The 57,671-nt window shown below is 48.6% G+C and carries 54 protein-coding genes (1 of these 54 running past the window's edge); 11 read left to right on the top strand and 43 right to left on the bottom strand.

The window, feature by feature from the left end; genetic code table 11:
- Positions 1-222: the 5' portion of an OmpA family protein gene (locus tag H608_RS23570; RefSeq protein WP_051268188.1), read on the bottom strand. 894 nt of this gene lie to the left of the window's left edge; 222 of the gene's 1,116 nt are visible here — the first part of the coding sequence; the start codon lies at positions 220-222; its stop codon lies beyond the left edge, outside the window.
- A gap of 83 nt (positions 223-305) precedes the next feature.
- On the opposite strand from H608_RS23570, the gene H608_RS0109830 reads away from it, so the two are divergent.
- A complete protein-coding gene (locus H608_RS0109830) occupies positions 306-1,304 on the top strand; it encodes an LLM class flavin-dependent oxidoreductase (protein ID WP_028787536.1) in 999 nt (332 codons plus the stop codon).
- Here the strand turns inward: H608_RS0109830 and pepT are convergent.
- The 4 genes from pepT to H608_RS0109810 all read right to left on the bottom strand — a co-directional run bounded on the left by pepT (position 1,293) and on the right by H608_RS0109810 (position 5,263).
- A complete protein-coding gene (gene pepT, locus H608_RS0109825) occupies positions 1,293-2,549 on the bottom strand; it encodes a peptidase T (RefSeq protein WP_028787535.1) in 1,257 nt (418 codons plus the stop codon). The genes H608_RS0109830 and pepT overlap by 12 nt on opposite strands.
- 125 nt (positions 2,550-2,674) lie before the next feature.
- Positions 2,675-3,868, bottom strand: coding sequence for a dioxygenase family protein (locus tag H608_RS0109820; protein WP_155990111.1), 1,194 nt, complete (start codon positions 3,866-3,868; stop codon positions 2,675-2,677).
- Positions 3,869-3,933: 65 nt separating this feature from the next.
- The gene (locus H608_RS0109815) at positions 3,934-4,737 is read right to left on the bottom strand and encodes a LytTR family DNA-binding domain-containing protein (RefSeq protein ID WP_051268187.1); all 804 of its coding nucleotides are present in this window, start codon (positions 4,735-4,737) and stop codon (positions 3,934-3,936) included.
- A gap of 76 nt (positions 4,738-4,813) precedes the next feature.
- Positions 4,814-5,263 carry an FKBP-type peptidyl-prolyl cis-trans isomerase gene (locus H608_RS0109810; RefSeq protein ID WP_028787532.1) on the bottom strand — a complete coding sequence of 150 codons (450 nt, stop codon included), beginning with the start codon at positions 5,261-5,263 and terminating at the stop codon, positions 4,814-4,816.
- Between the two features lie 120 nt (positions 5,264-5,383).
- Here H608_RS0109810 and H608_RS0109805 point away from each other — a divergent pair, with 120 nt between their 5' ends.
- Positions 5,384-6,658 carry an exo-beta-N-acetylmuramidase NamZ family protein gene (locus H608_RS0109805; protein WP_028787531.1) on the top strand — a complete coding sequence of 425 codons (1,275 nt, stop codon included), beginning with the start codon at positions 5,384-5,386 and terminating at the stop codon, positions 6,656-6,658.
- Positions 6,659-6,728: 70 nt separating this feature from the next.
- Here the strand turns inward: H608_RS0109805 and H608_RS0109800 are convergent, their stop codons facing one another.
- The 3 genes from H608_RS0109800 to H608_RS0109790 all read right to left on the bottom strand — a co-directional run bounded on the left by H608_RS0109800 (position 6,729) and on the right by H608_RS0109790 (position 8,971).
- On the bottom strand, positions 6,729-7,142 hold the full coding sequence (locus H608_RS0109800; protein WP_155990110.1) for a hypothetical protein: 414 nt from the start codon (positions 7,140-7,142) through the stop codon (positions 6,729-6,731).
- Positions 7,143-7,371: 229 nt separating this feature from the next.
- Positions 7,372-8,277: an IS982 family transposase gene (locus H608_RS0109795; RefSeq protein ID WP_028787529.1), complete on the bottom strand. Its 906-nt coding sequence runs from the start codon at positions 8,275-8,277 to the stop codon at positions 7,372-7,374.
- Between the two features lie 184 nt (positions 8,278-8,461).
- Entirely contained in the window at positions 8,462-8,971 is a 510-nt protein-coding gene (locus H608_RS0109790; RefSeq protein WP_028787528.1) for a hypothetical protein, read from the bottom strand.
- A gap of 233 nt (positions 8,972-9,204) precedes the next feature.
- Between H608_RS0109790 and fmt the strand changes: the two genes are divergently transcribed.
- Positions 9,205-10,146 carry a methionyl-tRNA formyltransferase gene (gene fmt, locus H608_RS0109785; protein WP_038008051.1) on the top strand — a complete coding sequence of 314 codons (942 nt, stop codon included), beginning with the start codon at positions 9,205-9,207 and terminating at the stop codon, positions 10,144-10,146.
- 818 nt (positions 10,147-10,964) lie between these two features.
- Here fmt and H608_RS0109780 read toward each other — a convergent pair.
- The gene (locus H608_RS0109780; protein WP_028787526.1) at positions 10,965-11,981 is read right to left on the bottom strand and encodes a LysM peptidoglycan-binding domain-containing protein; all 1,017 of its coding nucleotides are present in this window, start codon (positions 11,979-11,981) and stop codon (positions 10,965-10,967) included.
- 127 nt (positions 11,982-12,108) lie between these two features.
- Here H608_RS0109780 and H608_RS0109775 point away from each other — a divergent pair, with 127 nt between their 5' ends.
- Entirely contained in the window at positions 12,109-13,305 is a 1,197-nt protein-coding gene (locus H608_RS0109775) for a hypothetical protein (RefSeq protein ID WP_028787525.1), read from the top strand.
- A gap of 83 nt (positions 13,306-13,388) precedes the next feature.
- Here H608_RS0109775 and H608_RS21875 read toward each other — a convergent pair whose 3' ends face one another.
- The 14 genes from H608_RS21875 to H608_RS0109700 all read right to left on the bottom strand — a co-directional run bounded on the left by H608_RS21875 (position 13,389) and on the right by H608_RS0109700 (position 30,366).
- Positions 13,389-15,650: a Tex family protein gene (locus H608_RS21875; RefSeq protein ID WP_038008049.1), complete on the bottom strand. Its 2,262-nt coding sequence runs from the start codon at positions 15,648-15,650 to the stop codon at positions 13,389-13,391.
- A 233-nt stretch (positions 15,651-15,883) separates the two neighbouring features.
- On the bottom strand, positions 15,884-17,941 hold the full coding sequence (locus tag H608_RS0109765) for a TonB-dependent receptor domain-containing protein (RefSeq protein WP_028787524.1): 2,058 nt from the start codon (positions 17,939-17,941) through the stop codon (positions 15,884-15,886).
- A gap of 24 nt (positions 17,942-17,965) precedes the next feature.
- Positions 17,966-20,254 carry a TonB-dependent receptor plug domain-containing protein gene (locus tag H608_RS0109760; RefSeq protein WP_028787523.1) on the bottom strand — a complete coding sequence of 763 codons (2,289 nt, stop codon included), beginning with the start codon at positions 20,252-20,254 and terminating at the stop codon, positions 17,966-17,968.
- 78 nt (positions 20,255-20,332) lie between these two features.
- On the bottom strand, positions 20,333-21,706 hold the full coding sequence (locus H608_RS0109755) for a hypothetical protein (protein WP_038008048.1): 1,374 nt from the start codon (positions 21,704-21,706) through the stop codon (positions 20,333-20,335).
- A 166-nt stretch (positions 21,707-21,872) separates the two neighbouring features.
- Positions 21,873-22,604 carry a heavy metal translocating P-type ATPase gene (locus tag H608_RS0109750; RefSeq protein ID WP_028787521.1) on the bottom strand — a complete coding sequence of 244 codons (732 nt, stop codon included), beginning with the start codon at positions 22,602-22,604 and terminating at the stop codon, positions 21,873-21,875.
- 345 nt (positions 22,605-22,949) lie between these two features.
- On the bottom strand, positions 22,950-23,519 hold the full coding sequence (locus H608_RS0109740) for a helix-turn-helix domain-containing protein (RefSeq protein ID WP_028787520.1): 570 nt from the start codon (positions 23,517-23,519) through the stop codon (positions 22,950-22,952).
- On the bottom strand, positions 23,516-24,346 hold the full coding sequence (locus H608_RS0109735; RefSeq protein ID WP_051268186.1) for a hypothetical protein: 831 nt from the start codon (positions 24,344-24,346) through the stop codon (positions 23,516-23,518). The genes H608_RS0109740 and H608_RS0109735 overlap by 4 nt, the downstream gene beginning before the upstream one ends.
- A 10-nt stretch (positions 24,347-24,356) precedes the next feature.
- Complete coding sequence (locus H608_RS21870; protein WP_051268185.1) at positions 24,357-24,863, bottom strand: TlpA family protein disulfide reductase; 507 nt, start codon at positions 24,861-24,863, stop codon at positions 24,357-24,359.
- Between the two features lie 78 nt (positions 24,864-24,941).
- On the bottom strand, positions 24,942-25,487 hold the full coding sequence (locus H608_RS21865) for a heavy-metal-associated domain-containing protein (protein ID WP_081658847.1): 546 nt from the start codon (positions 25,485-25,487) through the stop codon (positions 24,942-24,944).
- Positions 25,488-25,541: 54 nt separating this feature from the next.
- Entirely contained in the window at positions 25,542-25,997 is a 456-nt protein-coding gene (locus tag H608_RS21860) for a heavy-metal-associated domain-containing protein (RefSeq protein ID WP_071836943.1), read from the bottom strand.
- Between the two features lie 92 nt (positions 25,998-26,089).
- Positions 26,090-26,482: an HYC_CC_PP family protein gene (locus tag H608_RS23565; RefSeq protein WP_051268184.1), complete on the bottom strand. Its 393-nt coding sequence runs from the start codon at positions 26,480-26,482 to the stop codon at positions 26,090-26,092.
- An 81-nt stretch (positions 26,483-26,563) separates the two neighbouring features.
- Positions 26,564-28,600, bottom strand: a complete 2,037-nt coding sequence (locus H608_RS0109710) for a putative porin (protein ID WP_051268183.1) — start codon at positions 28,598-28,600, stop codon at positions 26,564-26,566.
- A gap of 69 nt (positions 28,601-28,669) precedes the next feature.
- Complete coding sequence (locus H608_RS0109705; RefSeq protein WP_155990109.1) at positions 28,670-29,494, bottom strand: purine-nucleoside phosphorylase; 825 nt, start codon at positions 29,492-29,494, stop codon at positions 28,670-28,672.
- A gap of 56 nt (positions 29,495-29,550) precedes the next feature.
- Positions 29,551-30,366, bottom strand: coding sequence for a hypothetical protein (locus tag H608_RS0109700; protein WP_028787516.1), 816 nt, complete (start codon positions 30,364-30,366; stop codon positions 29,551-29,553).
- A 93-nt stretch (positions 30,367-30,459) separates the two neighbouring features.
- Between H608_RS0109700 and sucC the strand changes: the two genes are divergently transcribed.
- Positions 30,460-31,671: an ADP-forming succinate--CoA ligase subunit beta gene (gene sucC, locus H608_RS0109695; RefSeq protein WP_028787515.1), complete on the top strand. Its 1,212-nt coding sequence runs from the start codon at positions 30,460-30,462 to the stop codon at positions 31,669-31,671.
- 125 nt (positions 31,672-31,796) lie between these two features.
- Here sucC and map read toward each other — a convergent pair whose 3' ends face one another.
- The 3 genes from map to H608_RS0109680 all read right to left on the bottom strand — a co-directional run bounded on the left by map (position 31,797) and on the right by H608_RS0109680 (position 35,833).
- Positions 31,797-32,555: a type I methionyl aminopeptidase gene (gene map / locus H608_RS0109690; protein WP_028787514.1), complete on the bottom strand. Its 759-nt coding sequence runs from the start codon at positions 32,553-32,555 to the stop codon at positions 31,797-31,799.
- Between the two features lie 155 nt (positions 32,556-32,710).
- On the bottom strand, positions 32,711-34,042 hold the full coding sequence (locus H608_RS23560; RefSeq protein WP_162142861.1) for an OmpA family protein: 1,332 nt from the start codon (positions 34,040-34,042) through the stop codon (positions 32,711-32,713).
- A gap of 117 nt (positions 34,043-34,159) precedes the next feature.
- Complete coding sequence (locus H608_RS0109680) at positions 34,160-35,833, bottom strand: L,D-transpeptidase family protein (RefSeq protein ID WP_028787513.1); 1,674 nt, start codon at positions 35,831-35,833, stop codon at positions 34,160-34,162.
- A 67-nt stretch (positions 35,834-35,900) separates the two neighbouring features.
- On the opposite strand from H608_RS0109680, the gene H608_RS0109675 reads away from it, so the two are divergent.
- Positions 35,901-36,647 carry a M15 family metallopeptidase gene (locus H608_RS0109675; protein WP_051268180.1) on the top strand — a complete coding sequence of 249 codons (747 nt, stop codon included), beginning with the start codon at positions 35,901-35,903 and terminating at the stop codon, positions 36,645-36,647.
- A gap of 20 nt (positions 36,648-36,667) precedes the next feature.
- On the opposite strand, the gene H608_RS0109670 is transcribed toward H608_RS0109675, so the two are convergent.
- The 12 genes from H608_RS0109670 to H608_RS0109615 all read right to left on the bottom strand — a co-directional run bounded on the left by H608_RS0109670 (position 36,668) and on the right by H608_RS0109615 (position 47,588).
- Positions 36,668-36,967, bottom strand: coding sequence for a thiamine-binding protein (locus H608_RS0109670; protein WP_028787511.1), 300 nt, complete (start codon positions 36,965-36,967; stop codon positions 36,668-36,670).
- A 9-nt stretch (positions 36,968-36,976) separates the two neighbouring features.
- The gene (locus H608_RS0109665; RefSeq protein WP_028787510.1) at positions 36,977-37,282 is read right to left on the bottom strand and encodes a DUF952 domain-containing protein; all 306 of its coding nucleotides are present in this window, start codon (positions 37,280-37,282) and stop codon (positions 36,977-36,979) included.
- 24 nt (positions 37,283-37,306) lie between these two features.
- On the bottom strand, positions 37,307-38,320 hold the full coding sequence (locus H608_RS0109660; protein ID WP_028787509.1) for a chorismate synthase: 1,014 nt from the start codon (positions 38,318-38,320) through the stop codon (positions 37,307-37,309).
- Positions 38,321-38,519: 199 nt separating this feature from the next.
- Positions 38,520-39,809, bottom strand: coding sequence for a 3-phosphoshikimate 1-carboxyvinyltransferase (gene aroA, locus H608_RS0109655; RefSeq protein WP_028787508.1), 1,290 nt, complete (start codon positions 39,807-39,809; stop codon positions 38,520-38,522).
- A gap of 15 nt (positions 39,810-39,824) precedes the next feature.
- Positions 39,825-40,853, bottom strand: coding sequence for a 3-dehydroquinate synthase (gene aroB / locus H608_RS0109650; protein WP_028787507.1), 1,029 nt, complete (start codon positions 40,851-40,853; stop codon positions 39,825-39,827).
- Between the two features lie 20 nt (positions 40,854-40,873).
- Complete coding sequence (locus tag H608_RS0109645; protein WP_038008040.1) at positions 40,874-41,962, bottom strand: chorismate mutase; 1,089 nt, start codon at positions 41,960-41,962, stop codon at positions 40,874-40,876.
- 54 nt (positions 41,963-42,016) lie between these two features.
- Positions 42,017-42,523, bottom strand: coding sequence for a hypothetical protein (locus H608_RS0109640; protein ID WP_028787505.1), 507 nt, complete (start codon positions 42,521-42,523; stop codon positions 42,017-42,019).
- On the bottom strand, positions 42,520-43,389 hold the full coding sequence (locus H608_RS0109635) for a prephenate dehydrogenase (protein WP_051268179.1): 870 nt from the start codon (positions 43,387-43,389) through the stop codon (positions 42,520-42,522). The genes H608_RS0109640 and H608_RS0109635 overlap by 4 nt, the downstream gene beginning before the upstream one ends.
- Complete coding sequence (locus H608_RS0109630; protein ID WP_038008064.1) at positions 43,379-44,533, bottom strand: pyridoxal phosphate-dependent aminotransferase; 1,155 nt, start codon at positions 44,531-44,533, stop codon at positions 43,379-43,381. Before H608_RS0109630 ends, H608_RS0109635 begins: the two co-directional genes overlap by 11 nt.
- Positions 44,534-44,541: 8 nt before the next feature.
- The gene (locus tag H608_RS0109625; protein ID WP_038008035.1) at positions 44,542-45,372 is read right to left on the bottom strand and encodes a prephenate dehydratase; all 831 of its coding nucleotides are present in this window, start codon (positions 45,370-45,372) and stop codon (positions 44,542-44,544) included.
- Between the two features lie 188 nt (positions 45,373-45,560).
- Positions 45,561-47,234 carry a DEAD/DEAH box helicase gene (locus tag H608_RS21845; RefSeq protein ID WP_038008033.1) on the bottom strand — a complete coding sequence of 558 codons (1,674 nt, stop codon included), beginning with the start codon at positions 47,232-47,234 and terminating at the stop codon, positions 45,561-45,563.
- A 132-nt stretch (positions 47,235-47,366) separates the two neighbouring features.
- A complete protein-coding gene (locus tag H608_RS0109615) occupies positions 47,367-47,588 on the bottom strand; it encodes a hypothetical protein (RefSeq protein ID WP_028787501.1) in 222 nt (73 codons plus the stop codon).
- Between the two features lie 153 nt (positions 47,589-47,741).
- Here H608_RS0109615 and H608_RS0109610 point away from each other — a divergent pair, with 153 nt between their 5' ends.
- A complete protein-coding gene (locus H608_RS0109610) occupies positions 47,742-48,302 on the top strand; it encodes an RNA polymerase sigma factor (protein WP_028787500.1) in 561 nt (186 codons plus the stop codon).
- A gap of 8 nt (positions 48,303-48,310) precedes the next feature.
- Positions 48,311-49,432 (top strand): S1 family peptidase, encoded by a 1,122-nt coding sequence (locus H608_RS0109605; RefSeq protein ID WP_028787499.1) that lies wholly within the window; start codon positions 48,311-48,313, stop codon positions 49,430-49,432.
- 284 nt (positions 49,433-49,716) lie between these two features.
- On the opposite strand, the gene H608_RS0109595 is transcribed toward H608_RS0109605, so the two are convergent.
- Positions 49,717-50,625: a nucleotidyltransferase family protein gene (locus H608_RS0109595; protein ID WP_028787497.1), complete on the bottom strand. Its 909-nt coding sequence runs from the start codon at positions 50,623-50,625 to the stop codon at positions 49,717-49,719.
- A gap of 51 nt (positions 50,626-50,676) precedes the next feature.
- Here H608_RS0109595 and H608_RS21840 point away from each other — a divergent pair, with 51 nt between their 5' ends.
- A complete protein-coding gene (locus tag H608_RS21840; protein WP_051268177.1) occupies positions 50,677-51,561 on the top strand; it encodes a 1-aminocyclopropane-1-carboxylate deaminase/D-cysteine desulfhydrase in 885 nt (294 codons plus the stop codon).
- 55 nt (positions 51,562-51,616) lie between these two features.
- The gene (locus H608_RS0109585; RefSeq protein WP_028787496.1) at positions 51,617-52,339 is read left to right on the top strand and encodes a hypothetical protein; all 723 of its coding nucleotides are present in this window, start codon (positions 51,617-51,619) and stop codon (positions 52,337-52,339) included.
- A 106-nt stretch (positions 52,340-52,445) separates the two neighbouring features.
- Here the strand turns inward: H608_RS0109585 and lipB are convergent, their stop codons facing one another.
- Positions 52,446-53,174, bottom strand: coding sequence for a lipoyl(octanoyl) transferase LipB (gene lipB, locus H608_RS0109580; protein WP_028787495.1), 729 nt, complete (start codon positions 53,172-53,174; stop codon positions 52,446-52,448).
- A gap of 77 nt (positions 53,175-53,251) precedes the next feature.
- Between lipB and H608_RS0109575 the strand changes: the two genes are divergently transcribed.
- Positions 53,252-54,322, top strand: coding sequence for an RluA family pseudouridine synthase (locus H608_RS0109575; RefSeq protein WP_028787494.1), 1,071 nt, complete (start codon positions 53,252-53,254; stop codon positions 54,320-54,322).
- Here H608_RS0109575 and H608_RS0109570 read toward each other — a convergent pair.
- The 3 genes from H608_RS0109570 to H608_RS24500 all read right to left on the bottom strand — a co-directional run.
- Positions 54,291-55,238: a hypothetical protein gene (locus H608_RS0109570; protein ID WP_038008032.1), complete on the bottom strand. Its 948-nt coding sequence runs from the start codon at positions 55,236-55,238 to the stop codon at positions 54,291-54,293. The two genes, H608_RS0109575 and H608_RS0109570, sit on opposite strands and share 32 nt — an antisense overlap.
- Positions 55,239-55,311: 73 nt before the next feature.
- Positions 55,312-55,668: a hypothetical protein gene (locus H608_RS0109565; protein WP_155990108.1), complete on the bottom strand. Its 357-nt coding sequence runs from the start codon at positions 55,666-55,668 to the stop codon at positions 55,312-55,314.
- Between the two features lie 29 nt (positions 55,669-55,697).
- Positions 55,698-57,671: beta strand repeat-containing protein (locus tag H608_RS24500; protein WP_051268176.1), on the bottom strand; the 1,974-nt coding region annotated here is incomplete at its 5' end.

The raw sequence follows: 57,671 nt of genomic DNA, 5'->3' as shown, positions 1-57,671 counted from the left end.
GGCCTGAATTGCCATACAATTAACGCCGGTCCTGGCAATTTTTGCTTCCTTAAAATAATTAGCCATGGTATTACCGCTGCTGATCCATGCCTCCGGCGCACAGGGCGCCCGGAATTCAGGACATACATTGATGTCTTCAAAGCCGCCGTTCAGCAACAGGCTCTGCGCACGGGCCCAAACGGAACAAAATAAAAAAACAGCCAGTTGGATAAGGAAACGCATAAACTTCAAACGATGAAGAAAGGAAGATAGTATATCCTTTCCGCGTCTGCCAACTTTTTGCGGATTGTCTTGTTTTTATTGGCATGAACCTACAGTTGAGTGTATTGGACCAGACCCCGATCCGCAAAGGATCCGGCGCTACGGAAGCCCTGGCGGAAAGCATTGCCCTGGCCAGATTGACCGATGAATTGGGTTTTACCCGTTATTGGGTGTCGGAACATCACAATACCACTACGTTGGCCGGAGCCGCCCCGGAAGTGCTGCTGGCGCGGCTGGGTGCCGAAACGAAACGTATCCGCCTGGGTTCGGGCGGCATCATGCTACCCAATCACAGTTCGCTCAAGGTGGCAGAAAATTTCCGGTTGCTGGAGGCGCTTTATCCCGGGCGCATCGATCTGGGGATTGGCCGCGCGCCGGGTGGCGACCGCGCCTCCTCTCAACGCCTTAATCCCTCCAACAGCTTCGACCCGCAGGAATATCTTACCCAGATCAATGAGGTGCAGGACTATTTCACCGAAACGCCCTCTCCTTCCAACCTGCAGGGCAAAATCATGGCTATTCCGTCTATTCCACATTCACCGGCCATCTGGGCACTCACCTCAAGTGGTGAAAGCGCTTATATCGCCGCACATTTTGGCATTGGCCTCTCCTATGCACAATTCATCAATCCTTATGGCGGTGCTGAAGCCATCCGCAATTACCGCGAACGTTTCCTGCCATCCGAAACACTGACAGCTCCTGCAGCCAACGCAGGCATTTTTGTTTTTACATCCGAATCTGAAGAGAAAGTTGCACGGGCACGCGCTTTGTTCAACTACCGTTTGCTGAGTTTTGAAAAAGGAAACTTTAACCAGTTGTATGATTACGATGACATCCGCGATTATCAATATACACCGGGTGAAGAACAACGGCTGATCTACCACGCAGCGCGTTATATCATCGGTATACCGGATGAAGTAAAAACGCAGTTAACGCAACTCGCGCAGAACCTCGATGTAGAAGAGATCATCGCTGCCACTTTTGCGGAGAGCACGGAAGACCGGCTGGAGTCTTACAGAATTCTTGCTTCGTTATTTTTCTGAACCCTGTTCTTCCCACACCTGCACTAATTGCGACAGCACATCCACGGCTTTCTGCATGTCCTGGATGCTGACGTATTCGTGCTTGCCGTGGAAAGCCATTTCCCCCGTAAAGATATCCGGACAAGGCAGGCCCATGAATGAAAGACGGCTGCCATCGGTGCCACCGCGTGCGCTTTCCTTGTGAAAGCTCACGTTCGCGCGTTTCATCGCTTCTTCCACATTCTGTCCGATCAACGGATGCTGATCCACTACTTCTTTCATGTTGCGGTATTGTTCCGTAACGATGAATTCATAGCTTGAACCGGGATAACGGCCTACAGCTTGTTTGGCAAATTCTTCGAGACGGGCCTCGTGTTTTTTCAACCGGTCTGTTTCAAAATCGCGGATGATGAATTGCACCGAAGCTTTCTCCGCAATGCCATCGAAATGCACGGGATGCACGAAACCTTCACGGGCTTCCGTGGTTTCAGGGGAAAAATGATCGCGGGGTAACAGATCGAGAAAGGTGCCTGCTACTTTCAACGCATTTACAAGTTTATCTTTTGCATAACCCGGATGCGCACTTACGCCATGAAACGTTACCGTTACACCATCGGCGCTGAATGTTTCATCGGTATAAGCACCTCTGGGGCCACCGTCAAGTGTATAACCGAAATCGGCGCCCAGTTTTTTCATATCCACTTTATTGACACCGCGGCCGATCTCTTCATCAGGCGTGAAGAGAATGCGGATTGTCCCGTGTTTGACCTCCGGATGTGTGGTAAGGTAATTCGCCAGGTCCATGATGATGGCCACGCCGGCTTTGTTATCCGCACCGAGCAATGTTTTGCCCGAAGCGGTAATGATATCTTCACCGACCTTATCGCGGAGATAGGGATGTTCTTTGACGGAAATGATCTGCGTGGGATCATCTGGCAGTACAATATCACGGCCATCGAATGCCTTGTGCACAATCGGTTTTACATCTTTTCCGGTGCAGTCGGGAGCGGTATCCACGTGACTGCAGAAGCACAAGACGGGAACGTTGCGGTCGCTGTTGGAAGGAATGGTTGCGTATACGTATCCGAACTCATCCAGTTCCGCATCGGCGATACCGATGGCCTTCAATTCTTCCACCAGCACACGGCTGAGGTCTTTTTGTTTTTCGGTAGAAGGCTGCGAATCGGAAAGAGGGTCACTTTGTGTATCGATCTGAACGTAGCGTATAAAACGTTCCGCTACGGAATATTGATAAGTGTCTGCCATAAATTAGAGTGATTAGGGGCGTCAAATGTACAGAAATGAAAATGGTTTGCAACAGTTAAAGTACAAACCACGGGTGTGGATAATCACATCGGCATCGGGAATGGCAGGGCGCAACCGGGTGGATATCAATGATGCGCAGGCTCGGGAAGATCGAAATACCGCCCCTGTGTTTTATCCAGCGCGCCGGAAATCAGCCTGAAATTTCCCGCGGTTGGTTGCAGGTTGATGTATTTGTCAACAATACTCCTGTGTTTGTAAATGATAAAGGTGTTGCGCGCTTCGGGATTGATCCTGTTCTTATACGCCTCTGTTGGCCGGTCGGAAAATGACGGCACAAATGTCAATGCTGTATAGCGGATCGTTAATTCTTTTCCCAACTTTTCCAGCAACTGCTGCCTGTTCGACTGGTTGTAATTCTTATCATCGCCATATACGAAATACACTTTCAGGTAGCGGTTCCGTTTTTCGCTTTCTTTTTCCAGGAATTGCAACCAGGTTTTTACTTCAGTCCAGTCTGTATTATTTCCGGTAAAATAAATAATGCCGTGGTAACGTCCGTATTTGCAAACAGGACAGGTTTGCGTCCCTTTATCGGGTCCGAAGGCATGGAAAGGTATAAAAGAGGGCTGGTCTTCCCCGATATTAAGTCCTGATACAATGCCTGTGACTGGTTTGCCCGGATAACCGGGAATATTCAATCCCAGCACAATGTCGTGTTCGGCGACCTGGATACTGTCTTTCAACAACACCCTTACGATCCCACTGCCACCGCGATTTTCCTGTGGCCTTTTTTTGAGCGTCGGGATCAGCAGTTTATCGTCATCAAAAACAATTTCATCAGTATAATATTCATTGGCAATATCCGGCTCTTTAACAGATAAATGGATATGGGCGGGCTCGTCCTGGTTGGGATAAGGCGCCGGGCGAATGGTATTAATCGTGTAATTGCCGCTTCCATCTGTTTTTACCCAGCCGCGGATATGGCCGTGCCGCTTTGTTTTCTCTTCCATGCCTGGTTTGGGTGAATAGTAACCGTTGTTGTCTGTTTGCCAATAATAAATGATAATGCCTGGCGCAGGCGTTTTGCCATCCGGCTGAAAAACGGTTCCCGACACAATCAGTTTTTGTCCGGCTTCATACCAGCCCGCGCTGGTGTCGGTGGAAGAAATGTCAGCGGGCATTCCAGCATACATCAATTCACAGCCATCGCAGCCGCCACCAACTATCTGTTGCGGTTGTTTTTGGGAAGACCCGGTATGGCAACTGAAAAATAAAAAACACAGCGCAAGCAGGCTGCAGCAATCGATTCTCTTCATCATAAAATCTTTTCTGCAAAACTGGCGTTGCAAACGGTTGACAGCAAATGGTATACGGCAAGCTGAGTTTATTCTGCGGTAAGCTGAGGGCCTTTGGAGAATAACGCCTGGAAGTCTTTGGCGTAATTGCGGCTCACTCTTACAAGGGTGCCGTCGGAAAGGGTGGCATCGTAGTCTCCATTCTGGCGCGACTGCACGGAAACGACCTGACAGATGTTGACGATAGAAGACTTATGAATGCGGACAAACTGCCGGGCATCCAACTGGTCTTCGAGCGATTTCAGGGTGCCGGTGTGAAGATATTTTTTAGTGCGGTGGTGAATATTGACATAAGGCGGGTTGGCCGAGAAGCAAAGCACTTCTTCCAGGGAAATGACTTGTTTGCGGTTGCCGCTGTCGGTAACAATAAGTGAACGAAGGAAAGATGGTGCCGGACTATTTTTTTTATGACGGAAAAGAAAGGCGGCCAGCCAGCCACCGTAGATAATTACTGATTGGATAAAATAAGCGGACAAAGCGAAACTAAACGTTTGCCAATAAGCATAAGTGTGTTCATAAAACAACCCGGACAACATCCCTATCACAGCCGGATAAGCGATGAAATGCAGCAGCAATACCGAAACGGTTAAAAGAATTTTTGCACCAGTCGTTTTTGTTTTTTTCACCAAAACACAGAGCGAGAGCAATGCGGGCAGCAGCAATAACCAGTAGGAACTGAACAACACTGATTCGGAAAGGTAGAAAGCGCTTTGGCGAAACCAGGTAAATAAAAAATCTAAACAGACGTTGATGAGCAGCAGCAGGACTACGCCAACAGCGAGAACATAACGCTGTTTATATTGTGTGAACTGATATACTGAAAGCGTTGTCATAAAAAACAAAATGGCCAGGCAACTTTTTGGTATGCCCGGCCATGCTATTTTTCTTTTTATAAAGATTAAAAAGAGATCAGGGCATAATGATCAGTGGGCTTCCGCCGGCGATCTCCACCAGTTCGAGGTCAAAGATGAGATCTTTACCTGCGAGTGGATGGTTGGCATCGAGGATCACGGATTCTTCACGGATCTCCTGCACTACCACCTGGAATTGCTGACCTGTCTGGTCGCTCATAACAAGGGGCATACCTACTTCGATCTGTACTTCAGGAGGAAAACGGTCTTTCGGCATTTCTACTACCATATCGGGATTCTGCGGGCCGTAAGCTTCCGCAAACGGAATGTGGATCGTCTTTTTTTCGCCAACCTGCATACCGGTGACGCCTTCATCGAAGCCTTTTATCACCATCCCACTTCCCACTTCGAATTCCAGCGGTTCACGACCTTCCGACTTATCAAAGGTTTCACCGTTTTCCAGGCGGCCATGATAGTGAACCTTTACTTTATCACCCTTCTTTACCATAAATAAATGATTTGTTTTAGGGCTGAAAGGTAGGGCAAAATCGCGGGCGGGGCGACAAAATATTTATGAAGCCGTTAATAAGTTTTTTCGCAATTTTGACTGTAAGTAAATACAGAACACATGAAATTAGTACTCAGCATTTTGGCGTGTTGTATCAGCCTGTTAAACGTTTCTGGAAAATCTGTTACACCGCCTGATTCGACCCTTTCGGCGGCCATCAAACCGGGCGCAGAACGTATCGAGGCTTATCTGCCGTTGATCAGGGGAAAACGCCTGGGCATTTTCGCCAACCAGACTACTACGGTGGGCAATGTGCACCTGGTGGATACGCTGCGCAAATTAGGTCTCGATATCCGCGTGATCTTCGGGCCGGAGCATGGTTTCCGCGGCACCGCCGATGCGGGGGAAAAAGTGGGCAATTACACGGATGAAGAAACCGGCATCCGCGTGGTATCGCTGTATGGCAGCAAACGCAGCCCCTCTGCCGACGACATGAAAGATGTCGATATACTTATTTTCGATATCCAGGATGTGGGCGTACGCTTTTATACCTACATCTCTTCGCTGGAAGAATTCATGAACGCCGCATTTGAAGCAGGCAAGCCATTGTTGCTGCTCGACCGCCCCAATCCAAACGGGCACTATGTCGACGGACCCGTGCTCGACCGCAAATACAAATCATTCGTAGGCATGCAGCCTGTACCGGTTGTGTATGGTATGACCATCGCGGAATATGCCCTGATGATTGCCGGAGAAAAATGGCTGAGTGAAAAAGCAAATGCTCGTTATGCCTATTATCAAACCGCAAAGAACAGCGTTGACACGCCTTTTCATTTCCAGATCATCAAATGCGCTAACTATACACATAAAAGCCGTTATGAACTGCCGGTAAAACCCTCTCCCAATCTTCCCAACCTGCAGTCCGTCTATTTGTATCCGTCCACTTGTTTTTTTGAAGGCACTACGTTGAGCGAAGGCCGCGGCACTTCCAAACCGTTCCAGGTATTCGGCGATCCTTCATTGCCTAAAAACCTGTATGCGTTCACACCGAACCCTAATGAGGGGGCAAAGAAATCGAAGCACTACGGGAAAGTCTGTTATGGCTGGGATCTCAGCGGTTCGATCGATGCAGTTGCCAAAAAAGTGAATGACCAGTTACAGGTCAAATGGATCATCGAAGCTTATAAATTATTTCCTGATAAAGACAAGTTTTTCATTCTGCCCAAATCCGGCAAAATGGAAGAATCATTTTTCAACAAACTCGCCGGCAACAACGAACTCTGGCAACAGATCCGCGACAATGTTCCCGAAAGCGAAATCCGTAAGAGCTGGGAACCGAAGTTGAAGGAGTTTAAGAGTATCAGGAAGAAGTATTTGCTGTATGCTGATTTTTGAGGATACAACAGCCGTAATAAGTTATAAGTAGTAACCCGTTGGCGGAATTAATTAATCAAAAGTAGCCTTCTCATTCCTCTTTTATAAAAAACATTTCTGTTTTCAACTTCCAAGATATCGTCAGATAAAATGGTTCTTTTTCATAAAACACCAAGCTGGCATCGCATTCTGCGGATTCCGCATCCAGGCATTTGAATTTGTACGTGACTATTTTTTCCTTTTCAATCGTTTCTGGCATCGACAATACATCGTACGCTGAAACGATGCCATTGCGATATATTTTAATGATTTTATTGGGAGCGTCAATTACAATGATGTGGTCGATAAATGAATCGCTTTTCTGCAATTCACTTGATTCTGATGCTTTACTTAGGACCCGGTAAATGTTTGACTTTAGTTTGATGGGTGTCCAATCCTGAGATAATGCCCTTTCGGGCAGCAAGAAAAATAGGAATGTCAAGAAAGATAAGAACAGAGACTTCATAAGTGGAAGTTTAATGCCTAAGTCCCTCCGGCAAGAGTAAAAAAATAGCGTGGGACTTAAAGCTATTGTTCTGAGGTACTGGCATACCCTTACACCAATAGACAATAAGCCCACGCTGTGCGTGAGCGTACTGCTTCTTTCTTGGTGTAATGAAAAATTTGCCAGTTTTCAGAACAAGAAATAGCTAACGCCAATAATATTTAGGGATCAAAAGTAGCTAAACAGCCCGCTATTTCAAAGCATATTTTATCCTACCAACTGGCTGATTTTTAATGAATTTATTGAGGTATTGCAAGCAGGTCATTGCCGATACTTTCGACAAAACCCTTGTTCGGAATCCCGAAAACGATTTTGCGTAGTTCCGCTGGATCATAAACTGGTCACATAATTGAGAGAATACAGTCTCGATTCGTTTCCGGATCTTCTTTAGAACATAAAGCATCGGCTTCTTTTCCACCTGGTTATTTCTATTGGCTGTTTCCAGGCAGATACCCTTCTCAACAAATAGTTGCCCCTTTACGGTCTTGTTCAAATAACCCTTATCCCCGATGATCAGGCAATTTTTGAAGTGGTTGCGAACGTCCTTCAGATAATGAATATCGTGAACTGATGCTTTACCGATATCAAGTGTTTCAATCACTCCATTGGGAGAGCAGGTACAATGCAGTTTGTAGCCATAGAACCATTTATTCTGCGAAGCACAATATCCTTTATCGGGTGAGGTGTACTCATGTTCTTTGCCCATTTTATTGCGATCTTTCCGGGACATTTTACAGATCTCCACCGGCATAGAATCAATGGCAAATACCTCCGTGGCCGCGTTCAGAATGCTTGATAGGCACTTTCTGATCTTCTCTTGCCAGTGAAAGAGGCTTTTCCGCCTGTCATTAAACTGCCGGCGACTGATCATGTTGGGGAAGTCATCCTGGTAAGTTGTCTCAATCTTTGAGAACAGGTAGGATTCACTATCGATCCCCATGCACTCAGCGGTCAAACTCAATGCTACTACCTCCATATCTGAAAATTTAGGTACCGGGCCAGGGCGCCGCAGACTTCCACAAGCTGGCAACTCGCAGCCCAACACATCTTTCAGGATGGCCAGTATTTTATCAAAATTGGTTTTGATGCAGTGCATTGAAAATCTCGTCAGGGCATGACAAAATTTTCTTACCTTTATGGTAAGAAAACAGTGGACTACGCCGGAATCGAACCGGGGGATTATAGCTTGATAAGGGCGGAATCCCGCCATCGTTATCGGAGCCCATTGTAACTATCTTAAAAGCCTTCCGGTCGGTCAAAACTTGGGAGGCTTTTAGTTTTTAGAACTTTACGTTCACATGTCTTAGTTTATGAACATTTTTCTGATACTTCTTCTTTAGAATCGTTAATTGTCCGTTTTTATCCTCATCAAACATCTCTGGCAATCCGTAAAAAAACACATCCATGTGCTCGGGTGTGATTCTTCCGACTTTATTTTCTTTGAAAAGGGTGCTTAATACTGCACCGAAAGCGCTGTTTTGCCCTTGGGTGAGTTTGTATTTGTGCTTATACTCCACGCACCTAACGAGGCCCTCCTTACTTTTGAGAAAATAGTAGGGGTTCTCTGAATCAATTGTCAAACACCAGTTAATCGACTCACGATATCGTAAATCAATTTCAGGCCTCTTCTTTTTAAGAATGGATAATTCCCCTTCCAACTCAATGAGTTCATTCTTCTTCTGATGTAGGAGTAGTTCTTTATCCGCGATCTCTTTCGCCACAGGGTCATTTTTCAGATGATCGCTAACTTGTTTCTGCATTTCAGGAGAGATGGAGATATTGCCACTCATGTTATAGTTGCTTATTTTTTACAAATGTAGCAACATTAGCATTCGCTGGCAATTTTATTTTCTTTTACCGGCCCAATAAAAAAGCGGCTTAAAAGCCGCTATATTTGAATGAATTAATTCCGCCAACGGGTAAGTAGTAAGTAGCCATTGCCTATTCACTATTCACTATTGACTATTCACCATTCACTCCCGAGACTTCGGGATTGACTTTTTACTTTTTACTTTTGAATTATATGAAGGATTTCCGTTCTCTCCGTATTGTTTTCATGGGTACACCTGAATTTGCCGTTGCTTCGCTGGATGCATTGGTGCAGGCGGGATGTCATATTGTAGCCGTCATCACCGCTCCGGACAAACCCGCGGGCCGTGGGATGAAAATGCAGGGCAGTGCGGTAAAACAATATGCCGTAGAAAAAGAGATTCCTGTTCTCCAACCGGAACGGCTGAAGAATCCGGTGTTCCTCGAAGAATTGCGTAAACTCGATGCCGATTTACAGATCGTGGTTGCTTTCCGCATGTTGCCTGAATTGGTATGGAACATGCCGCCGCTGGGCACCGTCAATCTGCACGGTTCACTGCTGCCTCAATATCGTGGAGCGGCTCCGATCAACTGGGCCGTAATCAACGGTGAAACCGTTACAGGTGTCACCACTTTCCGTTTGCAACACGAGATCGACACCGGAGATATTTTATTGCAGGACAGCTTTCCAATCGGGGAAAATGAAACGGCCGGCGAAGTGCATGATCGCATGAAAGAGAACGGTGCACAATTGCTGGTAAAAACCGTAAAAGGATTAGCAGATGGAACTCTCACCGAACAACCGCAACAGGCGGACGAAGGAAGCACCTTACATCATGCACCAAAACTCTTTACAGATACGGCCCGGATCGATTTTAATCAACCCACTGCAATAGTACATAATCTTATCCGCGGTCTCTCTCCCTTTCCCGGAGCTTTCACTTCGCTCGATGATAAAACGCTGAAAATTTTCCGCAGTGAAAAGCAATTGCAAACACCTTCCCACGCACCGGGCGCTTACGATACGGATAGTAAAACATATTTACGTTTTGCCTGTAATGATGGTTATGTGCTGGTGAAAGAATTACAACTTGAAGGGAAAAAGAGAATAGGGATAGATGAGTTCCTGCGGGGCTATCGTTTTGTGAATCGTTAATCGTCAATCGTGAATCGTGAATTGTCAATCGTATCCTGAGGTTCTGGCAGTCACGAATTTAAACGCCTCAGTAAAGTTAGCATCGTCCTGAACAGCCCTTGGTTCGTGTATACACGAACCAAGGAGTCAACTTCATAAGACAACACCTCCCACACCCCGCGCTTGGTAACCTGCCGCCGTTGTTGGTGTTCACACGAACCAAGGGGTCAACTTCATAAGACAACACCTCCCACACTCCACGCTTAGTAACCTCCCGCCGTTGTTGGTGTTCACACGAACAACACTCAATAGCCTTGGTTCGTGTATACACGAACCAAGGAGTCAACTTCATAAGACAACACCTCCCACACCCCGCGCTTGGTAACCTGCCGCCGTTGTTGGTGTTCAAACCAACAACACCCAATAATCCTGGCTCGTGTATACACGAACCAGGGAGTCAACTTCATAAGACAACACCTCCCACACTCCACGCTTAGTAACCTGCCGCCGTTGTTGGTGTTCACACGAACAACACTCAATAGCCTTGGTTCGTGTGTACACGAACCAAGGTGTCAACTTCATAAGGCAACACCTCCCACAATCCACGCTTGGTAACCTGCCGCCGTTGTTGGTGTTCACACCAACAACACCCAATAACCCTGGTTCGTGTGTACACGAACCAGGGAAGCACGGCGTCGCTCCGGCTCGCGACGGAATGCCGCAGCTTAATAATTTACCTCCGAATTTAAGACGCAAGTCTCATCCTAAACAGCGATGGCTCGTGTATACACGAACCATCGCTGTTACTTAAAACTAATTACTTATTACGGCTGTTTTACCTAGTACGCAATGTTGACAATAAACTTATCACTCTCCCCAACACCAAGAGCAGATGCCGCCGCATTACTGATACGGATATTCATCCCCTGGTTCTGACGGATCGAACTCATTTCACCCAGTACTTTTGCATATACAGCTTTGTTGTTGTCCGGGTTCGTGATACGGATGATCGTACCCGTTGGCACGCCGTCAACAAGAAGATAATATTTGGCATCCTGCCAGCCGCTGGATGTTTTGAATATACCGGCTGTTACCGTTTCATTTTTAGAGATGGGTGTTGAACGCGTCTGCTGGGCAAAAGCTGTTTTGAAATAGCCATCCTCCGATGCCGGTGTTGCCGCAGGAGCAGGTGCTGTCTTCGGCTGTTCGCGGCGTGGCTCCTCTTTTTTAGGTTCTTCCTTCACTACTACCGGTGTTTCTTTGGGTTCTTCTTTCTTCGGTTCTTCTTTCGGCAGCGGCTTCTCCTCTACCACAAATGGCTTTTCGGCAGGGGCAGGTTTTGTTTCCTGAACAGGCGTAACCGGTTGTTTGGGTTCGCTTGTTGCAACAGGAGCAGGCGCCGGCGCAGCATCCGCCATATTGGCCACATAGCCGATAATGAGTTTTTTACCTGCCGGCACTACATCCGAACTGAGTTTATTCCAGTCGCGCAGGCGGGCAAGCGTTACTTTATTGGCAAGGTTGCTCACTTTCATGAGCCCCTCTTTTTCACCTACGATATAATATACAGGCGTACCCTGTGATGATTGCTGGTTAAAGTTTTCGTTGGTCAGCGGAATCTTAATCACCTGGCCAAGATTGAGCCCCTGGTTGATATCTATTTTATTAAACGAAGCGATCGTCCGGGGATGCAGATGATAGATACGCGCTATCGCATACAGACCTTCTTTCGGAGCTACCTTATGGTTCACATACAACCCTTCACTGCTGCTTTTGGCAATGAAGTCACCTTGCGCCATCACAAACTGACTCAGCAATAAGGTCATAACAATAAACACGACATATTTTCTGTTCATATTGACAACGTTTGGGCTACAAAGATGTGGTTTTTTTTTTATTGCAGCCTTGGGTAATTCACGCTGCGTCCGGCGTTGTTTGGGGAAGCAATTTTCCCTTCGTATCTTGATACTTCAAGTTGAACGTATGACCCCATCTATCCGCGAGCAATACAACCAGGCTTTTACCCCTGAACGTTACGAGGCTTTTCTTCATGATCTGCAAAATATTCATCCGGGCGCCATCGAATTCCGGGTGGCGGAAACACCGGTCTTTGTTCCGCGCGATTTCAGGGATAAATTACTGGCGGCCTGCGAAAGCATCGTGGATACGATCGTAAGCCCCGGCTTCAAAGAGATGACCGAAAAAGCCATCCCCGATCATTTGCGCGTTCCCAACGAAGATGAGCATACCGATTTTATTGCATTCGACTTCGGTATATGCGAGGACGGGAACGGCGGATATGAACCGCAATTGATCGAGATGCAGGGATTCCCTTCGCTTTTTGCCTATGAAATATTACTGGACGATGTCGTTCACCGTCATTTTGATATGCCCGAAGGTTATAGTTCTTACCTGCCTCCCTACGACAAATCTTCTTATATACAATTGTTGAAGGATACCATCCTGGGTAATCATTCACCGGAGCATGTGATCCTGCTGGAGCTTTTCCCGCATCAGCAAAAAACACGGATAGATTTCTATTGCACCAAAGATTATCTTGGCATCGAACCCGTATGTCTTACCGAATTGATTAAGGAAGGAAAGGAGTTATTTTACCTGCGCGACGGCGTTAAAACACAGGTACATCGCATTTATAACCGCATCATTTTTGACGATCTTGCACAACAATCCGAAGAGGTACAGGAAAAAGGCAAACTTCTGTTCGAGCCACTGGATGTGGAATGGGCTCCGCATCCTTCCTGGTTTTACCGCATCAGCAAATACACGCTGCCGTTTATCAAACACGCTTATGTACCGCCGACTTATTTTCTCGATCAATTGACCGAATGGCCGTCCGATCTGGAAAATTATGTATTGAAACCTTTGTTCTCCTTTGCCGGCCAGGGTGTGGTAATCGATGTTACACCTGCCGATCTCGAAGCCGTAAAGGACCCTGCTAACTGGATCCTTCAGAAAAAGGTTAAGTATGCCGATGTTGTCATCACACCCGACGAGCCTGCCAAAGCCGAGATCCGCTTGTTTTATTTTTGGAAAAAAGGAGCAGATCGGCCTGTTGCGGCCAACAACCTCGCAAGGTTGAGCAAAGGCAAGATGATCGGTGTGCGTTACAACAAAGACAAGGAATGGGTGGGCGGAACTTTGTGTTTGTTTGAATCGTGAATGGTGAATGGTGAATGGTCAATCGTGAATGGTGAATGGTGAATCGTCAATAAGTCAATAGGAAATGGCTGTTCACTTACTACTTACTTGAATTTCTTCTTCAACTCCTCCAGCTTCGCCTGAAACGGATTCAATGACGATGGGCGATTATCCGTTTTGCCGGTATTGCGATTGCGGTTATTGTTGTTGTCGCGGCGAGGCTCGGGTTTGCTTTCCGCATCTTTCATGCTCAAGGCAATACGTTTGCGCGAAGCATCTACCTCTACTACCGTCACCATCACTTTCTGATTCAGTTTCACCACCTCGTTAGGATCGCTTACATAACGGTTGGCCAGATGAGAAATGTGTACAAGCCCATCCTGTTTTACCCCCACATCCACGAATGCACCGAAATTGGTAACATTGGTCACAATACCCGGCACTTTCATGCCGGGCTTCAGATCGGCCATGGTGCTGATGCCTTCGGCAAAACGAAACTCTTCGATCGGTGAACGAGGGTCACGACCCGGTTTTTCCAATTCTTTCAGGATGTCTGAAATAGTGAATTCTCCTATTGTTTCAGAAACATAATCTTTCACATTGATGGATTTGCGCAGTTCCGGTTTGGAGATCAGTTCCTTTACACTGCAATTCAATTTAGCCGACATTGCTTCCACTACACCATAGCTTTCCGGATGCACAGCAGAATTGTCCAAAGGATTTTCCGCACCGGGAATACGAAGGAAGCCTGCGCTTTGCTCAAATGCTTTCGGCCCGAGCATCGAAACTTTCTTCAACTCATCCCGGCTTTTGAATGCGCCGTTCTTGCTGCGGTACTCCACAATATTTTTGGCTACGGTTCCACTCAACCCTGATACATAGGTCAGCAAATGTTTGCTCGCCGTATTCACATCTACGCCCACAAAGTTTACACAGCTTTCCACTACCTGGTCGAGGGATTCTTTCAGTTTATTTTGATTCACATCGTGCTGGTATTGTCCAACGCCGATACTTTTTGCGTCGATCTTTACGAGTTCGCTCAAGGGGTCCAGCAGGCGGCGGCCAATGCTGATGGCACCACGGACCGTTACATCCTGATCAGGAAATTCCTCCCGCGCTACTTCGCTGGCAGAGTAAATGGACGCACCACTTTCATTGACCATAAATACCGACACAGGCTCCGGAAATTGCAGACTGCGTACCAGTTGCTCCGTTTCCTTGCTTGCCGTGCCGTTTCCATACCCGATGGCCTGTATGCCATGATCCTTTACGAGTTTTGTCAATGTGGCCGCAGCACCCTGCCAGTCGTTTTGTGGTGCATGCGGAAAGATGGTGGTGTACTGAAGAAAATTGCCATTCTCATCCAGGCATACCACTTTACATCCCGTTCTGAACCCGGGGTCCACCGCGAGTACGCGCTTGCGACCCAAGGGAGATGCCAGCAATAACTGACGAAGATTTTCTGCAAACACACCGATCGCTTCCTCGTCTGCGCTCAACTTGCTGCTCATGCGGAATTCGGTTTCGATGGAAGGTTTGAGTAACCGGCTGTAACTGTCTTCCACAGCCAGGTTTACCTGTTGTGCAGCGGCCGTATTCCCTTTTACAAACTTTTCCCGCAGCGATTGACAGGCCTGTTCTTTGTCGATGCTGATATCCATGATCAGGTAACCTTCTTTTTCTCCGCGGCGGATGGCGAGAATGCGGTGCGAAGGGCTGTCGGCAAGCGAACCGCTGAATTCAAAGTAATCGCGGTATTTCTGTGCTTCCTCTTCGTCTTTTTTTGAGGTGAGCACGCGTGCAGACAGTTTGGCTTCTTCGGTGAATTGTTTCCTCACCACATTGCGCGCCAGCTCATTTTCTGCGATCCATTCGGCCATGATATCCCTTGCACCCTGCAAGGCCTCTTCAACGGAAGCCACCTGTTCGTTGAGGTATTTTTGTCCCTCGGCATCGGGTTGCGCGGTTTGTTCATCAAACAGCAGGCGTGCCAGCGGTTCCAGGCCTTTTTCAATGGCCATGGTTGCGCGTGTCTTACGTTTGGGTTTATAAGGCAGGTAAATATCTTCCAGTTCCGTTGCGTTTACACAATCTTCGATGCGCTTGCGCAATTCGGGTGTAAGTTTGCCGGCTTCGTCGATGGTCTTAACAACCGTTTCCTTTCTTTTTTCCAGCTCTTCGAAATACTTAACCTGCTCGATCACGGATGCAATAGCCACTTCGTCCATATTGAACGTAGCTTCTTTGCGGTATCGCGCGATAAACGGAATAGTAGAGCCTTCCTGGTGCAATTGCAGGATATTGGTTACCGGTTTAATGCCCAGGTTGAGCGAACCGGCTATATGCTGAAGATATTTTGTATCCATTGTTGAGAAATTAGGGCAGCAAATCTAGACTTGAAGGACAAAAGAAAAAAATTGTTTATCCCCATCATTTACGGTAAAAAAGCGTAGGGTTGAAACAGCCGTTATAGGTGTTAAGTACTAAGTACTAAGTATTAAGTATTAAGTATTAAGTATTAGGTATTAGGTAAAACAGCCATTGCCCGATTCACTATTGACTATTCACTATTCACTATTCACCATTCACCATTGACGATTCACGTTTTTGAATTTTGAATTAACCCCCACCGGATTCCGGCGAACCAGTTCCGCGGCGCCGCTGCATTATAAAACCGCCCACCGGGCGCATTGAGATCATATCCCAAACTATAACGCTGGTTTAACAAATTATCACCGCCCGCATAACATTCCAGCCGGCCATTTTTACCATTGCAAATAAGTTGGGAAAACTGCACGCGTACTAAATGACTGGTTTTTGCCAACACCGTATTCGCATCATTTAAGGGCATCGTTCCGGTATAAAACCATGAAACGTTTAAGGAAGTTTGCCGCAGGCCTATGGTCGTGGCCAATGTAAACTGCTGACCGGGGATACCCGCAATTTTTTTCCCCGTATAATCCGTTGCATCCGTTTTGTAATCGCGGAAACGGAAATGATAGAAGGCAGCACTGCCATTCAACTGCAACCGCCATCCCCGGTGATTATATGAACGCAATACATCCCAACTGCCCTGCCATTCCAATCCCTGCTGACGGGTATTACCCGCATTGATGAAATATTCTTCTGCTGCATCCGTCAGTCGCCGCACGATGGTTTCATTTAATCCGTAATGAAATGCGGAAACATCCATCCACCAATGACGTTGACCATCCTGCCACCGCAATCCTATTTCTTTATTCCATCCGCTCTCCGGCTGCAGACCCGCATCCACTACATTGCCCGAAGGGCGCAATTCTCCCAACGAAGGCGGTGAATAACCACGACCGACGCTTCCACGCACAAGCACATTTTTATACAACAAAAAACTCGCCGCAACACGCGGCATCCATTGGGGCCGGAACAGGCGCAACAATGGCTGATCGCCGGTAAAACGATGGCGCTGCTGATTCAGACTCAAAGCCGCTTCGGCCTGCCACCGGCCTGTTTGCAGTTGTCCCCGGCCAAATAAAAAATATTGCTGGCTGCGTATATCGTCTGCCAGCATCCGCTCCCCGCGGTCCCCGCTCTCGTTGGTGTAATTACGGATAAACGAAAACGTCTGCTGTCCTTCCGCTCCCAGTGTAAAGGATGATTGCAAACGGACTGCCTTATCAATGCTCCAACGTAAAAAAGTACGGAGACTAAACGTTCGTTCTTTACGCGTTTCATAGTTGGTGATAAACGGATTGCGCAGATTCATGCCTGCATAAGAAAAAGCTGTCACGTATTCAGGACCGCGTTCAGTTTTCCATGTATGAGTAATACCCGTCAGCCAGTAGTCGCTGTAAATACCGGCTTTTTGTGTAACGGCACCGGGCAGTTGTGCTGCTGCAGGCCGGGCCTGTCGCGGATCCGCCGCAAATTGCGCCGCCGTTAATCCGCCCGGCGTGCGATAGCCGGTGTTTGCGATCAGTGCCAGCAACTCAATGCTTCCTTTGTTATGGTATTGCCAGTGATCGCCGATGCGGATCATTCCTCTTCGTAAACGACTATTCTCGCGATAACCATCCGATTGCTGCCAGGATTCGCGTACATTCCATGTATGTGCACCATTGCGTGATCCGGCTTCCGCTTCCTGCATAAACAATCCATACGAACCGCCACCAATGCCGGCTTTCAGTTGAAAAGCCGTATCCGGATCGATTGCCTGCAAACGCAATACACCACCGGAGTTGGCACCGAACAAACTACCATCCGGCCCTTTCAATAATTCGATGCGCGCAAGATCACCCGGATTAAAAATATTGAAGTAAGTATTTCCACCCGCATCTGTGAGCGGATATTCATCGAGATATACTTTAATATTGCGCACACCAAAAGGCGAACGCAACTGACTGCCGCGGATGGCCAGGCGATAACTTCCGGGCGAACGTTCTTCCATTCTTACACCCGCCACCTGGTTCAGCGATGGAAGCAAACCCGCCGGTCCGTTTGCGATCAATTGCTGCTGCGTAATAACAGCGGCAGCTCCCGGTGTGCGGAACAATACCTGCCGGCCCGTATAAGCCTTTACCTGCACCCGCTCCAATGCCTGCACGGAATCCGTGTCCGCCTGCTGCGCATGCAGAACGTCAACAAAGGAAAAAATGATCAGCCAGCATACAATCCTTCTCATCTCCTGCAAATTACCCTATTCTGTTCAGGGTCTCGCAGCTAAACTCCACCTTATTCCTGCGAAAAAACGGATGCCCTGGTTCGGCGCATATACATAAGACGGATCAAAGCTCAGGGCATAAGGGTTATCAGGCGTGGCCATGATCTGTCCACCCGCATCATACTGTACTTGTTTATCAAACGGATCGTTGGTACGTGCAATGAGGAAGGGTACATTTTTGGCGGGTGTCCAATTGAGTAAATTTTTTATACCGGCAAATACATCGGCCTTACCGCCTAATTTTTTAGTCAGTTGAATATTCTGAATACTCCATACGGGTGACATATCCGGGCGGGGATCAGTTGGCGACAACAGCGGCAACCGCATGGGTCCATAAATGTTTCCCGTGTAATCAATGCCGATACCGGGTCCGGGAAATGTATAGGAGATGGTCCATGTCCCGCTCCAGCGTTCGGTCAATACCGGCCGGATCGATGTTTTTTTCCCCGTTTCATTTCTTTCTACGCGCGACACATCCTGCCAGTTACCACCCACCATGGCTTTAAAACGATGACCAAGCGACAGTTCAAAATTGATACTGCCACCACGCGATACGGCATAACCGGTTAAGTTGCGGTAAATGATCTGGTTGGGATCAGTATCGTAGTCGGGTAATAATTGATTCGTGAAATGTGTATACCAGGCAGACAGATCCGCCTGCAGTTTATTTTTTTGCCATTGAAAAATATGCGTGTAATTAAGATTGGCATTGTAGCTCTGTTCCGGTTTCAGTTTTTCCGCGATCACCACTTCACGTGCGCCGGTTAATGCCGCATGATCTTCGGTGAAAAGACTCACAACACGAAATCCTGTGCCCGCATTCAGACGCAATACCTGGTGGGATGAAAGGGACCATTTCCACGCCATGCGTGGCGTAAATATATTTTTATGCACCGGATGCCGGTCGTAACGTGCCCCCAGCAATAGCAAATGTTTTTCATCAAGCGTCCATTCATCCTGTAAAAAAATACCGGGTAATCCATAACGCTCCGGCTGATTCTCACCGGTTAAAATATCGCGGGTGGCTGTAGAATTATCATCGTAATAATTGTACCGGTAGGCCAGTCCTGTCAGCAACCGATGCGCTCCCATGTTTTTATCCCAGGTAAGCTGCGTGAACAGTATTTTCTGATCGGCGACATAGGGTACGTGGCCATAACGTGAATCCTGCCGGTGGCCTGTTGCCGAAACCGACAGCATTACCGGTTCATTCATGGGTAACTGGTATTGTCCGATCACTTCCCAGCGACTGGTATAAATGCTTTCACCGTAAATGCTGTCGGTACCGCGGAATGATTTATTCCACCGCATATCGCCACCCCAGCGGTCTTCATAAAAATACCTGGTAGCCAGTGAAGCCTTTCTGCCGGAGGGTCTGCGTATACTTAGTTTATTGAAAAGAGAAATGCGGTGCTGCAAAGCCACATCGGTAAAGCCGTCATTGTTGCGGTCTTCTTTATTGCCATAATTAAAATAATGAATACCCAGCAGGCCGTGGATATTCTTTGCGGCTCTGTAACCCAGTCCCAGATCGAGGTTGTGTTCGAGCCAGCTGGTGGTCATCAGTGAACCGCTGAACAATGGCGCTTTTTCGGGCGAACGGGTAATAATATTGATCAACCCTCCTATCGCTTCCGATCCATACAATCCTGAAGCCGGCCCTTTGACCACTTCCATCCGTTCGATCAATTGTGTGGGAATACCAAACAAGCCATAAACGGAACCAAGACTACTCACGATTGGCATGCCGTCGATCGTCACCATCGTATAAGGCCCTTCCAGTCCGTTAATATGAATATCGCCGGTATTGCAAACGCTGCAGTTGAGCTGCGGGCGCACACCGTTCACCAATTGCAAAGATTCAAATACACTTGGCACCGGGTTCTTTTTGAAAAAAGCCGGTGTATATACGTCCACCACTACCGGGCTTTCGAGACGGTTCACCGCGCGTAATGTGCCCGACACCACTACATTCTCCATTTCGGCCTGCACCGGTTGCAAGGCGATGTTCAACGTGTGCCCGCCGGGATCAACCACAATCCGCCGCGATTCATAACCTGTTGCAGAAATATGCCAATGGCTGCTATCGGCTTTCAGCAACAACTCGCCGGAACGCGTGGCGACCAGTTTAACACTGTCGCGCGTAAATGTGGCCCCCGGAATTACATCGCCAGTCAGGCTGTCTGTGACCCGTACCCGGCGATCATCCTGTGCTTTTACATCGGTAATGAAAACAAAAAGGATAACAACCCAGAGTGTAATTATTTTGCTCACTTAAATATATTTTTAGACTTGTCTAAATTTTTATTTAAGTGAATTTACAAAACTTTTTCGTTTAGCCTGATTTATTTTCTAATGGCGATGTCTGGCGGGACGTAATTGCAAGTAAGCCTGCAGGCCAACCGGAAGGTTGCCGTAGTAGCTTTTCAGGCGATCAGGAGGAAGATTAAGGGTAGCCACGGTGCCGGCCGTCCACTCTACCGCACCGGTAGTGAGCAGGTGGCGGTTATAGCCTACGGAAAAACTATGCAGGTTGAAAGTGGCATGCCCGGCCACATCCTCGAGCGCCAGCTCTTCAGATGATTTCTGTACAAATTCATACCGGCTGAAGACCGCATTGCGACCAAACTGGTGATTGTCTTCCAGCAGGATGGCATGTTCACGATGCCCGCTACCCTGATCATTCAATCCCCAGGCAAGGATAATATTGTAATGATTGTCTTTTCCATAAATAGTACTGTAAGCAACCGAAGCAGTTGTGCGCGTCACATTTGCCTCCGGCTCCAATGGCTCTGGTGAGTGAATAAAGCCCTGCGAAAACTGCATGGCCCAGTTTTTCGAAGGGTTGTAAGACAAGCGGTAACTATAACTGTCAAAACGGGCTTTGTCAAAATTGTACCTGTTTTCATCGGGTTCGCGGCCTGTGAAAACGGAACCTTCTACTTTGAACTGACGATAACGTACCCCCAAAGTGCCCGTACCAAATGTGATATGGGTGGCATCCTGCCAGTGATGGCTAAGCGGCGCATTGGGATTATTCATGGCAGAAACACGGTGCATAAAAGCGGGCGCACCCAAAGCCGGCTCGCCGGGATATCCGGCATAACCAAACACATCGAGATTTTTCGTGAAGGCATGACTATAACCAACACTGACTTCTGAAAACAGATCATGCGGATGCTGGCGATCAACGAGTCGTTGTCCTTTGTACGTTTCCCCGGACTGGAACAGCAGCGGATAACCGTTGCCACCTTCGGTCAGCGGATCAAGACTGATCATCAGTTTAGCCGTAAACAATCCCTTTTGTCCCACTTTCCTGTTCACCATTCCCATCAGCCAGTTGGGCGCATCCCATTTGCCTGCACCACGCGGGCTGCTTTTACCGACACCGGTGTGCGTATACCGGAGAAAAACAGACCCGTGCAGCATGAAAGCTGTACGGTCATTACCGCGCATATACATGTACATCGGCGTTTGATCGGGTAACCAGGCCGTACCCGACGCATTGCGGCTCATCGGCAGATGAAGCGAAAAAGCATGCGGTGCGAAAGAAGGCATTTGCATGTCGTGTCCTTCATGCGACATGGCAGGCATGGTATCTTTTGCCGGCATCTGATGATGCTGATGCGGGGACGGAACGGTATCTTTTGCAGGCGTATGATGCTGGTGCTGGGCAAAAAGATTACCCGCACTCAGCAGCAGTACTGCTGACAATACTATTTTCATTTACAACATTTTTTTTGGAACAGGGAGCGGAAAAACCGCCCGATCCATTTTATCAGATTCATATTTGTGATTTGAATACCCGCACTCTTTGAATAAATCAATATTTCATCGCATACTAATTCACTTATTGACCATTGACTATTCACCATTCACGATTGACCATTCATTATAAAAGAGCATACACCATCGCTCCGCTCATGGCTACCATCAACAGGTCCTCAACAAGGGTTACTTTACTGAGGGGCAACTTAAATACGGTGCCGAGACAGGCGCATTGAAACGGACGATGCTGCAGCAGACTCTGCACCACACCGATGGTACTGATGCCCATTACCACAAATGCAGCAAGATTGGTGCCCAGCGGATAAAAGCCCGTCAGATAGGCAAGACCAAGGCCTAATTCAACAAAAGGATAAATAAAACCCCATGCCGGGACCGCTTTTGCCACTACATCATAAGTAGCATATCCTTCGGCAAAACCTTTCAGGTTCATCAGTTTGAAAAAAGAGAAAACCAGGAAAAATCCGGCCATGAAATGTTGCATCCAATGCATCCAGTCGAAGTGACCGCTTTGCCATTGCAGCAAAAGCGTAATACCCGTGATATAACCGAATATCAGGAAAATGGGATAATACGATGTTGACGATGCCTCATCGTCCGTGGCGTTCATGTCATGCATGGAGGCACCGGCCGTTTCGCTGATCGTATAATGTCCCGCCTTGCTTACTGCTTCCTGAAGTTTAACGAGCGGAATATGTTTTTCCATGGAAATGGTTGCCTGAGGAGCATCCAATTTTATATCGGCCGATAAGATACCGGCGGTTTGCAGCAATTGACTGCGCACTCTGCCTACGCAGCTTTGGCATGTCATTCCCTTGATGTCGTATGTGTGTGTCATGATCCTGTTTTATTATACAAAATTCCGGGAAAGCGCCACGCGGGGTGTTACACAATTCCCGGAATTCGTTATAAAACTTTGTCTTTGGAAGATGAAAGGCGTAGGGCGTAAGGCTTAAGGTTTCTTTTTCGCCTCTGCGTGCATCGACCCGGCTTTTCACTCACTAAGAATGTGAAAATGTAGCGTTCAGCTTTGAGCGTTTCAATCTTCCTGGCCGCATCCGGCTGGTGGTTCGTGTATACACGAACCAAGGCAAAGAAGAAAAGATCATTCACCTATTCACCATTCACCATTGACGATTCACCATTGACGATTCACGATTCACCATTGACGATTCACGCTCCCTCACAACCCGTCGATCGGCTTACGCTGATGATCCTTTAACTGCCTGAATTCGCTTGGCGAAAATCCCGTGATCTTTCTGAACTGCGACGACAAATGCGCCGTGCTGCTATAACCCAGGCGATACGCCATCTGGCTGAGTGTCATTTCCCCATAAACCAGCCACTCTTTTACTTTTTCGATTTTCTGCAAAATGAAATACTGCTCGATCGTATTGTTTTCCGCAGCAGAAAAAACATGGCTGAGATAAGAGTAATCGCGGTGAAGTGAAGAAGATAAATAGCCGGAAAGATTTTCGTTCATCTCATCCAGCTCACCATAGTGCACCAATTTAATGATCAGTTGTTTGATTTCCTCTACCAATTTTGCACGGGCATCATCGAGTATGGCAAAACCTTCGGCTTCAAGTGCTTTTTCCAGCGCCGCTAATTGTGTGGCGGCCGGTTCAGCTTTCAATGTTACCACGCCAAGGGTCACCGCAAGCGGTTCCATTTCCGCTTTGCGGAATATATCGGTCACCGCACGTATACATCGTGGGCAGACCATATTCCGTATGCGGATCTCTGTACTCATTTACGTGGTTTTAATGCATTGAGAAATGTATGATCAATCCCGATCATCCAACTATTTTCCGACATCCTTTGCATATTGCCTCCCACCTGGAAACGATATCCTAGGTTTAGTTTGGTGGTGCTGTTAAAGATCAATTGTACAGCAGGCGCCACATCCACATAGTACCGGTTCCGATCCAGCGATTGCTGCGCCAGTATTTCTGTATAAAGATTGAGATTCGTCTGGCGATAGTCTTTGTACTCACGCGGCAACAATAAATAACCCGCAGACACGGAATAGTTCATTGCTTGGTAAATACGCGATGGGATATAAGTGACCTTGTTATTGCGTGAGGAATGTAATACCTGCGTATGACTTACCGTTCCGCTTAGCGCAAACTTGTGCCACAACTGCGTAGCAATCACGCCGGCCTGTATACCGCTTTTATCACCGGTCAGGTTGATTTCTTCGTTGTGAAATGGTGCGCGGCTGTAAGCCCCCTCGAGATAGGCCGCCATGCGGAAATGCGAGTGCAGCTCATCATGGGAAAGAAACCGGTATTTTCCATACAGGTAAACGGATTCCCAGCCAAAGCCGGAGGTATGCACGTCAGCGAATGTGGCGCCGGTACGAAGCATGAACTTCTTACTGAGGCCAAGCATCACTTCCGGTGTATACCGTTGCATGCCGCGGTTATTCCAGGGTTGCGGAGGCATATACCCTGCCGACAATTTGGTGGATACCGAATGCGCAGGTATGTTGGACGCCGGGTCCGAGTATACATACAATTCCTGTGCATGCAGTACACCGGCTGTCAGCGATAAAATGACAATTAAAAAAATTCGCATAAATAGATGGTTACGGTGCATCCAGCAGTTTCTTTACGGCGTTTTCCAGCTCTTTTCCCTCCAGATTCATAGCAACGATCCTTCCTTGTTTGTCGATAAGAAAAGAGGTTGGTATGGAACTGATATTCCAGTCGATGCCGGTCTGCGCTTTCCATCCGCGGTCGTCGATCACCTGCATCCAGGTAATCTTGTCGAATTTGATCGCTTTGATCCAGTCGCGCCGGTCTTCGTCGAGCGACACTCCAAATATTTCAAAGCCTTTGCTTTTGTATTTGTCGTATAGCTTTACCAGCTTCCGGTTAGACACACGGCAGGGCATGCACCAGCTGGCCCAGAAATCGAGGAGAATAACTTTCCCTTTCTGTGATACCAGGCTGGTGGTATCGCCTTTTACATCGGGCAACCGGATCTGCAATCTGGGATCAGTGATATAGATATCAGTATTCTGCTGAGCAGTTGCGGGAGCCGCCATCCAGAGGCAGCAAGCCGTCAGGAAAACAGACAGTATGCGTTTCATAAAAATTATTAATTCAAAAGTCAAAATTCAAAAGATGGACTGATTTCCATTTTTGAATTTTGACTTTTTACTTTTGAATTAGATCGTTACGTGATAAATCCGTGTATCAGCTTTGATCCCGTCGCGGCTGCAGCAACTGCCGGCTTTGCCGGTGTGCACGCATGCCATACGGGTAGCATTGCTGAATTTTTTGAATTTTTTCGGAGAAACAAAATTCTTGTCTACCACAGTAATCGTTTGCTCGCCATTCAATACCTGGTCTTTGATATCCAGGAAATGAAATGTTTCGTTGCCGATCTGCACATGTGTGTCATTGGCCACGGATACATTGTTGAAACGACCCGACAGTTTCAGATTACCAACGGAAAAACCGGCATCTTCCACCGCATTTTTTAACCCATCGATACTTACGGCCGCACCTTCGCGGAAACTGATCTGGTAAACGGAACTTTTGATATCCACCTTTACGTTCTCTACGTAAGGCAGTTGCTGCAAAGCTTTGTTGATGGCATTGCTGCACATTGCACAGGTTAAACCTGTAGCCTGTAATTCGGCCCGGGAAAACTGCGCCTGCACAGACATACCCATGAACAAGACCATTGCTATGAACAATAGCTTTTTCATACTTAATATGTTTAATTGTGAAGCAATAAGAGACAGCCAGTGGCTGTCTGCGCATTAATGACCCTCGCCTTCGCTGCAGCAGGAACCTTTCTCGCCTTTATCGCCTTTGGCAGTTTTCTCGCCTTTGCTGCAACAGGCCGCTTCGGTTTTCTTGTCGGCAGCACTTACAGATTGGGGAAGTGAGCCACGATCATATTTGCAGCAGCCATGCAGCTTGTCGTATGCCGCGTCGGAAGCTTTTACGTCGCGGGTATCATACCCTGCGGCCGCTACCTGCTGCTGGATCTTTGCGAGATCAGTGGTCTTTGAATTGTATTTTACAGTGAGTACTTTCTTTTCTTCATTCCAATCGGCAGACGTTGCACCACCAGCTTTGGCTGATTTTTCAATCGTCTTTTTGCACATACCACAGTTACCGGCAACGGCAATGGTTTCAGTTTTTGATTGTGCAGAGGCAATACCGGCAACAGCCAGGCAGGCGAACAGGAAAAATATCTTAACAGATTTCATGATTTGTTGTGTTTGTGTTTAAGTAATGATAAGCGTAATAGCACGGACATACTTACCCTGCCGCCATCCGGGTGAGGCGGAGGCACAGACGACTAAATCCTGAATACATTATTCTGCAGATACGTATCGCTATCTGTCAGTAAAGGCGGGGAATGATTGAGATAATAAACGGAAGGAGCGCCGTTTTCTAACGGTGCAAGAAAATAATTAACCCATACCGGCAACTGTATTTCCTGCGGCACAGACAGGTCGAAAGATAACAGCGCCAGCTTCTGGTCAGGAGTGAGTTTTATCACATGCACTTCATCATGACAGCATCCATGCTTCTCGCTACTTTCCATACCGCAGCGATTGCATTTGTCATCGAGCTTGCCATAGAACTCCCAGGAGTCCAGCCGGTTCATACAGAAGTGCTTGTTAACAACGATCCCGCTGCCAACTGCCAGGTATAAAACGGCTAATATGGAAAGTGCAAAACGTTTCACAGTCGCACAAAGATACGTTGGCTTTTGGAACGTCAAAGATGATTACACCTGATTTTGGTCAGAAAAACCTCGTTTTCAGCGCTAATTAACAAATCCCCAATAAATTCCGAGGCGAAACAGGAAGCCCGGGTAAGGATAACCGGTAGCAGCCAGGTTATTGTTGGTAAAGCCGAACCCGTTGCTGAAACTCATCGTATTCAGGTTTTCCGCCCGTACAAAGGCTTTGAATGAGCGGATCCTGAAATGCACATAAGCCGCGATATCCGGTACATTGTTGCGGATCGTGGCAGTATCCTGGTATTGAAAATGGCCCAACACCGGAGAGTAATTATCCGCTTTATAAGGCGTGTGGTAACGCGATTCCAATCCCAACGCGATGTCCAGGTTCTTAAACCCGAGATTTCCCTCATAGGCCAGGCGGTTGCGGGTAAATACCAGCGGTACATTCACCGGTCCGTTGCCTATTACCTGTTGTACATATACGTCGGAATGAAGATTGAATTGTTTCTTACGGCCAAATTTAAACGTCTTCCTTGCCGCTACCTGCAACACATTGAACAATGCCGTTGCCTGGTTTGGCTGATAGAAGCTGGTATAATAAGTATAGTTCGTGGCCAGGTAATAATGACCGCTGAGCTGAAGGCGGAGTTTCGGCAGGCTGTAGGTGGCATAAATCTGCGTATTGTTTTCCTTCTTGAAAGTGGCCGCCTGCGCCAGGTAAAAGCTACTGCGTGTATCGAATATAAATGACGGCGTGCGGTTCGCATTTTCGAACCCGATCTTCAGGTAACCCAGTTTTTGCCCCAGCAATCTTTCCAATGCAGCAGACACCCTGAAGTCGCCGGCATTCAGACCTGCAAAATATATTTCACCCGACGCGGCAATATCCCATTTCTGGTTGCGGGTACGGTTGCGGTATTCGCCGTGCCCGATGATATTGAAGAAGCTGTTTTTACCCGAGGTAAATCGTCCGGTGATCTGCTGATGAGAGGCGCCGACCTTTATGTACTGATGCAGGTTTTTTTCCTCCGGAAATTGATAAATGGAGAAATCGTTGCTGAGTACTTTCCAGTATTCGCGGATTTCAAACGTATCGTTCGCCTGTGGCAGCGTGATGTTGTAAAAGTCTTTGTAGTAAGCCGAGTCGCCAATCAGATCCTGGTAGAGATATTTATTCGTTGTGTAACGGATCGTGTGTTCGAAACGGACTTTCGGAAAGAACAAGGGTATCACGGTTGAATCGGTTACCAGTGAATCTTTTCTTCCGAAATCGTATTGCTGCCGCATCATCACATTGAAATCCGTGTATTGATTACCGGTGCGGATATTCGTTGTAAAAAAGTTACTGCTGTATTCGTTGTCCCCTCCTATTTTGGTCGGGATGGTAAAACGGTCGGTATATTCTGGAGAACGCAGGTAATCCATTGTATCGATCAATCCACCGTTCTCCGAAGCACTGATTTTGTTGGACGCAATAATGAAATAGTTGTTGTAGCGTTTGTTCACCGACTGATACCAGGAAGTGAACAGGTAACTGCTGTGACTTGTTTTTTGCCCGTTGAAAAAACCCGGCGCCGCAATCAGGCGGTATTGTCCGAGCATGTTCCAGTTAGGTTTGATATTCTGCGTATGCAACAGTTCGATCTGTTGTTCGCCTTTGCTCGCCAGCATGTAGTTCAGTTCTGAATAGGGACGCGTGGTTGAAAAAAAGCGTGCCTTTTCGATGGTCCATCTATAGATATCAAATGAATGGAAACCGGGATCCCATCCGGGCGTGAATACAGGTGAAAATAGAATAGACCGCGCAGCCGTGCCCGGATTGCCCAGGTAAACATAGTCTGCAGGTATCGGGAAACGTTTACTGAAATCGTTTACCGATGAATCCAGACGATAAGTACGCGTAGAGTCGAGGAACTTGTAGGTGATGGTGATGGAGTCTGCATTTTTGTCGCGGCGTTGCAGGCTGTCATTGCTGTCGCCTCCTACCTGGGTACCGCGGCCGATAGAACCTGCGCGGTCGGTAAAAGTGCCAACAGGATTACGGCGTTGCGCGTTGACCGTAACGGCACAACACAACAGCACCAGCAACACCTGTATTGAAAGTAGGTACTTGATCATTCGGAAGGTCCATGTGCAGGACCGCTGCAAAATTAGTGGAGGTCCGGCATTCCGGACGCTGCCATTTTGTTAAAGGGATGCCACAAGTTCGCGGAAGATCAGCGAGAACTTCGGTTCCGCTTCTTTGGCTGCTTCCAGCACTTCCTCGTGCGTGATCACGTTTTCTTCATCACGGATGCCGATATCGGTGATGATGCTCATGGCAAATACGGCAATTCCCATGTGATTGGCCACGATACATTCCTGTACGGTACTCATTCCTACGGCGTCGCCGCCCAGTGCATGGATCATGCGGTATTCGGCGCGCGTTTCAAATGTGGGACCTGTAACGGCCAGGTACACGCCTTCTTTTACATTGATATTGTTAGTGGCGGCAATTTCTTTGGCCTTATTAATAAGACTCTTTTTGTAAGGTTCACTCATATCCGGGAAACGGGGTCCCCATTCTTCCACATTCTTGCCGATCAGCGGATTAGGTGTGAACTGACTGATGTGATCGGTGATGATCATGATGTCGCCTACTTTGAAGCTGGTGTTGACACCGCCGGCCGCATTGGACAACAACAAGGTCTGCACACCGAGCAGTTTCATCACTCTTACGGGGAACACCACATCCTGGGCACTGTACCCTTCGTAGTAATGAAAACGACCGGCCATGGCTACCACTGTTTTTCCTGCCAGTTTGCCAAACACGAGCTTTCCTTTGTGTCCCTGCACGGTTGATACGGGGAAATTGGGGATGTCGCCGTAAGGCACTTCTTTTTCCACTTCAATCTGTTCGGCAAAATTGCCAAGACCGCTTCCGAGTACGATACCTACGGAGGGCGTTTCTGCAAATTGTTGCTTCAGGAAGCTGACAGTTTCGTTCAGTTGGTCGAAAATAGTTTTAGCCATAATTCAATCGTATAAGGGGGCAAATATAGGGAAGCTCCGGCATAGGATGGCAAGATTCAGTTGTACCGGGTTACGGTGGCCTTTTCGGTTCCGCAGAGCAGGTATCGCAGTGCTTCATCGGCCCATACTTTCGTATAATCCATCCATCGCCCGTTGACCAGGAGTTGCCGGCTCACCAGCCGTATGCCGTGGCTGTAATCGACGTACCAGTCTACGTGACCGGTGTAAAGCGGCTGTATCGGGCGGCCTTCCGGTTTGTGCCATCCATAGATAGCCACGCGGTTGGGACGTTCGGATAGTTTTTCGGTCAGCACCACATCTTTTTTGATACCGGCGATCAGTCCCTTCCTGCCCTGCCGTTGCCCTTCGATGATGAGGTGATGATGCAATAGCACAGGCGTGCTGTCGCGGAAAGCATACAGGGGCACGGGTTCCAGTTTAACAGCCGCAGCGCGATAGATTTCGTCGCACATGGTAGCGGTAGGTAAAAAGCAATCGAGGCTGTCGGCCACTACCTGTGCGGCTTTGGGCGAAAGCGGCATACGCACCCAATCGTTGTCGGTGCCGATAGACAAATAATCGGGTGTCACCCAGAAGGTGATGCTGTTTCGCTTGCCCGTTTGCGGATGCGCGCCTTCTACGGTCACGGGTTCAAGATGGCGGAGAAAACCGGGGAAATTGCCACCAAGCAGGCAAAGCATGGCCAGCGAATCGCGCTGATGTGTGTCCATCCCGGTAATATTTCTGAAAAAACCGGAGCCTGTCACCCGCGACGGATAGTTGAGTTGCTGAAGCGAAGGCTTCGGGGTATGGCATGCTGTAAGCAGTATAAAAAAGCAGCCTGAAAAAGTATAAAACGATCTCCTGAGCATGAAATAAAAATAGGTTTTTGTGGCCGAAACGGCTTCCGTTTTTTGCTTCGCCCGTTTAGCTGAAAGACTTATCTTCGCGACAAATTTTTACCAATGAACTTACACGAATACCAGGCGAAAGAGTTATTGAAAAAATATAACGTGCCGGTGCAGGAAGGATTTGCCTGCAGTACGGTACAGGAGGCGGAAGAAGCATACCGTCAGATCAAAACCCAGAGCGGAAGTAAGTTTGCCGTTGTCAAGGCACAGATCCATGCCGGTGGCCGTGGAAAGGGCGCTATCAAGGAAAATGGCATCAATGGTGTTAAAGTAGGCAAATCACTGGAGGACATCCAGGAGTTTGCCCAGAAAATCCTTGGCGGCACATTGGTAACTGTTCAGACAGGACCTGCCGGTAAAGTAGTCAACAAGATCCTGGTTGCCCAGGACATGTACTATGATGGTGCTTCCGAAAGAAAAGAATTTTATCTCTCTATCCTCCTCGACCGCAGCAAAGGACAGAACGTGATCATGTACAGTACCGAAGGCGGTATGAACATCGAGGACGTTGCGCACGATACACCCGAAAAAATCTTCAAAGAATGGGTACACCCCGGTGGCGGACTGCAGGGTTTCCAGGCGCGCAAAATCGCCTTCAACCTTGGTCTCAGCGGTGAAGCCTTCAAGAATTGCGTGAAATTCGTAACCAACCTGTACAACGCATATGTTGGGCTGGATTGCGCCATGCTGGAGATCAACCCGCTCTTCAAAGCTTCCGACGACAAGATCATTGCCGTTGACTGTAAGATGAGCCTGGACGATAACTCCCTGATGCGTCACCCCGATGTGGCGGCATTGCGCGACATCACAGAAGAAGATCCTACGGAAGTAGAAGCAGGTAAATACAACCTCAACTTCGTAAAACTGGACGGCAACGTAGGTTGTATGGTAAACGGCGCCGGTCTGGCAATGGCTACCATGGACATGATCAAACTCAGCGGTGGTGAGCCGGCCAACTTCCTGGACGTAGGCGGTACGGCCAACGCGCAGACGGTAGAAGCAGGATTCAAAATCATCATGAAAGATCCGGCTGTAAAAGCAATCCTCATCAACATCTTTGGCGGTATCGTTCGCTGCGACCGTGTTGCGGCCGGTGTAATTGATGCTTACAAGAACCTGGGCAATATTAATATCCCGATCATCGTGCGCCTGCAAGGCACCAATGCCGAAGAAGCGAAAAAACTGATCGACGAAAGCGGACTGAAAGTACAATCCGCGATCCTGCTCAGCGAAGCCGCCGACCTGGTGAAGAAAGCTGTAGCCTGATAAGACACGTATAAAAAGAGATGCCGGTGCAACTGCACCGGCATCTCTTTTTATACAATGGGAAAATGGAATACATAAAATACATTTTCACATGGTCCCGCCTGTGGCGGGCACATTTGCACATTTTAAATTCCGTTACTCTCCGTTAACACCACCGGCTCTCCATCCGTTATCACAATCGTATGCTCATGCTGGGCAACAAAACCTCCTTTATTGCCAACGAAAGTCCAGCCGTCTGAGGTATCCATGGCCATGGTGGAAGTGGTAGAAATGAATGTTTCAATCGCCACTACCGAATGACGGCGGAACCGTTCGCGGTTGCGGTGATCGGGGAAATTAGCTATTTCGAAGGGGGCTTCGTGCAGGCTGCGGCCTACACCATGACCTGTAAGATTGCGTATCACGCGGAAGCCGGCTTTGCGGGCTTTGGTTTCAATCAGTTTACCAGTGTCGGAAATCCGTTGCCCGCCGCGTATCTGCGCTATCGCTTCCCAAAGGATCTGTCGCGATGTGGCTACCAGCTTTTCATGCCCATGTATATCCTGCCCGAGTACAAAGGATCCGCCATTATCCGACCAGAAGCCACCCAGTTCAGCCGATACATCGATATTGACCAGGTCTCCTTCGCGGAGAATATTGGCGGCAGAAGGAATTCCATGCGCGATTTGCTCATTGACACTGATACAGGTCCATCCGGGAAACCCGTAGGTCAGCCGCGGCGCCGACTTTGCACCATATCCTTTCAGCAATTCTCCTCCATAATGATCCAGCTCCAGCGTGCTCATTCCGGGTTGCGCGTACTCGCGCATCTTCCGCAATGTATTGGCCACCGCTTCACTTACTTTCTTCATTCCATCCAGTTCCGCTTGTGTTGATATCGACATCATTTCAAATTTGTAAATGTGAAAATACGAAAATGTGGAAATGGGCTTTATCTGATACCTGTATTATCTCATTTTCACATTTACACACTTCCACATTTACACATTAAAAAAGCCCCGCATTGCGGGGCTTTAGTATAGTACTTACTAACACTGAATTAATAGTAGCTGAGCTTCAGTTCTACGCGGCGGTTTTTCTGACGGCCTGCGGCTGTTTTGTTGTCAGCGATAGGCTTGGTTTCACCATAACCGGTAGCGGTCAGGCGGCTTTCTTCAACACCTTTGCTCACCAGGTATTTTTTCACTGCATTTGCGCGGTTTTCACTCAAGGTCTGGTTAGACTCGTCTTTACCTACGTCATCGGTGTGACCATCGATAGTGAGGTTGATACCGGGGTTGTCTTTGATGATCTGAGCTACTTCGTTGAGGCCTTTGTTTGACTTGGCCAGAAGCGTGTATTTACCGGTTGCGAAATAAATATTATTCGCAGCGAAGTTTACTTTTTTCACCACTTCTTCCTGGATAGCAGGGCAACCCTGGTTTTCTTTTACGCCGGGAATAGTGGGGCAACGGTCTTCATTGTCATTCACACCATCACCATCGGTGTCTTTATAAGGACATCCCTGGTTGCTGGCAGGACCGCGTTCTGTGATACATTTATCTTCCTCGTCGTTGATACCGTCACCGTCTGTATCGGGGATGGGGCAACCACCATAGCGGGCAAGGCCGGCTACTGTGGGACATTTATCTTCTTCGTCGTTGATGCCGTCTTTATCCGTGTCGGGGATCGGACATCCCTGGTATTTGGCTATACCGGGAACAGTAGGGCATTTATCCAGGCTGTCAACGATACCATCTTTGTCGGTGTCAACAGGAGGAGCCGGAGGCACGATCACTACCGGTACTTTTTTAGGCGTAACGCGGGCAGCAATGCCGATCTGATGGAAGAAATAATAGTTAGCAGTTTCTTTAGTTACCGGTACACGGTACTGGCTGGAACCGAAAATGCTGAATTCTTCGAAGAAATTAATTTTCAGACCAACACCGGGGTTAGCCGTGGCACCAAAATATTTACCGTCGAAAATCTGGCCACCAATACCGGCGATCAGGTAAGGATTAATCCAGTACTTGTCTTCAAACATTTTAAGGTGCACAGCAGCGTCCAGCCCCAGCAGGAAACCATCCGTGGTCAATTTGCGGGATTGCATACCGTCGCGGGTGAAAGTACCGGATAAAGTGCCGGCAAAGTCAACATGGCTGTGCAGCGCCTTGTAATAGGTCAGCGCGAGGCCATGGTCCATATCCTTGATTTTATTCCATTGTTTATTACGTTGAACAGTGCTCAGAGAAGTGGACCGGATCTTCTGGGCGGTGCTGAAATCGTTAAGAGCAAAGCTGAATCCCAGGAAAGTCGGGCGGTCTGGTCCATTCTGGGCGATACCCATCGAACAGACAGCCAGGGATAATATGAACAGGGAGAACTTCTTCATAAGCGTCATAGTTTAGTTATAATCAAAACAAAAGTAATCGGTAAGTTCAATATCCTAAAATAATTTTAATTATTTATGAACTGATTTTTAATGTGCCGTTATCCGCCCTCCCGAATCTCATTTTCTGGCGTACAAAGGCCGTATCCGCGCGTCTTCGCCGTAGATATCATCATAAAACATCAGTTTTCCGTCTTTGGCCTCGCAGGTAAAGTAGCGGATATACAGCGGCAGCCGGTTGCGGACCGTGATTACTTTCTTCTCCTTGCGGCCAAGCCAGCTGCGGACACTGTCTGCCGGCACGTAGCGCCCCGAACTCGCCTGCATGCTGTCGTGCTTCAGGATATCCCACATCAGCCCTTCCCAGCTTTGCACCCGTACACAGCCGTGGCTCAGCGATCTTGAAGTGAGCCCGAACAACGAGCGCTGGTTGGTGTCGTGCAGGTAAACCGCATATTTATTCCCAAAATTGAATTTCATAATTCCCAGCGCATTGGCATCGCCACTCCCCTGCACCACGCGATAAGGAATGCCTTTGCTGTATTTCGACCATTCCACCGAATACGGATCCACCTCGTTGCCCTCGCCGTCGAGCAGGCTGAAACCCTTCTTGGCGAAATATCCGGGGTCCTTCTTGGCGGCGGGCAGCATTTCTTTCACAATAATGCTGGTGGGTACGGTCCATTGCGGATAAGTGATCATTTCGGAGATGGCACTGTTGAGCAAAGGCGTCCGCGTTTTCTGGCGGCCACAGATGATCTTCGACACCAGCTTCACGCTGTCGTTTTCGATCAGCCGCATATAATAAGAAGGCAGGTTCACCCAGAGATAACGCTCCGGCATTTTGGACGGTAATAATTTATAACGGTCCGCTGCCATGGCGGCACGGATGAATTTCTCGCCGTCTGTCAGGTTGAGCATGCGAATTGTGCCACTGCCCGCCACACCATCGGCTGTCAACCCTTTACTTTCTTGGAAGCGTTTAACTGCTGCGGCCAGCGTTGCCGAATCAGGATCAGGATTTTCACCGGCCAGCCAGTCTTCTTCCTGCAGGCGCAACACCAATTGCCGCCTCAACGTGGCCGAGTCCGTGTTTTTTCCCGGAAGCGGCACTTCCGTGAATACCCGCTGGTCCGATTCGTCGAGGAAACGTTGCAAGGCTTTTTTAAATGCATGGTAAACGGTATCGGCCGGTTCGAGTTCCGTGGCCAGGCGCGACAGGCTGCCTTCGCGCTGAAACTTTTGCCATTGTTCCGCATAAAAGGCTGCAGTGGGTGCCGCCGCCCGCTGCGAAACACTGTCGTCCGGCAATCGACCCCAACGCAGGTGATTGACCATCCGTACAAAGGCGTCACTCAATAATATATCCGCGCGTCCGAGCAAGGCGGCGTCTCTGCGCGCCCCTTTGCCCAGCGAATCGGCACGGTATAAGCTGTCGATCAACTGTAATTCATTCAAATGATAATCTTCCGGTAATAAAGCGTGATATTTTGCATGGCGTATAAACTGCAACATGGAATCCGCAATCGGCTTGCGTTTTTCAGGATCAGACCACAACATCCCATAACCCGATGTTTCATACAAAGCCGGCAGCATCGCCGACTGCCATAAACGGAAACTATCATTCAATACACCATCGTGGTTACCGGCATAATCGAGCGACTCACGGATATAGGCCGTGGTCTTCTCCTTCATTTCTTCGGGCGAACTCGTGATTTCGGTAGACGGAGGCGGTGTGTCGCTGCCACAGGAGGCCAGCAACAAAAGCGAAGCAATAATCAGGATACGTGTCATAATTCAGGACAGGTTATATGATGGCACAAAACGGTAAGCCTGGCAGGGATTTGGTAACTTACAGTCTATGTATATCAAACTACCAAATAGAATTGTTGGTTGCGGTTTTATCGCGATTGTTTTATCAACATTTTTTACCCTTTCGCTGGCTGCGCAGGACAGCATCCCGCCACCGGATGTTACGCGAAAGTTAAGCGCCTACCGTCAGCAGATACAGGACGATCCGGAAAAAGAAATGGTTGAGCTTAAAAGTATTATTCCTTCCATTCTCTATGATCTGCGGTATGCAACGCATAACAATTTCGTAAAACGTCCGCTTTATCCCGTTGGTACGCGACAGGCTTTTCTACGTAAAAAAGCGGCGCTTGCCTTACAAAACGTGCAAAAAGAACTGGCAGAAAAAGGTTACGGGCTGAAAATATGGGACGCTTATCGTCCTTATGCGGTGACGGTGAAATTCTGGGAACTCATTAAAGACGATCGGTATGTTGCCAATCCGGCCCGCGGAAGCGGACATAACCGTGGCACGGCTGTCGATCTCACACTTATTTACCTGAAAAATAAAAAAGAAGCAGACATGGGTACCGGCTTCGATCATTTCAGCGACACGGCCCACCATGCATTCCAGGGACTGCCGGAAGAAATTTTGCAGGACCGCCTGTTACTGCGCACTACGATGGAGAAATATGGATTTAAAGCCTTGGAGACGGAATGGTGGCATTATTCATTGCCGGATGCCACGCGCTATGAATTACTCGACATCCCTTTTACACAATTGGCACCAGTTAAAGTCAAAAGTAAAAAAGGGAAATAAGCGAATAAGTGGATGATTACTTATTGTTTGAATTTGGCCGTTTTGGATTCGCCGGTGATATCGCCGCCGCTCCGGATCTGCAATTGAATGCTGCTGATCCATTCAGCACATCCGCGCTCGTAAAGAAACTCATTCACCTTGCCGATCACCGCTGTCACTTCTTCGTACGTTCCTTCCAGTACTGTAGCGAATGGGCCCACTTCATACCGCACACCTGAGCCGCGGATCACGTCAATGGCCTCGTCCACCCACTCGTAAGCATGTTTGTCCTGCACGATAGGCAATATCTGGATTGAGGCATTGACGATATACTGATGCATGAAAAAGTATTAAGGAGTAATGGTTTCCGTACCGATCACCGCATCGAGGTTGATGGGACCGTAAATATGAGGAAAGGTATCCTGCACAGAGGGCGACCACTCCTGCACATAACGGCTGGTGAGTTTGTCGGTATCGATGATCAGTTTCACCAGGTCTGTTTTACCGATGAAATACCGGTCGAGCACACCGGCAAGCTGCCGTTCTTCGCTGCAATGAATAAATCCTTCTTCTTTGAGCGAAGTAGCTTCGTATTGTCCTTGTTGCTGTGCTTCCTGCCATATGGCGGCACTGGTGATATGATAAATAACAGGCATAGTAGATCGTTAGTAGTTTAATGTTTAGCGCACCACGCGATGAATATGTTGTTCGAGCAGCAAAAGGTCTGCCAGTACAATGGCCGTAGCTGCCTCCACAATTACCGGCGCGCGCAATGCAACACAAAGATCGTGTCGTCCTTTAACAGAAAAATGTTCAATTTGTTGGGTATCCCAATTAAGACTTTCCTGTTGTTTGGGTGTGGAGGCCGTTGGTTTGATCGCCAGCCGGCACACCAGTTCGTTGCCGTTGGTAATACCGCCCACGATACCGCCGGCATGATTTGTTGTTGTTTTGCCCGACATATCCTCAATGGCATCATTGTGCTGCGAGCCGAACATTTTTGCCGCCGCAAATCCGCTCCCGAACTCAACGCCTTTTACGGCAGGAATAGCAAACAGGATATGCGACCACAGGGATTCAACCGAATCGAAAAAAGGTTCTCCCAATCCGGCAGGCAAACCGGTCACGCGGCATTCGACGATACCACCGATCGAATCTTTTGCATCGATGGCTTTTTGCAAACCTTTTTCCTGGTCTGCCTCACCGCCGATTTCGGCAATAGTAGCGGTGATAGAAATATTTTCACCACCGGTAATGGTGCTTATTAGTTTTTTGGCGATAGCGCCCGCAGCTACCAATCCGGTTGTGAGCCGTGCGCTGAAATGTCCGCCGCCACGGTAATCTTCAAATCCGCCGAACTTTTGCCGCGCCACCATATCGGCATGGCCCGGCCGGGGAAAGCTTCTTTGCTTTTCGTAGTCCGCACTGCGGGTGTTGTTGTTTTCAAAAAAAATACTGATAGGTGCGCCGGTAGTATGGCCGTTGAATAAACCGCTTTTGAAAAAAGGAAAATCGGCTTCCTGTCTTGGCGTAGTGCCTTTCTGCTGACCGCCTTTGCGGCGCTCAAGATCAGCGAGCAGATCTTCTGCAGTCAATGGCAGGCCGGCAGGACACCCGTCGACAACAATGCCTACCGATTCGCCGTGCGATTCGCCAAATATTTGTACCCGCAATAAACGACCGAAAGAATTCATAGTGAATAGTCAATTGTGAATGGTGAATCGTCAATGGTGAATGGTGAATCGTCAATGGTGAATCGTCTATGGTGAATCGTGAATCGTCAATCGTCAATGGTGAATAGGTGTTTACTTATCACTTACTACTTACTACTTACTACTTACTACTTACTACTTACTACTTACTACTTACGACCTATTACCTATTACCTAATCTTCAAATTATCAAATTAATCCCTTCCAGCCTGGCTCCCATCCGCTCCAGATCGCGGTAAAAATCGGGATAAGATTTATTAACGGCCTGGGCTTCTTCAACTGAAACGGGTGCTTCAGCGCGCAGGGCCGCAACGGCACAAGCCATGGCAATACGATGATCGTGACGCGAATGAACCTTCGCTCCTTTCACGCCATTGCCGCCTTCAATAAACATCAAATCTCCTTCGAGGCGGATCGTAACTCCCATTTTGGCAAACTCTTCCTGCAAGGTAAGACCTCTGTTACTCTCCTTGTGTGCCAACCGCGATACACCACTGATCTCCGTGGTGCCTTCGCAATAAGCTGCTAATGCTACCAATGGCGGAAACAAATCGGGACAATCCGTGGCATCAAAGGTAAATGCTTTCAGCGAAGCAGGCACCAGGCGAATGCCTTTGGCTTCCACCGCCATTCCCGCACCACAGGCTTCGAGCGCTTCCATGATCTTTCTGTCGGCCTGTGTCGATTGCAGGTCGAGACCACGCACAAGCAAAGGTCCGGCAATGGCACCGGCTACCAATAAAAAGGAAGCACCGCTCCAGTCGCCTTCTACGGTATACTGTATATCACGATCTTCGGTACTGTGTTTTTTTTCGGGGAAATGGAATACCGCGTATCCGTTATTCTCGGGCACGGCCATGCCAAATTGCTTCATCACATCCAGCGTAAGATCGATATAAGGCTTGCTCTTCAGATCGCGGACACGTATTTCCACACCCGATGCGCCCGCCGCCGAATAAGCCATCAGCAAACCGGTAAGAAATTGTGAACTCAATGAACCATCCACCTCAATATCCACCGGCTTCAACGGACCTTTTACCTTAAGTGGCAGATAGCCACCTTCACTGGATACTTCCACGCTGAGTGCCGGTAATATTTCATCAAAGAAATGCATGGGGCGCGTAACCAGGCTGCCACTGCCACTAATAGTAACAATTTCTTTACTCAACGCTGCCAGCGGCGTGAACATACGAATGCTCAATCCGCTTTCACCACAATCAATAGCACCACTCACAGGCTCAACACCTTTGCTGGTTACGCGTAATGTATCCTCATCGATCTTTTCAATGATAGCACCCAGACGGCCGATAATATCCAGTGCCGCTTTATCATCGTTGCTATGTCCGGGATTATGGATAAAGGAAATGCCTTTATGCAATAAAGCCGCCGCGCATGCACGCTGCATCGAACTCTTTGAGGCCGGCGATTGAATAACACCTTTCAGTTGTGAAGGATGAATCGTTTTCTTCATGTCTTTATCACAGGATCAGAGTTCCTGCAAACTTCTTATCATTTTACCGAGCCGCGTAACAGGTATGGGTTCAATCACACCGCGGCCGATCTTTTCCAATAAAATATAATTCATCTGTTTCCGTTCGCGCTTTTTATCCATCGTCAGTACCTCCAGGGCTTTGTCTGCATCGAAAGCAGCGTAGGTTGGAAGACCATACTGTTCAAGCAGGCGCACTACCTTTTCCGTGTCTTTAAACCCCTTGAGTTTTGCAGACAAATGACACGCATAGGTCATACCAATGGACACAGCCTGACCATGCGACAGTTCATATTGATTTTCGAGTGCGTGCCCGAGTGTATGTCCGAAGTTGAGCAGCTTGCGTTCGCCCTGTTCCGTTTCATCGCGGCGTACCACCTCCGATTTGATGCGCACATTTCTTTCAATCAGCGCTGCCGCTTTTTTCGGATTGGCGACCAGTTCTTCGAGTGAACCGGCCTGCAACTGACGGAACAGTCCGGCATCTTTGATACAGGCGTGTTTGATGATTTCTGCAAAACCGTTCTGCCACTCGGCAAGCGGTAGTGTACGCAGCAATTGCAGATCGTGCAGCAGGAACGATGGCTGGCGGATAATGCCGACCATATTTTTGTACACGCCTACGTCGATGCCGTTCTTACCGCCGATCGATGCATCTACGAGTGCGAGCACTGAGGTGGGCACAAACCCAAAACGGATACCGCGCATATATACCGAAGCGATATAACCGGTAAGATCCGTTACCACACCGCCGCCGATACCCACCAATGTGGTCTTGCGATCGGCGCCCATGGCAATGAGTTGTTCCACTACCTCATCAACGGTGGCCTGTACTTTATAAGCTTCGCCGGCGCGCAGCACGATGGTGTTCCATCCTTTGAAGATCGCGGGATGTGCGTCATAGATATGCTGATCGGTGATGAGGACGGAATGTTTGCTATCCGTGATCTTTTTCAGCGCCGATACTTTGTGGTCGAGATAATAATCGACCGGCACGCCGGAAAAACGGTAAGTAAGTTTTTTCATTATACGTCGGCACGAACGGATCAGGCGTCCATGATCTTTTTCTGGTGATTGATACTTTCCATGTGTACGGCGTCGAAGTAGCGGGTAAGGAACTCATGGCTCAATCCGTTCTTCTCGCCTTTCTGGAAAGCTTTCTCCAATATCTCATTCCAGCGGTTGGTTTGCAGGATGGTGATATTGTTATCTTTTTTGTATTCACCGATCTGTTCGGCGATTTTCATGCGTTGGGCAAGGATCTGCAGCAGTTCATCATCGAGGTGATTGATCTTCTGGCGCAGTTTTTCCAATGCCGCGTGCAATGCTTCGGATTCGATGTCTTCTTTTCTCCAGATAATGGTGTCGAGCATTTCAGCCAGCACTTCCGGTGTTACCTGTTGTTTGGCATCGCTCCATGCGTTATCGGGATCGATATGGCTTTCGATCATCAGACCATCGTAGTCGAGATCCACAGCTTTCTGCATAACCTCGAGCAGGATATCGCGGCGGCCGCAGATATGCGAAGGATCGTTGATCACCGGCATATCGGGGTGACGCAGTTTCATTTCAATGGCCAGGTGCCACATCGGCGCATTGCGGTATTCGGTATTACCATAGGAAGAAAATCCGCGGTGGATGAGTCCAATGTTTTTGATACCTGCACGGGCAACGCGTTCAACAGCACCGGCCCACAGTTCCAGATCGGGGTTGATCGGGTTTTTGATCAATACAGGCACATCTACACCACGCAGCGCGTCGGCTACTTCCTGTACGCTGAATGGGTTGACGGTGGTGCGGGCGCCGATCCAGAGCACGTCCACGTCAAATGTGAGCGCGTCCTGTACCTGTTTGGCGGTCGCCACTTCTACTGCTACCGGCAGGCCGGTCAGTTTTTTTGCTTGTTGCAGCCAGGGAAGACCTTTGGCGCCGATACCTTCAAAGAGGCCGGGTTTGGTACGGGGTTTCCAGATGCCGGCGCGCAGCATGTTTACCTTGCCGGTAGCGGCGAGGCGTTGCGCGGTGGCGAGCACCTGTTCTTCGGTTTCTGCACTGCAGGGGCCGCTGATGATGAGCGGTCTTTTATTCCATGCTTCCTGCACGGGAGAGGTTGTTGCTTGTTGCACTGTGTCCATATACTTGTTGTTTGTAAAGTTATTGATTATACCGCTCGTCTCCGGCGGATTGTTTTATCGTTGTTGTTTTCGTTGAATCAAGTTGGAGATGGATTTATTTTTTACCACATCAAAATAGATCAGCCAGAGCAGCAGCGCCAGTATGGCGGATACCATCATAAACGCCCGGCCACTTCCCCTCCACTCACTGAGATTATTATAAATCATCTCTCCCTCTTTTTCTACATAAAAAATATTGCTTCGCCAGTTATAGTTATAGAGCCATTGATACCAGCTCTTTACATACAAGCTCAACCTGTCTCCTTTTACTGCCGGAATATATCCTCCCACATCTACCCTATCGCTTAACCAGTATTTATCGTTGCTGCCCTCAAAAACAATCGTTGTTTTTGTATAGGTACTGCGCCCCTGACGAAAAGCTTCATTGATTACCTGCTCCACTACACCGTCTACTCTACGCAAACTTTCTTTCGAAGCGAAAAAGTATTCCAGCATATTGGCCATCGCAACCAGGGTAGCAAGGATGGCAACAACCAGTAAAGCAATTCCCCTGTTTTTCATTTAATGATCCGTTTGATTTTATTCGCTTCACCGATCAGGTCTTCCAACGCTTTGCCATCACCGTTTTCAATACTTTGCTTGAACCGTGTCAGTTGCGCGATATGTTCGGTCAATACATCAAGCACGTTCTCTTTGTTTTGCAGGAAAATGGGCACCCACATGGCCGGGCTGCTCTTCGCCAGTCGCACGGTGCTTTCAAAACCGGCACTCGCCATTTCGAAGATGGCGTTTTGTTCTTTTTCTTTTTGCAAAACGGTATTGGCCAGCGCGAAGGAAGTGATATGCGAAATATGGCTCACGTAGGCGGCATGCAGATCATGCGCACGCGCTTCCATTTCCAGCAAATGCATGCCGATCTTTTTATACATACTCCTCACCCATTCCAATGCATCGCCATCGCTTTCCCAGGCATTGCAGATAATAACGGCCTTGTCTTCATAGGCACCACGCACCGCTGCACGTGGACCGCTGTACTCGGTTCCCCACATAGGATGCGTGGCTACGTATCTCCCCCTTTTGGGATGGTCTTTAATGATATCGGTCAATTGTGATTTGGTGGAACCCAGGTCCAATACAATTTGCTGGTCTACCTGGTCGAGTATGGAGGGCAGCAACCCAACCAGGCGATCCACCGGGATGGCGAGTACGATCACTTCTGCTGCAGCAATGGCATCCGTCAGCGGCATCACTTCGTCTACCAGTTCCATTTCCAATGCCTGACGCAAATGTTCTTCGCTTGCATCCACACCTATCAGCCGCGACGAGATTTTCCGTTCATGCAGCCGCAAGGCGAGCGAACCACCGATCAGGCCGGTGCCCACGATCGCCACTTTTTTTCTTTCTATGTTTATACGCTCATTGAGCATGGCTTATTCTGTTTAAGGCTTCTTCAAATCGTTGTACCGGCGCGCACAGGCTAACCCTGATATACGCATCTCCGGCCGAACCAAATATTCCCCCGGGCGTAATGAACACTGCAGCGCGTTGCAGTATTTCATCGCTCAGCTGAAAGCCGGTCTGGTATTGCGGCGGAATGGACGCCCACACAAACATGCCTGTCTGGCTTTGCGAAAAGGTGCAATCCAGTTGCCTTAACAGATCAAATACTTTTTCGCGGCGTTCACGATAAACAGCATTCAGTTCCTGTTGCCATTCATCACCCAACTCCAATGCGCGGGCAGCGGCGAGTTGCAGCGGCAGAAACATACCGCTGTCCATGTTGCTTTTGAACCGCAGCACTTCGTTGATGCGGTCGGCGCCGCCGCAAAGCATACCGATGCGCCAGCCCGCCATATTGTGCGACTTGCTCAGGGAGTTCAGCTCGATCACCTGTTCTTTGGCGCCGGGTAAACCCAACAGGCTTTGCGGCTCGTCATTCAGTATAAAACTGTAAGGGTTGTCATGCACGATCAGTATATCATGTGCTGCCGCAAAAGCGATGAGTTGTTCAAATGATGCGCGACTGGCGGGTTGCCCGGTCGGCATATGCGGATAATTCACAAATAGCAGCTTCACTTTGCTCAGATCACGTGAAGCGAGTTCATGGAGATCGGGATAATAATCATTCTCCTCCAGCAACAGGTAATCAACACAACGTCCTCCCGCGAGTTGCACGGCACTGCGGTAAGTAGGGTATCCCGGATTGGGCACCAACACTTCGTCACCGGGTTCGAGGTAGGTCATGCAAATATGCATGATACCTTCTTTGCTGCCGATCAGTGGTAAAATTTCGGTATCGGGATTCAGTTCTACATTGTAATGGCGGCGATACCAATCGCTCATGGCCTTGCGCAAAACAGGCGAACCTTTGTAGGATTGATACGCGTGTGTATCCGGGCGCGCACTCGCTTCCTGCAATACTTTTATCACTTCAGGATGTGGCGGAAGATCGGGGCTGCCGATACCGAGGTTGATCACATTGCGGCCCTGTGCGTTGAGCGCTTCTATCTCCCTCAGCTTTTGGGAGAAATAATATTCGCCGATGCCTTCCAGTCTCTTGCTTGTTTTCATATACTTATTTATTTCCACACTCCTCTTTTGTATACACCGTATATACGGAGATGATCGGTTAGTGGTGTAATGGATTTTATCACTTTGTCCAGTTCTTTGCGGTTGTCGAACTCCATGTCTGCATGAAAGCTGTAACGGAATTCTGATCCGGGTATCGGAAAGCTTTGCAGCTTGCTGAGGTTAATGCCACCGTCTGCTATTTTCCCTAATACTTTTGCCAGGCTTCCGCGCGAATGATCCGTATGGAAATTGATTGATGCTTTGTTGGCTTCCTCCTCTGCCTGCACATCTTCTTCACATTGCAATACCAGGAAGCGTGTATAGTTATTTTTCAATGTATGAATGTTCGGCGCAATCATCTCCAGGTCATACAACTCAGCGGCCAGCTTGCTGGCAATAGCGGCAATGTATTTGCTTTTGTGCTGGTGAATATGCCGTGCGCTCAGTGCGGTATCTTCCGTTTCCACCAGTTTCCATTTATGCTTGTCGAGAAAGTCATAACATTGTTGCAGGGCCATGGTGTGGGAATGCACTTCGCGGATGTCTTCGAGTTTTACTCCGGGATTGACGAGCAGGTTTTGGCGGATCTGCAAATAGATTTCTCCTGTAATGCGCAACTGTGATTTCTGCAGGAGGTTGTAATTGGGAAGAATGCTGCCGGCAATAGAATTCTCAATAGCCATGATGCCGCCTTCGCTTTCTTTTTTACTCTCTGCAATGCGTACTGCTTCGCGGAATGTATCGCAGGGAATCACTTCCACTTCTTTGCCGAAGTAAAGACGGGCAGCTACCTGGTGAAAACTGCCTTCGTATCCTTGTATCGAGATCCTTTTTTGCATACGTATAAAAACAAGAATCCCGGCTTCGAGCCGGGATTCTTTATGTTGATTTTAGTTATCCTATTTATTTCAACAAAGCATTCCCGGCTCTCTTTCTAAAGTAAAAAAAGCTAAAATAAAAACCGAAGAATGTGTTTGTCTTGATCATTGCTGAACAAATATAACGTAGCGTTGGTGAAACAAAAAAATTATTCGCGGTTTTTTCCTCTTGTACCACCGCTTTCGGCATCGTTCATTCTGATCTTGCGCCCGCGGAAGTTCTTTCCATCGAGTGCGCGGATCATTTTATTCGCCACGCCTGATTCAATTTCCACCCAGCTATTCATCTCTTTCATATCGATACGGCCGAGTACATCTTTACGCAGATCACTCATATCCAGTATGAACTGAAGGAAACTTGCTTTATAGAAACCATCACGTGTACCGAGGTTTACAAACAAGCGTTGGTAATTGCCATCACCTGCAGCACGTGGCCGTTCGCGACCGGCTGAACGTTCGTTGCGATCGGTGCCTTTGCGGTCTTTGCGGCTGTCTTCACGCATATTGAGATCGGCTGCATTCTCATAATACTTGAGGAAGCGGTCGAACTCGAGTGCAGCCACACGTTGCAGGATTTCTTCTTTGTCCACTTCTGCAAACTTCTCGCGCAGTACAGGCAGGTAAGCTTCATACTCACCGTTGCTGATGTCGGTCTGTAATAATTTATCGATGAAATGGAAGAACTGTTTGCGGCAAACATCTTTACCACTCGGGATATCCATTTTATGGAAACGGGAGTTGATCAGTTTTTCGATCTGGCGGAGACGATAGGTTTCGCGGGGTGTAACGATGGATACGGATACACCACTCTTTCCTGCGCGGCCTGTTCTTCCGCTACGGTGTGTGTATACTTCCGTATCGTCGGGCAGTTCGTAGTTGATGACGTGTGTGATCCCTTGTACGTCGATACCTCTTGCTGCTACGTCGGTAGCGATCAGCAATTGAATGGATTTCTCACGGAAGCGGCTCATTACTTTATCGCGTTGCGCCTGTGTGAGGTCACCGTGCAGCGCTTCGATATCGTACCCTTCGCGGATCAGCGATTCGGTTACGGTCTGTGCATCGGCTTTTGTACGGGTAAAGATGATACCGTAGATGCCCGGATTGAAATCCACGATACGCTTGAGTGTTTCGTAGCGGTTGACGTGTTGGGTCTGGTAATATTGGTGATCGATGTTGGCATTGCCGGCATTGACCTTACCAATGGTAATCTCGAAAGGCTTGTCCATGTACTTCTTGCTCACATGACGGATTTCCGGCGGCATGGTAGCGCTGAACAGCCAGGTACTTTGACGGTTGGGGGTGTTTTGAAGAATGAACTCGATATCATCCTTAAAGCCCATGTTGAGCATTTCGTCGGCCTCGTCGAGGATAACGTAATGGATTTTTTCCAGGTTGATTGCTTTGCGTTCGATGAGGTCGATCAGGCGGCCGGGGGTTGCCACTACGATATGCGTGCCTTTTTTCAGGTCGCGGATCTGGTCGCCGATAGAGGTACCACCATAAACGGCCGTAACATGTATGGCGCTTTTCTTACCGCGGAAGGTGCCCAGGTCTTTGGTGATCTGGAGGCAGAGTTCGCGGGTGGGGCAGACAATAAGCGCCTGCGGGAAGCGGTCGTCTTTGTTAATGAGCTGAAGAACAGGGAGTCCGAAAGCCGCGGTCTTACCGGTTCCGGTCTGGGCCAGGCCGATAAAATCCTTGGTTCCCTGGAGGAGCACCGGGATAGCTTTTTCCTGGATGGGCGTTGGCTCGGTAAAGCCGAGCGCGCTGATGGCAGCCAGGAGCCCTTCCTCGATGCCTAATGATTCAAAATTGGTCACTTTGTGTTTTTTTCTTAATAATCGGCCGCAAAGTTAACCTTATTCGGGCAGGACGGCCGAAAAAGATAGTTTTGGGCAAAAAAAAGCCACCTGCCTGAGGGCGGATGGCCTATAACGATTGCTTGCTGAGAATTATTTCTTCAGAGAATCTTTAGTTGCTTTAGCAGCAGAGTCAACAACATTCTTCAGAGAGTCGTTGGCCTGGTTAACAGCATTCAGAGAATCTTTAGTTGCGTCAGCAGCTGAGTCTACTTTGTTAGTCAGAGAATCAGTTGCGGGTTTGTTTTCAGCTTCGTTGTTACAAGCTACAAATCCAAGGCTAGCTACTGCCAGAACGATGAAAAGCTTTTTCATTTGTGCGATTTTTGAGTTTGTTTGTGAAATATTTCTAAAGATTAATACCGGGAGGAGAAAAAGGTAACCCCGGTTTTTTCTTTTTTTTTGATATTTTTTTTTCTGCCCCCCGGCGGGTTACTATTTTTAGAAAAACGTATTAATATAGGAAGCGTGAAAGAAGCGATCAACGAAAAGGAATTATTGAAAGGGCTGGCCCGAAATGATAAGAACGCTGTTGAGACTATCTACCGCGAGCATTATAAGATCATTCAGACGCTGATAATCAATAACAACGGGCTGGCCGACGACGCCCGGGATATTTTTCAGGAAGCGATGATCGTCTTATATGAAAAAGCCCGCTCCGGTGATTTCGAACTCAACTGCCAGATCAGAACTTATTTATACTCCGTATCCAGAAGACTGTGGCTCAAGCGTTTGCAGCAATTGAACCGGTATTCGTCCGATCTCGTATCTACAGATAATGTAGTAGCGGTGGAAGACGATCTCGAAGAACACAACCGCCGCGACGCCGAATTTGACATGATGAATAAGGCAATGGGAAACCTCGGAGAACCTTGCAAAAGCCTGCTGGAAGCATTTTATCTGAAAAAGAAAAACATGCAGGAAATAGCAACCGACTTCGGTTACACCAATTCCGAAAACGCCAAGACACAGAAATACAAGTGCCTGGTACGACTGAAGAAACTATTCTTTTCGCATTATAAAAAATGACCACCGTGATGAATGAGCAAAATGACCTGATGATCCTTGACGCCGTGGAGCGCTACATCAGGGGCGAAATGCTGCCTGACGAACGACTTCACTTCGAAAACCTTCGCAAGTCCAACAGCGAAGTGGATCAGCTTGTTGTGGAACACACCCTTTTTCTCCAGCAAATGAACCGCTACGCCGAGCGGCAGGATTTCCGTCATACCTTGCAAGACGTACACAATGGCCTGTCCGAACAAGGCACCATCGATATCGAGCCTGCGCAGCGCGGCCGCGTAGTACAACTGTGGCAGAAATACAAGAAAGTGATAGCCATCGCCGCTACCATCGCAGGTGTTACTGCTATCGGACTTTCCATGCTGGTAAATACAGTGGCACCCGCAACCAAAGACCCGAAAGTGATCGAGCTGGCGAATAAAGTAAACGAGATTGAGATCAAAACCGATAACCTCGACAAGAAGATCCAGCACGTAGATAATAAAACGAACACCACGCATAACACCGATATCAATATGGCGGTGAATGTGTATGGCACCGGCTTCCTGATCGACCCCAAGGGCATGATGATCACCAACGCCCACGTGGTGAAGAACTCGCGTAATATTTATGTGGAAAATAACCGCGGCGAACGTTTCCGTGCCATCGTACTGAAACTCGACGTGTCCCGCGATATGGCCATCATCAAGATCGATGATGACCGTTTCAAGCCATTCAGCGCTTTGCCCTATGGCATCCGCAAAACAACTTCTGAGCTGGCCGAGCCGATCTTCACATTGGGCTTCCCCCGCGAAGAGATTGTATATGGAGAAGGTTACCTGAGTGCGAAGACCGGTTTCAACGGCGATACACTCAGTTGCCAGATATCTGTTGCGGCTAACCCCGGCAACAGCGGTGGCCCGATCTTCAACCGCAACGGTGAAGTAATCGGTATCCTCAGCACAAAAGAAACAAAAACAGAAGGAGCAGTATTTGCCGTACAATCGAAATACATTTTCCAGGCATTGGAAGAGCTCAAAGGCAACCCGCTTTACAAACACGTACAACTGTCAACCCGTTCTTCCATCAGTGGCATGGACAAAGTGCAGCAGGTGAAGAAAGTACAGGATTATGTGTTTATGGTGAAAGGCGACTAACCACGGCGTTTTAAGTTTAGTTACATATAGAAAATCCCCGCAGTCTTGCGGGGATTTCGTTTTTCGCCAAAGGCGAAAACGAAAAGGTAGAAGGTGTAAGGCATAGGGCGAAGGGTAATCAGGCTTCTCCTTTTATGGTTCGTGCCTTCCCGAAACCTGCCCGGCCCTTCGGGAGGCCGAAGCATCGCCCTCAGGGACATGGCTTCCATAAACAGCCATGGTTCGTGTATACACGAACCATGGCAAACCTTATACATTATACCTTAAGCCTTACACCTTAAACCTTACGCCTCCCTTTTCCACAAATCAGCCGGATACACTTCCCCTTCAATCAACTCATTCAGGCTTTTTGCCACAAACGGTGCATCCTCTTTATAAGTAACGCCGAACCAGGAAGAACTGGTCGGGATAATTTCCACTTTGCCGCCTTCACGGATAAAATGATCCGCAACAATCGGAATGAAAAATTCTGATTTTGCTTCCTGCCCGAATTGCGTCAGGAACTCGCGGAACAAACGTTGCGTATAATTAAAAAAAGACGGATCGAAACACCAGAAGTTCATCGACACACGTGTGTCCATGGATAATTCTGCCGGTTCGGCGCCATCATCAACAACGATCTTACCGTCTTTCTTCGCAATATTGATGCGTTCGGTGATCGAGGCAAGATTACCCAATTCGTCGAGTTTGCATACGCCACGGTTCACCGTTCCGTAATCGGAAAGTGTTTTCAGCAGGTCGTAGCCAACGAGTCCGTATGTTTTTTCGTTGCAATCGTTCAGCAGAAAATCCGCCGCCTGTTTGAAGGCATCATCGCCATAAAAATCGTCGGCATTGATCACCGCAAATGGCTCTTTCACCACATCCATGGCGCAGAGTACGGCATGCGCGGTACCCCAGGGTTTGGTGCGGCTTTCAGGAAATGCATAACCTTCGGTGAAGGCGTCCATGTCCTGGAACACATAGGCTGTTTCTACACGTCCGTTGAGCTTGGGTTCGAAGATCGCTTTGAAATCTTCCGCAAATTCGCGGCGGATGATGAACACTATTTTGCCAAATCCGGAACGGATTGCATCGAAAATGGAATAGTCCATGATCGTTTCGCCCGCAGGGCCAAAGCCCTGGATCTGTTTCATACTGCCATATCGGGAAGCCATACCGGCTGCAAGGATCACTAAAGTAGGTTGTGTCATACGTTGTTAAACTGAACAGCGAATTTAAAGTAAATTTGCCACTCTGTCCTTATGCTTCCTTTCATTCCTGAACCTTTACGCATTGATAATGTGCGAACGAAAGACGGCGCCGGCCTCGATGTGCTGCGTGCCGACCTTGTGCATCCGGTAATCTCGGGCAACAAATGGTTCAAATTGCGTTATTACCTGGAAGAGCTGCAAGAGCAGCGGCGGCGTCACATCATTACTTTCGGTGGCGCTTATTCCAATCACATCATTGCAACGGCCGCTGCGGCCCATGCACTCGGCCTGCGATGTACCGGCCTTATCCGGGGTGAACGCCCGCCCGTCCTCTCTCCTACGCTCATTCATGCGCAGCAATTGGGGATGCAACTGCATTTTCTTTCGCGCGAAGTGTACAAAGAAAAAGAAGTGCCTGCCGCATTGCGCAGCGAGGATATGTACGTGATCCCTGAAGGCGGATACGGAGCCAAAGGTGCGGCCGGTGCCGGCACTATGCTCTCCGGCAACACGCGTATTTATTCACATATCTGCTGCGCCACCGGAACCGGCACGATGATGGCGGGACTGCAGAACGCGGCGGCACCCGGTCAGGAAATCATTGGCATCAGCGTGCTGAAAAATAACCACGACCTGGAAAATGAAGTGCGGCAGTTGCTGCATCGCCCCCATCAGCCGGTAACGCTGTTACATCAATACGCAGGGAAAGGATATGGACGGCATACGCCGGAACTGCTGGCCTTTATGAACGAATGGTATGAACAAACCGGTATTCCCGGCGACTTCGTGTATACCGGCAAATTGTTTTTTGCGGTGAATGAACTGTTGCGGCAGGGATTTTTTCCGACCGGCAGCAAAATACTGCTGATCCACAGCGGTGGCCTGCAGGGCAATGCATCGCTGACAAAAGGAACGTTAATCTTCGGGGACTATTGACCCGGCAACCCTATCTTTGTTAACCTTGTATAATCCAAATCTGTCTGACCGTAAGATGAAAATAAAAGCGCTCTATTCCCTGGTCCTTCTGTTTGTAACCACCAGCCTGTACGCCCAGGACACCCTGCCCAATTTTTCGGTAAAAAATGCCGGCAACAACCGCATCGTTATCGGGTGGAACAATCAGTTTGAAAACATCCGCCAGATCAGCATTCAACGTTCCTTCGACAGCCTGAAAAATTACAAGACCATTCTCACTGTTGCCGATCCCACCACTCCGCAAAACGGTTTCGTGGATACCAAGGCCACCAACGATCACATGTTTTACAGACTGTACATTCTTTTGGATAAAGGCGTATACCTTTTCAGTGATGCTAAAAAACCTGTTCTGGATACGGCAAAAGTGGAAGAAGGGGAGCCGTTCAAACCCGCGGTGGATACGCCCGTTGTGCTGGTAGATAGTTTGGGACGCGTAATCGACACGATTTCGAAAGTGACTAAAAAACCGGTAGTGCCCTCATTTGTGCCTTCGAAATATATCTACACGTATAAAGACGGCTATGTGCGCATCTCACTGCCCGATGATCCGGCAAAAAAATACCTCATCAAATTCTTCGACGCCGACAATAACCTGCTGTTTGAATTAAAAGACTTCACCGACCGCAGCTTCAAGCTGGAAAAATCCAACTTCTACAAAGCGGGATGGTATTTCTTTGAATTGTATGAAAACGGAGAGCTGCTGGAGAAACACAAATTCCTGCTCACCAAAGATTTTTAAAGAATACTTCCCCCGAGTCCGTTTTTTTCACGCAAAGCTGCATAAGGAGCAAAAGGCGCGGAGGAAACCTCTATACGATCACTTACTACTTATTACTTACTACTTATTACTTAAAACTGTCTTCCCGCAGTTCGATGTTGAATACCCGCTCGAAATGTTTGCGCACCGAAGCTTTTGCTTCTTCAAAGTCGATATTCCTTCCCAATTCTTTTTCCAATGAAGTCACCTGTTTGTTCTGTATACCACAGGGAATGATAAAATTGAAATAATTGAGGTCGGTATTGACGTTGAGTGCAAAACCATGCATGGTGATCCAGCGGCTGCTGCGTACACCAATGGCACAAATCTTCCGCTCGCGGCCGGGCACATCGGGATCCAGCCATACGCCGGTTTCACCTTTCGAACGTTTTCCTTCCAGTCCGTAATCTGCCAGTGTGCCGATGATCACCTCTTCGATGTTGCGCAGGTAAAGACCGATATCGCGGTAAAATTTTTCCAGGTCAAAAATGGGATATCCCACAATTTGCTGGGGTCCGTGAAAGGTAATATCGCCCCCTCTGTTGGAACGGAAAAAGTCGATGCCGCGGGCAGCGAGGTTCTCTTCACTCAGGAGCACATTTTCCATGTGCCCGCTTTTGCCCAGCGTATAAACCGGGGGATGCTCTACAAACAGCAAATGATGCTCCGTGTCGGGTTCGCCGGCATCCTCACCCTCTGCCTGCCACACCGCCGCTTTTTTGGCAACATTGGCCTGCAAAAGGCTTTCCTGGTAATCCCAGGCCTCCTTATAACGCATTTGTCCCAGATCACGGAACCACACTATTTGTTTTTCCATAGCATACAAAGTTACCAACAAATCTGCATCCATTACCTTTGCAGCCGGGCCAGCCGCCCGTTAACCCTTTTTCGACCATGGAACCCACACAATACCCGCAAGGACCCGAGACCCAGGAAACAAGCGATGAACTCTATGAACGGTTTACTTTCAAAACCGACAAGGGACAGGAACCCCTGCGCATCGATAAATTCCTGATGAACCGTATTGAAGGCGCCACCCGCAATAAATTGCAGAAAGGCATCAATAACGGCATGGTCCTGGTCAACGGTAAACCCGTACGTCCTAACTACAAAGTGAAAGCCCTCGAAGAAATCGTGGTCTACTCAGACATGAGCCCCGAGGAAACCGATGTAGTGCCGGAGAAGATGGACCTCAACATCCTGTACGAAGACGATCACCTGATGATCATTAACAAACCCGCGGGTATGGTTGTTCACCCGGGCAGCGGTAACTACACCGGCACCTTGCTGAATGGTGTTTCATATTACCTGCAACAGATCAATCCCAACGTTACGGAAGATACCCTTCCGCGTTTCGGCCTGGTACACCGGATCGATAAAAACACCAGCGGACTGCTGGTGCTGGCCAAGACCGATACGGCCATGCGCCACCTGGCCAAACAATTCTTCGACCATACCGTCAAACGCCAATACATCGCGCTGATATGGGGCGATCCGGAGAACGACGAAGGCACCATCATTGCGCATGTGGGCAGACATCAACGCTTCCGCAAACTCTTTGAAGCCTATCCCGAAGGCGATCACGGCAAGGAAGCCATTACACATTACAAAGTATTGGAGCGGTTTGGTTACGTAACAACAGTACAATGCGTACTCGAAACCGGCCGCACACACCAGATACGTGTGCACATGAAATACCTCGGCCATCCGTTGTTCAACGATGATTTCTACGGAGGCGACAGAATTGTGAAAGGCACCGTGTATGCGCGCTACAAACAATTCGTCGACAACTGTTTTGCACTTTGTCCGCGTCAGGCATTGCATGCGCGCACACTTGGATTTGTGCATCCTGCTACCGGCGAAGAAATGTTTTTCGAAGCGCCGATACCGGAGGACATCACTTCGGTGATTGATAAATGGAGGAAATACGTTTCTACCAGGGGCGTCGAAAATCAAACAACGTAGCCGTAAACACGCCACGTTCGCGTTTCTTGAAAATTACATCCCAATCTCCTTTATAGCGCAATACAGAAGGCACCTGCAGGCTGCCGAAGCGGGTCAGTTGCACCTCCATGCTTACATCAAATTTATAAGCCCCGGCATTATAACTGAGATCGTAGTTGCGCGCGAGTATCTCGAGTGATTTGGCATCGAACCAGGTGGTCATGTTATCGTACACAATCTTGTCACGTTCGTTGCTGTTCAGGTTCTCACGGGCCTTGACGGAAAAAATAAAACAATCTCTTCCCTGGTAAGTACCGGCATCTACCTGCATATCGTAGTACTTCGCAATATCCGGATCGAAAATATTGCTCTTACCGCCCATGAACGGAATACCGGGAATGCGTTTGCCCGGATTGAAGAACAACATTTTCAATTGTTCCTTGCGTTTATCTATGCCCGTTTTGCCTCTGGGGTCGATGCTGGAATCGTGAACGATGTTGTTTTCTCCACAGATCTGTCCCTGCGTAAAAAAAAGACTGGCGTAGAGTTCTGCCGTATAATAGTTGAAATCGCCGCGGCGGTCTTTCATATCGCCGGTGAGGGTTTCCGATTCGGTAACCATGGTGCGGCAGCCATTCGCCACTTCCTGCCGGGTGCGGCTGGTGAGGCTTGCTTTTTGTTTGCCGCGTTTATCGTTCATGCGGATATCATTGAGCGAAGTAAAACCGAGTATACGCAGGTTCTTGAACGCCTTGTAGAAGGTCGTATCATTTTTTACCAAGGTAATGAAACGCGCGACGTTAAAATCTTTTCCGATCACCACATCGGTGAGGGTGATCATGCTTGCGAGCCGCTTATTGTCCAGCGAATCTTCCTGGCACAAAGCCGTGCATGGGAGCATTATCAGGTAAAAAACAAAAGGTACGAGGAGTCGCATGTCACAAAAGTAAAGACATGCCCGTGAATGAGGAGATAAAAAAAGCGGCCGGGGTATCCGGCCGCTTGTATGCTCATTTTTTTGCTTTTGTTTTCTCTGCCGGTTCCGTTGCAGGTTTTTCTTCCTGTGTTGGAGCAGGCTTTACCTCGATCTTTTTGGCTGCGGGTGCTGCAGGCTCTTTCGCCCCTTCCTGGAAAGTTTGTTTCGCGGGCTGGGCTGCGGGAGCAGGCGCTTTCTTCTCGGTTGCGGTCCCGGCCGGTTGGGAAGAAGCCGTTTCAGCGGCTGGCGCTTCGATGCCGGTGGAAGTCTTGCGCAGCTCGGCTACCTGTGCCGGTGTGGGTGTGGGACGGTCACTGGCAAGCTGGGCTGTCGCGGGCAAGGTAAATCCCAGGCAAACCAGCATGGCTGTATTTCTGATAATATTTCTCATATCTGTTTTCATTTAATTAAAATAAAAAATTATTTAACACTCACGAGTACATTGATCTTACCAACTTCATTGGCATTATAATCCTGCAGGGCTTTACCCATTACCTGGCCGATCTTCACTTTTTCGGGATCACCTTTCATGGCCACACCCGGAATGGAAGAAGTAACAATCAGGTCGCCTCGGCGGATAGCACCACCTTCGAGACAAACTTTCGTGGGAATGACACCGATCACACCCATAGGCACCATGTGGCTGAGATCATCATCCACCGCATTTTTTTCGGTAAGGAGCATACCGGGTTTCGTTGCGTAAACGCCGGAAACCAGTGACGAATAAGCGCCTGATGATTTTTCAACTGTTCTGTCTGCCGATTGAGAGATCACCAATACATCGCCGGGTTCGTAGGCATTGCGGTCGCCGGTGATATCGAAATATTCAGCTACGTCGGCACCACCTGTAGTGAAACCGCCATTGGCGAATACCTGTCCGGTGTTGTCAATTCTTACACGGTTGCCATTGTTCACCTGGAATACGGCAATGTTTGCGGCAGAATTACCGGCGCTGGCGCGAAGAGCAAGGCCACCGCCATTTGTAATCGCCTCAAGAGCGTTAGACGTGTTAGCAGCATTGACGTTTTCAAAACGTCCGCCAACACCTGTACCGCCGCTGATACCTGCCTGGCCGAGTACCCCGATACCAGAACTAGTATTGAAACCACGTACACCGTAACCGGCGTTGTCGTTACGACCCACTACGGCACCAACGCCGTTACCTCCCTGGCTACGACCCACTACGGCTTCACCGGTAGCGTTGTCGCCGATTACACCGGCAGAGCTGATGCTGGTGGTTACCCCCCAGATAGCGTTGCCTGCACCGCTCGCAAAAACACCCGGACCAACACCACTATTGCTAACTTCAATGCCCCTGGCTCCGCTACCGGAGTTCGTGAGCTGCACGGAGATGCCTGTGCCAATACCTGAATGGGCTACTTCTACGGCTGCGCTGTTATTGGACGCGTTAAGGCTTTCAAAGCGTGCCGCGCGTCCGGTAGATGTATTGGACGCCTGCCCCATTACGCCAATACCTGTTTGTGTATTGAAACCGCGTACGCCATAACCGGCGCCATCGTTCCTGCCTACCACAGCCCCTACGCCATTGCCACCCTGGTTGCGGCCTACAACGGCTTCGCCGGTAGTGTTATCGCCTATTACACCGGCCGAGCTGATGTTTGTAGTTACGCCCCACACAGCATTGCCTGTAGCCACAGAGAATACACCCGGGCCTGCCCCACCCTGTACATTTACACCTCTGGCACTGCTGCCGGCAGGAAGTGCAACATCGATGCCATTACCATTACCGGACGTATTTGCAAGTAATACAGTGTTGTTATTGGAACTATTAGAAATCGAAACCTGCGCAGCAACACCGGCCGTGGACGTTGCATTCAAGCCCGTTCCGGTGTTACTATTCGCATATACACCTGTACCGCTACCACTTGAATTACCATAGACGCCGAGACCATTCGGCGTAACACCATACACACCCCAGCCGCTGCCGTTCTGACTGCCCCATACACCGATACCTAAACCACCGGTGCCGTTGTTAATACCACGTACGGCTGATGAAAAGCCACCGGGTGCCGTATTGTTTACAGTACCACGTATTACCGCAATGCTGGAAGTACCGGAAGAACTTTCTGCATCTACGCCCACGCCGTCGCTGAGTGTGGAAACATGTAATGCAGCACTATTATTCGTATTGTTGTTGATCGTAAATTCACCGGCAATACCGTTGTTACTGGTACCAGCAACGCCGATACCCGTATTGCTGTTGCCATATACGCCATATCCACTGGCCGAGGAGTTACCATACACGCCCAGGCCATTTGGTGTTACGCCGTATACACCCCAGCCACTGCCGGCCTGACTGCCATATACACCGATACCCAGACCACCGGTACCGTTGTTGATACCACGCACCGCTGAAGAAAATCCGCCGGGTGC

The sequence above is a fragment of the Terrimonas ferruginea DSM 30193 genome (genome assembly GCF_000425585.1).
GTDB lineage: Bacteria > Bacteroidota > Bacteroidia > Chitinophagales > Chitinophagaceae > Terrimonas > Terrimonas ferruginea.
This window is presented reverse-complemented; position numbering and strand designations above follow the sequence as displayed.

Bases quoted from the DNA above. Each gene is read 5' to 3' on its own strand.
- H608_RS0109750 (WP_028787521.1), bottom strand. From the start codon at position 22,604: ATGACACACACATACGACATCAAGGGAATGACATGCCAAAGCTGCGTA.
- H608_RS21875 (WP_038008049.1), bottom strand. From the start codon at position 15,650: ATGGATACAAAATATCTTCAGCATATAGCCGGTTCGCTCAACCTGGGC.
- H608_RS21870 (WP_051268185.1), bottom strand. From the start codon at position 24,863: ATGAAACGCATACTGTCTGTTTTCCTGACGGCTTGCTGCCTCTGGATG.
- H608_RS0109575 (WP_028787494.1), top strand. From the start codon at position 53,252: ATGGAACCCACACAATACCCGCAAGGACCCGAGACCCAGGAAACAAGC.
- H608_RS0109595 (WP_028787497.1), bottom strand. From the start codon at position 50,625: ATGACACAACCTACTTTAGTGATCCTTGCAGCCGGTATGGCTTCCCGA.
- H608_RS0109765 (WP_028787524.1), bottom strand. From the start codon at position 17,941: ATGAGAAGGATTGTATGCTGGCTGATCATTTTTTCCTTTGTTGACGTT.
- lipB (WP_028787495.1), bottom strand. From the start codon at position 53,174: ATGGAAAAACAAATAGTGTGGTTCCGTGATCTGGGACAAATGCGTTAT.
- pepT (WP_028787535.1), bottom strand. From the start codon at position 2,549: ATGGCAGACACTTATCAATATTCCGTAGCGGAACGTTTTATACGCTAC.
- H608_RS0109565 (WP_155990108.1), bottom strand. From the start codon at position 55,668: ATGAGAAATATTATCAGAAATACAGCCATGCTGGTTTGCCTGGGATTT.
- H608_RS21865 (WP_081658847.1), bottom strand. From the start codon at position 25,487: ATGAAAAAGCTATTGTTCATAGCAATGGTCTTGTTCATGGGTATGTCT.
- H608_RS0109630 (WP_038008064.1), bottom strand. From the start codon at position 44,533: ATGAAAACAAGCAAGAGACTGGAAGGCATCGGCGAATATTATTTCTCC.
- H608_RS0109570 (WP_038008032.1), bottom strand. From the start codon at position 55,238: ATGCGACTCCTCGTACCTTTTGTTTTTTACCTGATAATGCTCCCATGC.
- aroB (WP_028787507.1), bottom strand. From the start codon at position 40,853: ATGAAAAAACTTACTTACCGTTTTTCCGGCGTGCCGGTCGATTATTAT.
- H608_RS0109810 (WP_028787532.1), bottom strand. From the start codon at position 5,263: ATGGTAAAGAAGGGTGATAAAGTAAAGGTTCACTATCATGGCCGCCTG.
- aroA (WP_028787508.1), bottom strand. From the start codon at position 39,809: ATGAAGAAAACGATTCATCCTTCACAACTGAAAGGTGTTATTCAATCG.
- H608_RS0109700 (WP_028787516.1), bottom strand. From the start codon at position 30,366: ATGCTCAGGAGATCGTTTTATACTTTTTCAGGCTGCTTTTTTATACTG.
- H608_RS0109660 (WP_028787509.1), bottom strand. From the start codon at position 38,320: ATGAATTCTTTCGGTCGTTTATTGCGGGTACAAATATTTGGCGAATCG.
- H608_RS21860 (WP_071836943.1), bottom strand. From the start codon at position 25,997: ATGAAATCTGTTAAGATATTTTTCCTGTTCGCCTGCCTGGCTGTTGCC.
- H608_RS0109755 (WP_038008048.1), bottom strand. From the start codon at position 21,706: ATGAAAATAGTATTGTCAGCAGTACTGCTGCTGAGTGCGGGTAATCTT.
- H608_RS0109775 (WP_028787525.1), top strand. From the start codon at position 12,109: ATGACCCCATCTATCCGCGAGCAATACAACCAGGCTTTTACCCCTGAA.
- H608_RS0109800 (WP_155990110.1), bottom strand. From the start codon at position 7,142: ATGAAGTCTCTGTTCTTATCTTTCTTGACATTCCTATTTTTCTTGCTG.
- map (WP_028787514.1), bottom strand. From the start codon at position 32,555: ATGTCGATATCAACACAAGCGGAACTGGATGGAATGAAGAAAGTAAGT.
- H608_RS0109780 (WP_028787526.1), bottom strand. From the start codon at position 11,981: ATGAACAGAAAATATGTCGTGTTTATTGTTATGACCTTATTGCTGAGT.
- H608_RS0109805 (WP_028787531.1), top strand. From the start codon at position 5,384: ATGAAATTAGTACTCAGCATTTTGGCGTGTTGTATCAGCCTGTTAAAC.
- H608_RS0109640 (WP_028787505.1), bottom strand. From the start codon at position 42,523: ATGAAAAACAGGGGAATTGCTTTACTGGTTGTTGCCATCCTTGCTACC.
- H608_RS0109680 (WP_028787513.1), bottom strand. From the start codon at position 35,833: ATGACACGTATCCTGATTATTGCTTCGCTTTTGTTGCTGGCCTCCTGT.
- H608_RS0109830 (WP_028787536.1), top strand. From the start codon at position 306: ATGAACCTACAGTTGAGTGTATTGGACCAGACCCCGATCCGCAAAGGA.
- H608_RS21840 (WP_051268177.1), top strand. From the start codon at position 50,677: ATGCTTCCTTTCATTCCTGAACCTTTACGCATTGATAATGTGCGAACG.
- H608_RS0109795 (WP_028787529.1), bottom strand. From the start codon at position 8,277: ATGCACTGCATCAAAACCAATTTTGATAAAATACTGGCCATCCTGAAA.
- H608_RS0109740 (WP_028787520.1), bottom strand. From the start codon at position 23,519: ATGAGTACAGAGATCCGCATACGGAATATGGTCTGCCCACGATGTATA.
- H608_RS0109605 (WP_028787499.1), top strand. From the start codon at position 48,311: ATGAATGAGCAAAATGACCTGATGATCCTTGACGCCGTGGAGCGCTAC.
- H608_RS0109790 (WP_028787528.1), bottom strand. From the start codon at position 8,971: ATGAGTGGCAATATCTCCATCTCTCCTGAAATGCAGAAACAAGTTAGC.
- H608_RS0109675 (WP_051268180.1), top strand. From the start codon at position 35,901: ATGTATATCAAACTACCAAATAGAATTGTTGGTTGCGGTTTTATCGCG.
- H608_RS0109615 (WP_028787501.1), bottom strand. From the start codon at position 47,588: ATGAAAAAGCTTTTCATCGTTCTGGCAGTAGCTAGCCTTGGATTTGTA.
- H608_RS0109735 (WP_051268186.1), bottom strand. From the start codon at position 24,346: ATGCGAATTTTTTTAATTGTCATTTTATCGCTGACAGCCGGTGTACTG.
- H608_RS0109625 (WP_038008035.1), bottom strand. From the start codon at position 45,372: ATGCAAAAAAGGATCTCGATACAAGGATACGAAGGCAGTTTTCACCAG.
- H608_RS0109815 (WP_051268187.1), bottom strand. From the start codon at position 4,737: ATGACAACGCTTTCAGTATATCAGTTCACACAATATAAACAGCGTTAT.
- H608_RS0109635 (WP_051268179.1), bottom strand. From the start codon at position 43,389: ATGCTCAATGAGCGTATAAACATAGAAAGAAAAAAAGTGGCGATCGTG.
- H608_RS0109665 (WP_028787510.1), bottom strand. From the start codon at position 37,282: ATGCCTGTTATTTATCATATCACCAGTGCCGCCATATGGCAGGAAGCA.
- H608_RS23560 (WP_162142861.1), bottom strand. From the start codon at position 34,042: ATGAAGAAGTTCTCCCTGTTCATATTATCCCTGGCTGTCTGTTCGATG.
- H608_RS0109710 (WP_051268183.1), bottom strand. From the start codon at position 28,600: ATGATCAAGTACCTACTTTCAATACAGGTGTTGCTGGTGCTGTTGTGT.
- H608_RS0109705 (WP_155990109.1), bottom strand. From the start codon at position 29,494: ATGGCTAAAACTATTTTCGACCAACTGAACGAAACTGTCAGCTTCCTG.
- fmt (WP_038008051.1), top strand. From the start codon at position 9,205: ATGAAGGATTTCCGTTCTCTCCGTATTGTTTTCATGGGTACACCTGAA.
- H608_RS0109645 (WP_038008040.1), bottom strand. From the start codon at position 41,962: ATGGACACAGTGCAACAAGCAACAACCTCTCCCGTGCAGGAAGCATGG.
- sucC (WP_028787515.1), top strand. From the start codon at position 30,460: ATGAACTTACACGAATACCAGGCGAAAGAGTTATTGAAAAAATATAAC.
- H608_RS0109585 (WP_028787496.1), top strand. From the start codon at position 51,617: ATGAAAATAAAAGCGCTCTATTCCCTGGTCCTTCTGTTTGTAACCACC.
- H608_RS0109820 (WP_155990111.1), bottom strand. From the start codon at position 3,868: ATGATGAAGAGAATCGATTGCTGCAGCCTGCTTGCGCTGTGTTTTTTA.
- H608_RS0109670 (WP_028787511.1), bottom strand. From the start codon at position 36,967: ATGCATCAGTATATCGTCAATGCCTCAATCCAGATATTGCCTATCGTG.